Genomic DNA, 57,671 nt, shown 5'->3' on the forward strand with positions numbered 1-57,671 from the left:
ACTACAGTAAACAACCACTTTATCTTCTTTATTAATCTCAGGAAAATTTTCAGGATTGTATTTTTCACCTACCCAAATAGCATTAGGTAAATGACTCACCTTATACTCTTCTTTCTTACGCGTGTCTAGTATAATATAGTCATCATATTCCATTTTTAAAGTTTGTACAGTCACATAAGGAACCGTTCTTCTATTATAACTTTTAAGTAATTCTGGAATACCTTTTTCTTGAGATTCTTTTTCTTGTGCTATACCGCTTATTGGCATTGCGACTAGAAGAATAACAATCAGATAAAATAATTTATTCATCATTTATTTTTTAATTCGTTTTTCATTTTGCTTCACAAATGATGCCCAACCTGTATAATTCTTGCCGATTGTAACTTTTCCGCTATTGTAATAATGACATACTGCTGCTGCAAGACCATCCGTCATGTCTAAGTTTTTAGGCAATTCTTTAATACCCAAAAGACTCTGCAACATTTTTGCCACTTGTTCTTTGCTTGCTCTTCCTTTGCCTGTTATCGCTTGCTTAATTTTTAACGGTGCGTACTCAAACACTGGAATATCTCTGGATAATCCAGCAGCCATGGCAACACCTTGCGCTCTACCTAATTTGAGCATGGACTGCACATTTTTACCAAAAAACGGTGCTTCCAGCGCAATTTCATCAGGATGATAAGTGTCGATTAATTCAATAGTTCTTTCAAAAATACGTCTCAACTTCGTGTAAGGATCGGTTATTTTTCTCATGTCCAGCTCATTCATTTGTACAAAGTGCATCTTATTGCCTTTTACATGAATAATCCCAAAACCCATAATAGCTGTTCCAGGATCTATACCGAGAATGATTTTTTCTTTTGCCAATTGTTGTATTTTTCGCACATGTCCATCGCGCTTCACAAATCTAAGCAATTCTTTGCTCCATTAATAAAAATGTGCATCATTGCGCTATGCGTGTACTTGCTTTACCATCAATGGTTAGAGCGACCATTAAGTCTTAGCACTCTATCTGATTTAATCAAAAAACTACCCTGGTGGACTTTACCTACTCTATTACTTTTAAGTATAGGCAGCTGGATGATAGAATCTAAAAAATGGCAATTTTTAATAAAAGATTTTTATAAGTTACGCTTTCGCGAAAGCGTGCTACAAAACCTCACCGCTCAAGCAGCCAGTTTTATCACGCCGTTTAGAGCTGGCGAGTTTGCTTTAAAAAGTACATTTTTTAAAAAAGAGCTTCGAAAAAAAATACTGAGCAGAATCTTGGCAGGAAACATTGCCCAAATGGTAATTACCAGCACTCTTGGGATCTGTGGAGTTGTATTTTACATCAAGAATCAGTCATCTGATAGCATTTTTTTATTGATATTTTGCTCAGCTCTTATTTGTGTCCTAGTTTTTACGATTTACTTATGGATTTCAAAAAAATGGCAATCTGATATTCTAAACACACAGCAATGGATAAAGATATTGATGTATTCCCTTTTAAGATATTTAATTTTTGCTAGCAACTGGCTCATTGTTCTTGTTCTACTAGATTATGAGGCATCGCTTTTTATAATAATGAGGAATATCACGATATACTACCTTCTCGTTTCTATTATTCCTGTGATTCAAATTTTTGATATCGCTTTAAAATGGACGGTTGCTTCTTATATTTTTAATGGGAGTCTTTATAATGCCGAATCCATTCTATTTGCGACAACCATTATCTGGATTACTAATTCCATTTTTCCTACGGTTTTAGGTTGCGCTATTTTACCGTTTCAAAAACTAAAAATAGCAACCTCATGAGTTGGTTATTTTTATTTATCGTTTGTGGATATGCACTGGTTATCATTTTGTTGTCCAAAGAACTACTTACTTATCCTAAAACTGAAGTAGAGAATACTGAAAAACTGCTTCCTTTCACGGTAATTATAAATTATCGCAATGAGCAGGCGAATTTACCAGTGCTGTTATCTAGTATCAAAAGTCAAGAATACGACCTCGACCTTATACAATGGATATTTATTAACGACCATTCTACAGATAGAAGTCATGCGATCTTAGAACAATTTAAAAATGAGAATGCATATATCAACATTCAACTTTTAGATCGTAAAATAGAATCTGCAAGCGGTAAGAAAGATGGAATTTCTCAAGCAATAGAACTCAGTTCACACAACCACATCATCACTACAGATGCCGATTGTATGTTACCTCAAAGATGGCTGCTTTCCTATAATGCTATTTACAACAAACATCCCGATGCTCATTTTGTAGCTGCTCCTGTAATGATAGACCAAAGGAAAAGTATTATTTCTAGCCTACAAACTCAAGAAATGGATGCATTACAATTAATTACTGTAGGTGGTTTTTCATTTCGGCAACCTTTTATGTGTAATGGTGCTAACATGAGTTTTACAAAAAGTGCTTTTCAAGAAGTCAACGGTTATGAAGGAAACGATCACATCTCGAGTGGCGATGACATTTTCCTATTAGAAAAACTAGCTGCTGAAGATGTTATGAAATGTCATTACCTAAAAAATAAGGAGGCAATCCTTACTACTTTTCCAAAGGACAGTTTCAAAGACATGATCTCTCAAAGAGCACGATGGGCACAAAAAGGCTCTGAAACTAGGAGCATGCTCAACAAATTAGTAAGCTTTCAAGTGCTAGCTATGAGCTTGTTGTTTGTTTTAAGTCCATTGTTCTGGGTTTTTGAAATGATAAGTTCTCCAATGTTTGTAGGCATTCTAGCGACCAAACTTTTTACTGACGTGATGGTGTTATTTATAAGCGACCGTTTTTTTGAGAATGTAAAATGGAGATTTATTCCTATTAATTTCCTCATCTATCCTATACTGGTAATTTTGATATCCTTTTTATCGCTTAAGAAATCAGACTGGCAAGGAAGAAAAATTAATACTCCAGTGAGTCCACAGGAATAAAAACAATAGGTAGTCGGTAAGAACTGCTTACAGGGATAGAACGTTTTCTGGCACTTTCAATAACGGGCAGGTCGTTTAAACGTGTTTGTAGAAGGCTATCAATCTTAAACTTATCAATCTCCTTTGCGCATTTGAAAATACTGTCATATTTTATCTGACCAGATTTTGCAACTGTTATAGACAAGTAAACGCTATCCTTTACAGCAAGCCGTATCGGTATTTTTTCTACTCTTAATTTATTATAAACTGTGCTTTGAAGGTTTTTATAAAAACAATCTGGTGTGGTGAGCATCTCGTCACAATCCTTAAAAACTGGATAACTATCGATGGAAGACATATCGTAATATTCCAGTTCCTTTTGCGCCTTTAAATTTGCCTGTTCTCGTTTTTCCTCATCGCTCAAGCAAGAAGTTGCCATGAAGCAAATTATCAGTAATAAAGAAAACAGTCGATAGTTCATATAGCTAAAATACGACCTTTCTATTTTTTGGCACTCAGAAAGATTTCTTTGCGTAAATCTTTAGCCCGCGCATTTGCCATTTCTTGATAGCGGCTCGTAGGATACTGCTCGATAAATTCTTCATAATAGGATAATTTCTCCTCCTTATCTGCAAAATATTGATCTGCAGCGATGGCATATTGATAACCTATAATATCATCTTCTGGCTTTTCATTTTTTGCTTTTTTGGTAGCATAAAATGCATTTTTATAATCACCCATGCGCACATAAACTGTTGCTAGCTGTAAATATTCTTGATGCAGCTCTGGCGTTTTAAATTGGATGGATTGCTCAATATGATCTTGTGCTTCTACAAACTTTTCCAACTGGAGATAAGCTTTAGACATTATAAAATAGATCAAGCTATTTTTATCTTCATAATCGCGGTTATAGATATTGTAATTATCAATCGCGAGTTGCCATTGTTGATCGTTAAAATACGACCAGGCCAGATTTTTTCTATTAAAATCTGTATCATTACCTAATTCAAATAAAAGCTCAAAGTGTTCAATTGCTTTGTCATAGCGTTTAGCACCTAGATAAGCTTGTGCGATAAGACTGTTTATTTTAATATCGTTTGGATACAATTCCAGAGCAGGTTGCGCTGTGTTTATGGCGTCGTTGAACTTTCTATTTTTAATGAGTAGTTTGATCCACTCGATTCTTGCTGCGCGGTAAGATTTGTTTAAGGATACCGCTTTCGCGAAAGCGGAAATAGCTCCAGCATCATTGCTTAAATCTACTAATGCCTGACCTAAATAGTACCTATAACTAGCATTATCTGGCACCTCTTCTATAAGTTCATCAAACATTCCAAAAGCCGTAACAGGATCATTATTGCGCAATGCTAATCGTCCATACTCAAATCGCGGTGTGGTACTTATCGAGTCTTTTTGGAATCCTTTTTCATAAGTCGCTAGAGCGGCATACACATCGCCTAACAGAACGTATGCTTTAGCTAGTTTAAACTCGCTATCAGGAATTTTTTTATATTCTTCTATAGCCAGTTGATATTTACCAGCCTGCGCAAGACTATCTGCAACCTTAAATTGAGCTGGACTAAATATGGAAGTTAACAATACAATAAGAATCAATACATCTTTCATGCTCTAAATTTAGGCACACTTATTGAAACGATAAAATCAAAACTATCTATTATGAAATATATTACATTACTTTTTGCTCTAGCTATTACATTAACCGCTTGTGAAGGACCTCAAGGACCTCCAGGATTTGATGGCTTTGATGGTGCCGATGGAGTTAATGTCGTTGCACAATCCTTTGAATCGACAGTAGACTTTTTTGCTCCAGATTATGAAGTGCTTATAGATTACCCTGCAAATATTACCGTATTTCCAGATGATATGACATTAGTTTATATTCTTTGGGATCAGGTACCAGGAAATAATGGTGGGCTTGTTGATGTATGGAGGTTATTACCTCAAACTATTTACACCAACTTCGGTGAATTTCAATACAATTATGACGCGACTAATGGAGATGCACGCATTTTCATTGATGCACCGGCAAGTACAGATCTGAGTCAACTAGCGCCAGGAGATATTTCTAATCAAACTTTCAGAATAGTCATTCTTCCAGTAGAATTACAATCCAGCACTTTAGATGTAACAAATTATGATGAGGTAATGAGTATTTCAGGATTACAACAAAAAGATATTATCAAAATCGATTAATAATAATGATTTTTGAAGAAGGCGGCTCCTTTAATTAGGGCTGCCTTTTTTATGTGTTTTCTTCTAACCAGATCGCTACGCCGTCTTTTTTATGATGCGCTGTTATGTAAGCAGCTGCTTTTTTAACTTCGTCTCTTCCGTTTTCTACAGCAACTCCATAACCTACCGCCTTCAACATATCAGTATCGTTATAATTATCGCCAAAGGCTACTACATTTTTCATTGCTATATCAGGAAACCTGAATTCCAGCAATTTCCTCAAGGCGACTTCTTTTGACGTTCCTTTAGGCGTGATTTCTGTGTAGGTATTTTTAGATCTGTATAAATGTACTTTTGAGGTGAGTTCTTTTTCCGCTTTCGCGAAAGCGAGATCCATTCCATCTTCATCACCCATGAACATCACTTTATGCGCGTTTCCCTTTTCTGATGTTTCTTTAAGATAATCTAAGGTCACAGCAGTGGATTGCACCGTAGGATGAACTCTAGTATTATTAATCTCTCTATTTGCCCAATGGTCCAAAGCAGGCACAAACCATTCTTCATTGCGGTAAAAAGCTACATGAAGTCCATGCTCTTCACCTATAGCAGCCAGCGCTTGCACCTCATCAAATGGAATCCCTAGCTCAAAAAGAACCTCATCACCATGCAGCACTAACGCACCGTTATAGCAAATAATAGCTTCACCCATAATGTCTAAAGCATCTTGCAAATAATACATTGCTTGAGGCATGCGAGCAGAAATCAGAATTTTAGGAATAGTTAGTTCTTTTAACGTCTTGATCGTACGATGCGACAAAAACCTGTTTTCATCTAGTAGTGTCCCGTCTATATCTGTTGCAAAAAGTTGTATCATAGATCAAATATAGATACTATTAAAGAAATGCCTTGCAAGTGTAAAAAAATCAGGTTAAATGGAAAAATGATTTCAAAGCGCGATCATCACTTATTTATTTCATTTTCATCTTATTAGAAAAGGTATTTTAAGTAGACCAGTTACAGCTATTTGAGCCGAGTAAAAAATAATCGCTTTTTTTTGAAAAAAAATTCAAAAACTCTTGTCTATTCATAAATGAAAAGTATATTTGCATCCGCTAACGCAGAAATGTATTAGTGTCGTTCTATAAGAACACGGTCTGGTAGTTCAGTTGGTTAGAATGCCTGCCTGTCACGCAGGAGGTCGCGAGTTCGAGTCTCGTCCAGACCGCTATACTTTTTTAAGTATGCAAATCAAGTTGTGTGTCCTCAGAAATACTTGAGGATTTGAGAAGGTGTCAACAGACACTTTTTGAGAAGCTTTTCCGAACAGGAGAGGCTTTTTTGTTTTAGGGAAGTTTTGAAACTTATTTATCTTGAGTACGCAATTTTTCCAAAAACCTCAAATGTTCTCGTATCACAAAATCACAATTAAATTAATACCGTAGCTTTGCGGTTTAAGATGTGCTTTTTTTGAAACCAAACCGCTTATTCTTTATCGATGCCGTAAGAGCATTTGCTATTATCATGATGCTACAAGGGCATTTTGTTGATACGCTTCTCGCAATAGAATATAGAGATGACGGTAATACTGTATTTCAAGTATGGGGATACTTCAGAGGTATTACAGCTCCTACATTTTTTACAATTTCTGGAATCATTTTCACCTATCTATTAATGAGGTCTAAAAAAAATGGAACTAGTGGTAAACGTATTAAAAAAGGTATCACACGAGGCATCATGCTTATTGCAATAGGATATGCGCTTAGAGCACCAGTTTTTGATTGGATTCAGGGAGATTTTAAAGACTATTTTCTAATTGTAGACGTGCTACAATGTATAGGTTTATCACTATTAATAACCGTTTTAATTTATCTGGCTACTTTCAAGAAATCTGCTGTGTTTTCTTTTATTATGTTTTGTCTCGCAAGTACTGTATTTCTATGTGAACCCTTATATCGTTCTTTAGACCTTTATGATACTCCATTATTTATAGCTAATTATTTTTCTAAATCTAATGGTTCTGTGTTTACGATCATACCGTGGTTTGGTTATACGGCGTACGGAGCATTTATTGCTACCTTATTTTACGGCTTTCTAGAAAAACCCAGATTTAAAACGACCTTGATCACTGGATTAATCATTATAGGAACTGCCCTGATCTGGAAGTCTTCCTGGTTTTTTAATTGGATTTATTTAAAAACCGATTTCCAATTGCTTAAAGACGTTGCCTATTACAATTACTTGTTTACTCGTTTAGGTAATGTACTTATCCTATTAGGACTGTTCTACTTATTAGAACGCTACATAAAACAAAGTTTAATATTAAAAATAGGACAAAAAACGCTTTCTATTTATGTGATTCACTTTGTCATCATATATGGTAGTCTTACTGGAATAGGTTTACATCAAGTCATAGGTAAAACTTTGAATCCTTATCAAGCGATTATAGGCGCTTTGTTATTTGTCACCACAGTTTGTGCGTTATCTCTTTATAGAGTGAAAACCAATCAATTTGTCTACAAACAGATTAGAAAATTATGGGACGCTAGAGTTTCCTCTAGCTAATTCACTTATCCCTAAAAATCACCTTTTAACGATTTAACTTCAAGACGATGAATCAATTCATATAATTTATGATATCGCTTTAAATTTGTGTCGTAATTAAACAAATTAACCATGAAAAAATTATTAGTTGGAGTTTTTGCTCTAGGATTAATCTTTACTACAAGTTGTAGAGAAGTAGAAGAAGGAATGGATGACGCAAAAGCCGGAATGGAAGAGGCTGGAGAGTCAATGAACGAGGCTGGAAAAGACCTTAAAGACGCTGCAAACGAAGGTGTTGAAAACATCAAAGATGGAGCTAAGGAAGCTGGTAAAGCAATGAACGAAGCTGGAAAGGATATGAAAGACGCAGCAAACGAAGGCGTTGAAAATATCAAAGACGGAGCAAAAGAAGGAGCTGATGCCGTTAAAGGTGCTGCTAAAGATGGGATGGACGCTATGAAAGAAGCTGGCGAAAACATCAAAGGTGCTGCAAAAGACGGCATGGACAAAGCTGGTAAAACAGTAGACGATGCTGCCGCAAAAACCAAAGCCGCTACCGATAAAGCTGCTGCAGATTTAAAAAATAAAATGAAAGGAAACTAAAATTATTTTTCTTTCCCCAACTTAAAAACCGCTGTAGAGCGGTTTTTTTGTGTTCTATTTTAAGGCTATATGAATTTAATAGCTCCTAAAGAATATTATAGTATCCTGCCATTTGATATAGAAAAAGTAATACACCAGCAATGATTAAGTAGATATTACAGGCTTTATAAAAAGCTTGATAACTACTTTTTTTCTTCCATAATCTAATTAATAAAACAATAGGTATTAAAGCTATTATTTGCCCTAACTCTACTCCTAGATTAAAACTTAAAATCTTTAAAAGAACTTGATCAGTTCCCATATCAAAAGATTGCAATCGTGTAGAAAGCCCCATTCCATGAATCAATCCGAATAATAAAACCATCAAGAATAAATTAGGTGCTTTTACATTAAAATACCTTTCAAAACCTTTTAAGTTCTCAAAACCTTTATACAGCACGCTTAGACCTATGATTGCATCTATGATGTGTTCGTTTACCTGAATTTCCATAAACGTAGCTCCTATAAGCATAATGCTATGGCCTATGGTAAATACCGTAATGAACTTTAAAATATCCTTGATGCTTTTTAAAAAGAAAATAACTCCAGCAAGAAACAACAAATGATCGTAACCAGTAACCATGTGTTTGGCTCCTACCCATATATAAGATAGTAAACCGCCGTTGTTGAGTATTTCTTGATCTCCTGAACTGACATCGTGAGCAAATACAACAACAGGAATAAAAAATAAACCAAGTGAAAGTAATAGTTTGGGATTCTTAAACATCTTATTTTTTCCTGTTAAACAAAAAGAAAAGAATTCCTACGAGAACAAAACTCCCGATCCAAAACACATAAGAAGGAATGCCGCCTTCTTCATGATCATGATGATCATGCTTTGCAGTGTCGTGACTGTGGCTTGCATTATCGTGGCTATGATCGCTAGTTCCTGCTTGAAAAGTAAGCGTCGCCCAATTGGACTCATGAGTGAGCCCTTCTATAGCTGACTTTTCCATGTGAATGGTTTTAAGAAACCATACGCCGCTAGAATCTAGGTTAAATTTAACGATTCCATTCTTATCTGTACGTACTTCTTTTAGGTCATCATGAGAATGTTCTTTTCCTGCGTTATCGTCATGTGAATGCTCTTCACCACCGTCATGAGAATGTGTTCCATTTGCGGCGTGTTGATGATCCTCTTTATTACCGATAAGAACCAACTGATTTTTAAGAGGTTTTCCTCTCAATAGCAAACGTACTTGAAGATCATGACCTGCATGGATCTCATAAGGGTTTTCTAAGGGTACAAATTCAATAGGGTAACCCATAACTGTTTTCCAGTCCTCGCTCTTATCATTTCCTACTTGAAAAATAGTCTTCACATGCTTAGAGTACTTCTCAACCGCATCTTGATCAAGCTCGTTGTTATCTTTTCTATATTGAAGCATATCTACAACTCCATCGTGATCCAGATAGTTGTTAAACCGCTCGGCCTCCATTTCTATGTTTCTAGGTGCCGTAGAAACTCCAGCAATCCAAGTTCCAGATTTTCCCGTGGTGAAATCTAAGTAAGTGCTCAAGTCTTTTTCAAACCATTGTGTAGAATCTACCTCTGTACGTTGACCGTTTCCTACTAGGCTCACATCCAGCATTCTGTTGCGATCGATGGTATTTTCACTGTTTTCAAAAGTCCCATTTACTAATTCTATAACAGCTGGCGTTTCTGGCTCAAGAAAGTAGTTATCTAATTTCAAGAACATGTCGTGGCTGCACAGCAAAAGAATAGCAACGGCACCTAAAAGTATTTTCTTATTCATAATGTTTGATAAAAGTCCTAAAAGACAATTTAAAACAAATATGAGATAAATGCCCTTTTTGGCTTCTAAGCCAGTATCAAATTAGGAATATTATAACATAAGAGCCTATTTTAATAGAAGATTTCATTTTAATGAAGAGATGATTTAATTTTTAAAGACTTTATGTAGATTCCGCTTTCGCGAAAGCGGAATTGTAACAAACATCTTTCACAAAAAATAAAACTTGAACTACAACCTTCTATATATTTCTTTCAATGCAACTCTTCACATTCATAACCTAAACGTTTAATGTTTTTAATGATATCTCTAGTAAAAATGGTATTTACCACCTCAAGCCTCAATATATTTTCCCAATCTTCTAAATCTAGATTCCAAGAAAAAATCGCTTTATGATTATTTAAATAATGGGTAACAATCTTAATATCTTTTTCACTTTCTATAGATGTCCTAAAAACAAGTACAGTAGGCTCAGGGAATTCCATAAATTAGAGGTATTAATAAACGTTTTTTAACTTTTCAGAGCCTTTTTATTGGCCAACAAACGATAGAAAATATAAATATGACTTAAGAAAACAACTAATCCATAGGTAATAAAAACTAACCAGATGGTACCTAAGTCATATTCATAAAGTTTTAAAGAGAAAAATTGAGGAAAAGCAGTAATCAAATCTGCAAATCCGACTATATTAAATATCCATATAAAAGGAATAGCATATTTCCAGCGGTTTTTTAAGGCAAAAACTCCTATAATTGCCAGAATTGAGGTAGCCATGTCCCATAAACCAACAGTCGTTAAAAAGTCGGTTGGAAATCCAGAATAGAATTGCTCTTTTGCCATAAAAGTGAGGCCTAAGTACCTGAATGTATTTATAAAAACAAGCGGCAACAATGAATTATAAAATGATAAATGCTCCAGCCGTGGTTGTATCCAGATTTTAAATCCTAGAATAATACTTATAGCTCCAAGAATAGCTTGCGCGTTGATAATTATGAAATTGTCCATTTGCACGTAGATTGAGTTGTTTGAAATTTGTTTCTATTACTTAGACAGCAACTAACTCTATGTGTAAAGACTTCATTTAAAAAAACAAATAAAAGATTCGTCTTGAGTGCTAGTAAAACCTATTCCTATTAAATGAGCCTCTAGAACATTTAAAACTTTTGGAAACTTAAATCGCTTGTAGATTCACTCTTTAGACTTGCTCAATTCTTTTAAAAAAGATAGGATCTCATCTTTCATGATTTCAGGGTTTTTCCATGCGAGCTCATGACCTACATCAGGAAATGTTTTTGTTCTCGCTTTCGCGAAAGCGCTATCGGTATAAACTAAATTTTCTACAGGAACAATATCGTCTGCATCGCCATGAAAATGTGCTATAGGAACAGTCACTTGAGGCCAATCCTTTTCTATTTTTTGCAACTCTGCTGCGTGTACTTTTTTCTCATCTCCAGCGACACGATAACCTGTAGGAACGATCCATCTAGTCAGTTTCCACCGTGTAAAACGAGACGCCCAGATATCTTTTTCGATAGAAGGATCAATTGCAGCAGAAATCATGATAACTCCATCCACATTTTTATTAATCACAGCAATTCTAGCAGCAATAGGACCGCCATAAGAAGACCCAACAACTACCATATTTTTAAGGTTCAATTCTTCTAACAATCCATTGATAACAATGGCTTGTTGCTCGATAGACGGTAATGCCTTGCCAAAACTCGTATAACCATATCCAGGACGATCTACGGCATATAAATTTGCTCGTGAGGCCAGTTCTTCATCTAATAAAAAGGCTTGCCACGCAACTAAGGAGCTAGGCGCTCCATGAATAAAGATAATATTGTACGTGTTGCCATCTTTAGATACCTTTTGCGCTCGTACTTTAAAATTAAGACTATCCACTTGATGATAAACAAAACTGGTCTGGACATCGTTTTTTTGAAATGTCTGCAACATTTCTTTATCTGTTTTGCGGTATTGCAACACGGTACAAGAAGAAAAAAGTGTCATCACAAAAACAACAAAACAAGTTGTAAAAACTCGCATGGGTAGCTTTGATTGAGAACAAAAAATACTGATGTGTTGCGGTAAGGACATTAATTCAAATTTAAAATAGATTTCCAACTTTCATTGTCTAGAATATCTTCAATAAATAGTTTTTTATCAAAGTCATTTTTAAAAGATAAATTTTGCTGTAACTCGGCATATTTAAGATCGGCATTTGCGGTTAAGAAATCGGCATCAGGTTGCAGTTGCGATTGGAATGTTTCATATTCTGGTCTATTATGCAGTAAGTCTTTGGCGTTAATAAATTTCATATCGACCGCAGCTTTTACTTTTTTATGACACCTGCATGGGTTGTTTTTATCTACGAGACCGCATTGATTATTCATGAAGTTATAAAGGTCTTTTCTGGCTTTACTTAATTTCATCCGGAAATTTGCCTTACTCATTTCCATAATTTCTGAGCCTATGGTATGATTTGCTGCAAATATTTCTCCTATGATATAAATGAGTCTTTGCTCTTTATTAAGGCAAAGAATCATACCAGATAGACAGTTGAGTCGCACTTCTCTTATCAATTCTTGCTTTTCTTTCTGTTCTTCTGGCGTCATTTCATGGTCTGGCGCAGCATTAAGTTGTTTGCCCATTTCTTCAAAATTTGTAGGAATCACAAAATTCATTTTTTTCTTATCGTTTATAAAATGATTAAAAACAATGCGATAAGCCCACGTACGGAAAGAGCTCTTAAATTTAAACTGGCTTAGATTAGTAATAATCTTAATCAAGACTTCTTGACTTAAATCTTTTGCATCATCTACGTTGCCAGTCATTTTCCAGGCTACATTATAAATATAAGCCTGATGATTTTTTATCAATAAGCTCAAAGCTTTCTTATCACCTTTCAAGGTTAATTCTATCAACTCTTTGTCTAGCTGGTCTGAAGGATATGCCGCAGAAAATGGATTCATTACTTATTCTTTTATGAGAAAGCGTCAATTAGATTTTGTAGATTAAGATACATCTTCTATTTGACACTTGATGATTATTTGTTTAACGAAAGATTTGATTGTTTAAAACCTAATAGGGCAAAAACCGTTGCAACGATGGCAATTCCAATACGCAACCAATGAAAAAACACCCAGCCTTGTAATTTGCTAGACGCTTCTGTAGCACTGTATTTTAACTCCATAAAGTTAAGGTTCATGGGTAGATGATAAATTGAAGTTTGAATTATCGTGAGCAGTAAACCAAAAAAAGCAAAGAGGTAATATTTTCTAGCTAGTTTGTTATCCTTGGTCATAAGAAATAATGATAAAGTAGCTATAAAGGCAGGCAGTAAAGTAATAACCGTAGGTCCTAACAAAAGTGGGAAGTCCACTTTAAAAGTCTCCATAAAAACGATAGGATCTAATGACTGCCAGTGCAAACAATAACTAAGTCCTATATTGATCATATTTCCAATAAACGCTCCTGAAGCGATTATTGCAATGAAGGGAAGAAGCTTTTTCATAAAACATAGAATTTATTATTTAGACAGCACTTCTTTAAATGTGTAAAGACTTTGTAAAGTATAATTCTAATATAGCTTCATTAATTTATGAGTTTATTAGTTAATATTTTCGCTTTCGCGAAAGCGGAACAGCAATAAAACATCTTTTCAAACTAGTCCACTCGACTCTTTTCATCTTCTAGACTCGTTTTACGACTGCGTGCTTTTTTGATCTCTGAGCTTCCAAAGTTGTAGGTCAATCCTAAGGCAACATTACGGGAATCGCTTCCTCCAGAGCCGTCGATAAACAATTCTCCAAAGCGAGTAGTTCCTTGCCAAAAGCTGCTAAATAGCACATCGTTAAAAGCCAGTCTTATGTTCAACTTATTATCTAGAAACTTTTTTTGTACAGCAAGATTCAGTGAACCCAAAGCCCTTGTTTCATAAGTACCGCCCCAAACGGATGGTGAGCTGTACCAGCCAGAAACCTCTAGACGGTAATCTCTAGGCAAACTGATCGTGTTTTGCATGTAAAAACCCAAAGTTTCCTGACTGGTAGAAACAAAATTAGGATCTGTAGACGTGTAGGTAATAGAAGAGGCATTGAGACTTATGTAATAATTCCACCATTTTGTAATCTGGAAAGGGTAAGAAATAGACAGGTTCCACACTTCTTGATCAGCAATATTGCGCTCATTGATAAAGTTCCCATTTGCGCCATCTTGCTCGGTTACTTGAGTAAAAAAGTCAGACGTGTAGGCATAACTCAATGAAGTACTGAATCGATATTTAAAGGTATGATTCAGTTTTAAATTATCGGTATACTGAGGTTGTAGGAATGGATTTCCACGACGAGCGCTCAACTCGTCCAGCTGGTATTCAAAAGGATTAAGCGAGGAGTAATTAGGCCGCTGGATACGCTGGCTAAAAGTAAGTCCCCATTGATGATTTCTACTTGCGCTATAGGTCAAACCACCGCTCAAAAAGAAATCGGTGTAAGATCGTTTTACTCTGTTATTTATATTCTCTTGGTCACTGGTCAAATTACCGTCTGAAGTGGTGTGCTCCATGCGCACTCCGGTTTGTAGATTAAATCTTCCAAGAGTACGATTGTAATTGATATATGCTGCATAAATGCGTTCTATAAACTCAAACTGATTGCTCTGGTCATTATTCAATACAAAAGTGCCGCTTTCCTGATTGAGGAACATAAAATTATTATCGGCATTTACATAAGAACCTTTTATTCCTACTGCTGTTTTTCCTTTTAAGAAATCTTGCTCATAATCCATGCGCAAGGCGAGAATGTCTAGCTGGATAGGTGTTATTTGTTGTGTGATATTTTGACTTAAAACAGCTGTTTCTTCTCCATTGAAATAAACATTAGGCTGGTAGGTTTCTCGATCGTTATTATAATAGCCGTAATCGAGATCGACATTAAATTCATGGTTCAACTTATCTTTAAATCTATAGTTGAGATTAAAGTTAGAATTTTGAGATTTTGTCTGGCTGTTATTTGCTGCTACTAAAACACTATCATTCACGGTACGACTTAGGTTTCGTATTGGAGTTCTGGAATTATTAGAATCAAAACGGTTGCTTAGGCTCGTACTAGCTAGCGCGCCTATGGTACTTTTATCAGAGGCAAGGTAATCATATCCTAACCGTATATTATTAGTATTGCGATTGTAAACGCTTTGTGTTCTGGCATTAAAATTAATACCGTTTTGAGTTCTATTGAGGTACAAAAACCCAGTACTTTTACCGAAGTTATTGCTGTAGTTACCGTATAAATTACCTTTCCTATTTCGGTTATTGAAATTGATTGAATTGCTAGTTCGTAAAAAGTCACCTGAGGTTGCAGTGGTGCTTAAAGACCCATTTGTCCCCAGGCCTTTATCTTTTTTCAATTTAAAATTAATGATCCCGGCGGTTCCTGCCGCATCATATTTAGATGAAGGCTGTGTAATGAGTTCGATAGATTCAATATCTGCAGCCTGAAGCGACTGTAGAAAATTCTCTAGATCTGTTCCTGCTAGTCTGGATGGTCTTCCATCGATCCATATTTGAACTCCTGTTTTTCCCTCAAGAATAATGTTATTGTTATTATCCAGAACCACTCCTGGCGCTTTACGCAACAATTCCTGACCATTAGTTCCTACTGCATTGATGGTATTTTCTACGTTAAACACGGTTTTATCTGCCAGCACTTGTACGATAGGTTTTGTGGTACTCACCACTATAGCATCTAGAGATTCAGGAACACTTATTAATAGGACCTCTCCTAAATCCAAATTTTCTGTGAGTTCAATGGACTTGATATTCTTCTTGTATCCCATCATTGAGAACTCTATTAAATAGGAATTTTTTGGTAAGTTCTGCAATTGAAATGATCCATCTGTGGATGTTGTTCCCGCTTTCGCGAAAGCGGAATCTACAGCAGTCTTCACGATTATAGTGGCAAAGGAAATGGGTTCTTTATTCTCATCTATAAGTCTTCCTTCTACAGAATAATTTTGAGAATAGGCGCAGTGAGTTATGAATAGCGCTAAAAATAATACGGATAATTTCATAGGGTTATAATTTGATACCGTAAAAATGCGTCTCGCTATATCTTACTGAAAGCCATAACTGATGAGCAGCTCTATAGCACGACCAGTCGCCCGAGGTCAACTCAACAGTTTATAGGGCGACTGGTCGTAAATCACTTTATGAAACAGATAGGGACTTGTAAGTTTGTGCTGTATTTAAAAAACACGACTATGAAAACTTTAATTTATTTATTCATTTTTTCTATTTGCATGAGTGCTTACGGACAAGATTACTACACCATCATAAAAAAGAACGATGATATTACCTATAACTATCCTAAAGACGCCCAGATTACACTTATTGATGAAAACGGCAATGAAAAAATCATCAATAATGAAGAAGCCATAGATGTTACAGGAGATTACACCTTATCAATCGTAGTTCCATGGAGTAAAAAACCAGAAATCATAAAGTCTGACGGTGGTAGACTAGAGGTTTTTATATTGTCCAATATTTATGCAAATGGTTATAATAAAAGGAAAAACAAGGCTTACAAAAAGGAAATTTCAACTTATGAGGAAAGTAGTAGCCCACAACCTTATTTAACTAAAAAAGAAATTACTCAAAAAGAAAAAAATGGTGTTTATGAGCTGCTAGCCGTATTCTCCAATGGTCTCATATTTAAGTATAGTGATGGAATAGCTTGGGCATGGATCAACGGCGATAAAGTGCCTGTAACAAATCATTATCTTGTGGAATCTCCAGAAGGATTGCTTAAATTGAGCTTTGATCCTAAAGATGGTGAGTTTTGGTATGTATTTGATACCAGTTCTAAAAAATAACAAATGACCAATTTATTGAATAGCCGATTCATGAAGATCAACACTCGAGAAATCTTGGGTGTTTTTCTGTTCTATCTATTTTTTGCCTTTATCTACCATATTGTATTGGGATACTTAGGAAGTCGCGATAATTACACATTTTACGATCAGTATCTTGAATTTCATGATTTTTGGGAACGTTCTGGAATGCAGTATACCTTTTATTTTTTTGGTTCTTTAGGTATCTGGTTTTTGGGGATTTTTCTTTTAAGAACTTATTCTAATTATTTACAGATCGTTGTGGTTGCATTAATGGTACCTTTATCTGTCTGGCTATTGCGTGATTTGCGTTATTCCATTCTTGATAACGCCGGCGAGTGGCATCTCGAGGGAACTTCTAAAGTTTGGGATTGGTATATTCCATCTTTGTTTTTATGGATTCAATTCGGTTGTTTTTTTGCCTATCGTTATTTTAAAGAAAACCAGCGCAAACTTATTGTAGAAGGTGAACTACGTCAGGCGGCACTTAAAAGCGAACTATCTGCCATCAAAGCACAGCTGAATCCGCATTTTTTATACAATGTTTTTAATACTATCAATGCTTCTGTCCCTGCCGAAAATGAACGCACACGCAGAATGATCGCTCAGCTTTCTGATATTTTCAGGTACCAGTTGCAAGCTACAAAACTGGAAAAAGTAACTATAAAACAAGAGCTGGACTTTGTTTCAAAATACTTGGATCTAGAAAAAGAACGATTTGAAGACCGGCTTCAAGTGACCATTGATGTTCCTGAAGACTTGATGCAAGAATTAGTGCCGCCTATGTTACTGCAACCGTTAGTAGAAAACAGTGTCAAACATGGTTTGAGTTCGCTTATCAAAGGAGGCGAGATCTCTATAAAAATATTTAGAGAAAGTGAAAAACTTAAATTTATCATTGCCGACACTGGCGTAGGTGTAAAAAACACAGAAACGCTTTTAGATAAAGGAATAGGACTTACTAATACTAAATTGAGACTTCAAAAAACCTATAACACTACGCTAGAAATTTTACACAACGATCCTAGTGGTTTAAAAATTCAGTTTTCTATATGAAAAAAGTAGTAGTTATAGACGACGAGCGTGCTGGCCGTGATTTAATTAAAGAATACTTACAGGATTATCCAGAACTTATCGTTTTAGGAGAAGCAAATAATGGTGTGGATGCCGTGAAAATTATTAGAGAATTTCAGCCTGATTTGGTTTTTTTAGACATTCAAATGCCCGGATTAACTGGTTTTGAAGTGTTGCAAAAACTGACCGAAATACCACAAGTCATTTTCTCTACTGCTTATGATGAGTATGCACTTAAAGCTTTTGAAGTTCATGCGGTGGATTATTTGTTAAAGCCATATACTAAAGAACGGTTTGCCAAAGCTGTCCATCGCATTAAAAAAGATAATGAGATCAACAATATTAATTCTCTAGCAGATAGTCTTTTACAAGATCAGCAAAAATATCCTGATCAGGTACTGGTCAATAAAAATAAAAAACTTGTAACGCTCAAAGTTAAGGACATTTTATGGGTAGAAGCCTACGGAGACTATTCCAAAATACATTCTCAAAACGATGTGTTTGTTAGTAATAACGGTATATCCACCATGGAAGAACGCTTGAGTCCTGACTTATTCTTACGAGTTCATCGCTCTTCGTTAATTAACTTTAAACAAATCAAGACTGCCGAAAAATATGGTAAAGGCTACGTTCTAAAAATGAATAATGATTCTATGGTACGTGTAAGCCGCGGTTATGTGGAGGAGTTAAAGAAGTTAATATTCTAACATGCTGTTATTATTTATTTAATAATTTCGCTTTCGCGAAAGCGGAAACTTTAAAATTCGTTGAAAAATCAGGATCTTTTTAAGTCTTAAGTGATGTAATTACTCTGGTTAAATACGTCCAAGGTTTTCATAGCAAAGCAATAATATTGATGAGTGAACTAGAAATCCCCATAACCGATGTCGAAAATTTTATCTATTGCCTGGAAGTAGTGCCAGACGCTGATGCAATTGAAACTACAGAGGTTGTGAAAATCCTTGAAGACATCGCTTTAAATCAAAATATTACCAGTATCTACAAAGCCTGCGATACTATGGAAGGCTTGGAAGAAAGCTTGAATTATTTGCTCTACGATGATCATAACTTTAAAGATTATGAGATCATATATTTGGTCATTCCTGGAGACGCAAATAACGTTCTTATCAACAACTATTACTATAGTATGGAGGAGATCGCAGAGCTTTTTGAGGGTAAATTAGACGGTAAAGTCATTCATTTTGCAAATAAGAAAATTTTAGATCTTACCGATGAAGAATCACAATACTTCATCGATGTAACTGGCGCGAGAGCTGTTTCTGGATATGAATATCCTTCAGAAAGTTTGTCCAGTGCGTTTACCATAGACCGCGTGTTTTTTAGTCAGTTCTACAAAGATGATGACCTTAAAGAAGTTGTAAAAACCATGTACAATAAGCACAGTAAGTTGTGCACGCTTCTCGGTTTTAGATTGTATTATTGAGAATTTTTTTTGGCTGTTATAAGGCGTTGAAGAATAAAATATCGAATTAATTTTAGTCAAATTATTTAAACTTAAAAATAAAAGTTTTATCAAATTTGTGTTTCCGTTTAAACTCTTAACGCACAAGAATGCTTGACAAACACTGGCGACTTGGTTTTATAAAACCTCAACCTCAATTTGACTGTTTAAACCACATAAGTTGATTTTAGGTTTTATTAATTAGCTTTTCCAAATTCCTTCATTATTTCGATTATAGGTAATACTTCAAAGCCTTTCTCAGATAATGTATACTCAACTCTAGGTGGGATTTCTTTAAAGGACTTTTTTTTCACGATACCAAAAGCAACTAAACTTTTTAATTCTTGAATTAACATCTTTTCACTTATTTCTGGAATTAATTTTTTCAGCTCTCCATATCTTCTTGTTTCTTTCCCGATTTGTGATATCAATCGTAGTTTCCATTTACCACCTATAATATCTAAAGTCCTTTTTATAGGACAATCTGTATCTTCGTTAACTATTTTCTTCATTTATCTTACTATATATTACTCATAATCAGTAAATCTAACATTTGGGTTAGTACCCTACAAAAAAGTAGGTACTTGACTAAAAGGATGTAAATATAGATATTTGTTCGCTTTTAAATTTAAAAATTTTTAATAATGAATAAAGTTTTAGTAACTGGTTCTACTGGTTTTCAAGGTTTCTCAATAGTTAAAACTCTTTTGGAGTATGATTACTCTATCCGAGGACTAATTTTGGGAGATGAAGATTCTACCGTTTTACAATCTCAAGGGATAGAAATAGCTATTGGCAACTTTGAAGATAAAGAAAGTCTTCAAACAGCCTTTCATGGAATTGACAAAGTAGTCCTTTCATTCCCACTGATTTTTGATGAGAAAAAACTCCTTAAGTTTGCCGAAAATATTGTCTACGCGTGGAAAAATTCAAATGTTAAACATTTTGTGTTTAATACCAATTTGCCCGTATATCACGAAAAAGTTGGACTGTCGGCGTTTGACTCTAAATTAGCTATTGAGAATTATTTTGATAAAGAAAATTTACCTTATATCTCATTACGTCCCACCCTTTACATGGATAATTTGTCAGCCCCATTTCTTTTACCTGTAATTCAATCCAATGGAATTATTCCTTATCCAGTTCCAGCTGATAAAAAAATCGCATGGATGAGTCATAAAGATTTATCAAATTTTGTTTTAGAAGCTCTAAAAAGGCCTCAATTAATAGGTCAAAAGTTTTATATCGGTGGTGTTCAACTTGTAAGTGGTAATGAAATCGCTGAAATAGTTTCTAGAATTTCTGGTAAAAAAATCAATTTTGTACATACAAACCCTGATGAATTTGAAAGTCAATTAACAAATGGTTTTGGTACTCAAACAGCAAAAGAGATTGCTAACATATATCGTTTTGTAGAAGAAAATGTTGAGCACTTACAAGCTAAAAAATTACGAGAATCAACATTAATTAAGTTACCTGCAACATTGCAGACTTTCGACAGTTGGGCAAGTTCAATCGAATGGACGTAAATTTTTCAACGTTTTAAAAGCATCATTCTAATTCAAGAACGGTGCTTTTTTCTAATTACTGCCAATTGCTCAAAATAATTAAACCCTTCTATTTGAAGCAACTTTTTTTACAACCACAGACTTTGTAGAGTTACTTGAAATTATAAGCTAAATAAGTTGATTCTAGGATTATTACTTTACCATGACGGTTAAAATATGTCCAACTCGAAAGGTTTAATTTAAAACCTAATCTTTTAAATCCTCGCTTGATAGGTAAACAAATTATGATACCTGCCTTCTTGAGCAATCAAATCGTCATGGGTTCCTTGTTCTGCAATGCGGCCATTTTCTATGACTAAAATCTGGTCTGCTTTTCTGATGGTGCTTAAGCGGTGTGCGATGACAAAGGTGGTTCTTCCTTTAGTCAATTGTGCCAGACTTTTTTGAATTAAAGCTTCACTTTCTGTATCTAGATTAGAAGTAGCTTCATCTAGAATGAGTACTTTAGGATTTGCAAGAACTGCTCTTGCAATAGCAATACGCTGGCGCTGTCCACCAGACAATTTCACACCACGCTCACCAATTAATGTATCAAGACCATCGTCAAATCGGTCGGTAAACTCGTTAACATAGGCTGCTTCTACAGCTGCGATAAGTTCTTCTTCTGTAGCATTGGGTCTTGGGAAAAGAATGTTTTGTCGTATCGTACCTTCAAAAAGAAATTCATCTTGTAAAACGACACCTAGATGTTTTCTAAAACTATTCAGATTAATCGTTGCGATATCCTGACCATCAATAATAATAGTACCAGACTGCGGATTTAAAAAGGTGGCTGCAAGTCCTGCTATGGTGCTTTTTCCAGAACCGGAACTACCTACCAGCGCAATGACCTCACCTGATTTTGCCTCAAAACTGATGTTGTGTAAAACTTCTTTATCTTCTTCGTAGGCAAAAGAAACGTCGTTAAAAACAATATGACCATCAAAGTTTTCTAAATGTTCCGTTCGATTGTCTTCATCAGATTCAGGCGTCATATTCATTAATTCTTCCGTCCGGTCCAGACCTGCAAGAGCTTCTGTAAGTTGGCTCCCTATATTGCTCATTTGCACAATTGGGGCAATCATCAATCCCAATAGAAAAGTAAAGGTTAAAAAATCTCCGATGGTCAACTCTTCCATCATAATTTTATAACCACCTATTCCCATAATTCCTGTGGTAGCGAGACCCAACAAAAAAGTCGAAGAACTGGTAATAAATGCTGTTGCAGTTAAACTCTTTTTCACATTTTGAAACAGTAGTTCTACTCCTTCTTCAAATATTTTATTTTCTTGCTCTTCGGCATTAAATCCTTTGATGACTCTTACACCACCTAGAGTTTCTGTTAATCTACCTGTAACCTCAGCATTAATGACACCTCTATTTCTAAAAATGGGTCTTATAAACTTGAATGCCTTTAATGCAATTAGAGCAAAAATTGCCAACGGAATTAATGTAAATAAAGTCATCGTCCAACTAATGCGTATTAAAAGCACCAATGAAACCACTGCTGTTATCGAGCCACCTACCAGTTGTATCAGTCCTGTTCCTATTAAATTACGTACGCCTTCTACATCATTCATAATTCGTGAAACTAATGCACCAGATTTAGTATTATCAAAAAACCGAATAGGTAATGACAATACCTTTTTTTGCACCTGTGCTCTCAATTCAGAGATCAGGTATTGCGCTTGTACACTCAATATTTTAGTAAGAAGAAAGGAAGTTATCGCCTGAACTAGAATGGCTAATGCTACTGCAGCAACCAGACCTTTGAGGAACTCCACATTTTTATTAGGAATAATATCGTCCATCAAGTATTTAAGCGATAATGGTGCTACAAAACTTGCCGCTTTACTGATTACAATTAAAAATAACCCTATAAAAACTAGTCTTCTCCTAGGCCAGATGATGGTCTTGAAGGCACTTAAAATACTTACTTTTTTCTCTGACATGTTTAGGAACTATAAATGAGATATGTATTATTTATACCATTAAACACCATTTTGGCATTTATGACAACACTCGATGGACTTCAACTAACTTGTTAAGTCCAATATTATAGTATTGCTTTCATTTTCTTAAGCAATTATGGGTCTTAAATTAAATATCGGTATAAAATGATTTCCAAATGCTAGTTTTATAACAGACAAAAGAGATAATGTAGATAAATTTGTTGTTTTCCGCTTTCGCGAAAGCGAGAAACAAAACCCTAATTAGATCGCCATTAAAACCATCGCATAACTAACGGTATCGATCTAATTCTAATTTTTAAGCGGTAATGAAGCGTTTTTTTTCATGAGATTTGGAATAATAGTTCATTTCTGATTTCATTTTATTGATTTCTTGAGCTGAATAATTTAAATCGAGATGATTGAGAATAGTAGTATCAAATTGTTCTAGAAAATCAGGGTAAGTGATAAGGCATAAATTCTCATTCTTAAATTTAAGATATTGCTTTCGGTGATTTTCTATTAAGCAAGTTAAGAATTTCTCTTTGCTGTTAAATAGACGATCGTTTCCCACGAAATGTTTGCGTAAACAATCGACAGGATGATAGAACCAATCTTGCATTCCTCCATTTGATTTTTGAAGTGAAGCAACTACTTCTTCTGTGTTTCTATCGATGTAAAAAGATTTTGTAGATGGGTACAATTCTTGAAATAAATCTGTCATAAAAATATTCCAAGAAGCCAATTTAAATATCACATATTGTTCTTTTTGTAATGGCTGGCGGTAGGCATCAATTATAGATTTAAGCTGTTCAAGGACTTCTTTTTTTTCTAGTTCGTAAAATAAATAAGAGAGTAATAAGCCGTTTATGGCTTCAGTTTCTGATACAATTCTAATTTCTGATGATTTACAGAGCATACGAGACAAAAGTGTGGAACCGCAATGCGAAGTGTGAAAAATAAATCCTTTAAGTTCGAGTAAATCTTCTTCTTTACATTTCTTAATGTCTTCTAGAATATATGATTTACTAGAATATTGAAGATTTTTTAATTCAATTATACCTTCATTGAAAAAAGGATAATCAAATACCTTGGGGTCAATTGCTTCACAAATAGTATGTGGTCGATCACTTACTTGAGTATAAATAGGAAATTTCTTTTGACTTGCGTACATTATCTGGAAAGATACAGCATACTTTAATTAAAGTTTAATGAGGTACCGCAAGATGAAAACATAAGACTTGAAATGATTTTTATTTTTAAATGTAGCTCTATTTAGACTCTAACGGTGAATTGTGTGAGTACTGGCAGATTAAGTGGTAGATTCCTATCATTGTCACTACTAAGTTGAAGTGAACACTAACTATGAAATTTACGACATCAACTGCCAGTACTCCTACAAAATGATTGCCCCAGTTATTTTCCTTTAAGTTCCTCAATTCTTTTCTTATAGAGATCGTCACCACTTATTTCAAAAGCTTTCTTTACCTGTTTAATGGCATTAGTAAAGTCACCTTGTGCTTCATAATAATCTGCCATTGAATTATAGGCACTTGCCCTGTTAGGGTAATAATCAATATTCGTTTTGAAAAACATAAATGCCTTTTCAGGTTGCCCCATTTGTAAATTCATATAGCCATAGCCACTAAACAATTCCTCAATCATTGGAGGGAAAGGATAACCGAAATGCGTTGAATAGATTTCTTCTTGTTTTTCCAATAGCTTAACCAATTCTTCTACTGTCGATTCAGGATTATTATATTTTTGTGGAGATTTAAACTGGTACCATTTAAATAGAAAAATCAACCCATCTCTCATCGTTGGGAGCGGAACTGTACCATGTAAATCTTCATTGTACACCTTCCATGATACATTTAATCCGCTCTGTTTTTGAGAGGTTGCAAAAGTTGAAAAGTCAATGATGGAACGTGCAAACAAAGTGAATTCTGAAGAGTCGTCCATAATATTCTCCATGGTTATTTCTTCATCCCACATATGTAGCTGTTCTGCTGCTAAAGACACATAAAGAGATTTACCTTCATAATTTTCTGATCTCAGCTTTTCTTTTGCTTCCTTCAATAATTTTTGGTTGTCCCAATCCAAACTTGGATCTATGGCTATATAGTTTTGAAAGAGATGCTTATGATTAATCAGCATATTTACCGTAAACAGTCCTGCATATGAATGGCCTATTAATGTACGGTAAGGCGTAGTGGGATATTTATTGTCAATGTATGGGATGAGTTCTTTTTCTATAAATTGGGTAAAGTTTTCAGCACCGCCAGTTTCTTTATCCATTGCTTGTCCACGCCTCATTTTGATCTGTGAAGTAGTTAAGTCCCGTATCCTGTCAGTTTTGTTAGAAATTCCAATTAGAATCATATGAGGCAAATAATGTCCCCAATAATTGTCATAAACTTCTTCTAAATTTTCTTTCAAAGAAAATCCATCCAGCAAATAAACAACGGGATATTTTACACTACTATTTGGGTTATAATTCTCAGGGAGTTTAACCCAAAACTCTCGATATTCTTTCAATGTCTCTGAATATAAGGTATCAATAATTTCAGTTTCAAATTCACTCGATGGAATCAACTTTGATTGTGCCGATATTTCTTGAAAGACAATAAAGAGCCCTATTGTCAATACTATTTTTAAAATTGTATTCATTTTATATTTATTAAGAGTTGTTAGTTATTTTTTAATTGGTTCACTTTTATGTCAACTTTTTAAGACTAAGTCTTCAATTGATTTAAAATTTTTATGACTCGGAACATGTTTTGAACCTTCTAGCAAGACGGTTTCATGTAGTGATGGGAAAATTTGCTTGGCTCTTTTAATCATTTTTTTACCAGGAAACATAATGTCTTTTTCTGCTGCTATAATTGTAATTGGAGTTTTTATTTTGTCAGCAGATTTTCTAGAGATTATAGGTAAAGGAGAAAAATCCATACGGCAATTTTTAAACGTAGTTGCCATAAATGTGATTCCAAAATCATCATATTCTGTAAACAGAGCTTGCATTACTTTTTTGATACATTTTTTCTTTCCATTCTTCATAAAAAATTTTAAAGGAATAAAAACATTAAATAAATTTTTAATTGGGCTACCATTGACTATATAAACCGGCGCTATTAAATATACTTGTTTTATATGTTTTTCATTATATTCTAAAGTCTTTAGACAAATAAAGCCTCCAAATGAAAACCCTACTAATGTAACGTCTTGTAATTCTAGTGAAATTACGATTTCTGTTAACCATTTTCCATACTCCAGTGAATTCATATCTAATCTATTTTCGGCACTTTTAGTAGGTTGAGCCATTACGTCAATAGCATAGACACAATACTTTGAAGATAAGTTGGGAAATGATTCTAAAATTAAAGGAGCACATCCTCCTGTTCCGTGAAGCAGCAGTAAAGGAGGATTTTTAGCATCGCCCGTAATAATAATGTTTGTAACTCCGAATGTAGTTTCTATAAGTTTTTCTGAATATTCAATATTCAGCTCCTTTAATTTTTGATTGTAAAGGCTTATGATTTTTTCTTTTCCTTCTTTTGATTTGAAAAACATGTACTGTTTGTGTTTAGGTTACTTCATTACATATAGCACGAGTCGTTTTGCTATTTCATTCTATAGTGAACTATGAATAGTTAAGCTTATAACCAGCTGAATCCTAATCCTATATTAAAGATCACTGCATCTCTGTCTGCATTTCCACCTAAGGACACATTGCCCAGAACTAGTTTTGACTGCACATTGAGCGCGAAGTTTTTCTTTTTGTAAATCTCATAACCTGAACTTGCCATAACAGCGGCACCAAAGTTCCAATTGTCATTTACGTCATCTTTAATATCGTATAAGGCAGGCGAATCTATAGCTAAACCAATTCCTCCATGAATCCACCAACGATCCTTTATCCAATACTGAACAGATGGGATAAATGCTCCAAAATTTCTGTCATTATCTTGAAATTCATATATGTTTCCTGGCAGAGAGGCTGTGAGTGCAAGTTTTTCGTTTAACATATAACCAAACTTTAAATTTGGAAATACAAATGTCCCTTGAGATTTGTCGAAAGTTTGAATACCTGCGCTATCTTCTATACTGATAATGCCACCACCTACTACAAATTCGAAGATGAAACCATCCCTTTGTGTTGTTGTTTCTGGATTTGTGTTTTGCGCATATGTTATACTTGATACTAATGTAAAGGCTACACAAGCCAGTCTTGATAAGATTTGTTTTTTGATCGTTTTCATAATTGTTCTTTTTTGATTGATGATATATTTTGTATTCTTGATTAATACATTAAGAATTTTTTGAGTATTTTAATGCGGCACCAATGGCAATTCCAATGGGAAGCCACAAAGCTATGTTTGAGCTTAATACACCTAATAATACTCCTGAAACTATGCCTATTAAAAGTCTAATTCCTTTTTTACTTTTAATTGAATTCGTTATTTGATGGTTTTTGATTAATGATTTTTAATTAAATGAAATTTTTTATTTTGAATATTCGATTAATTCCTCCACGTAATTAAAATCACCTTGATTTTGAGTGAGTTTTATGAAAGTTTTTACAGAAGGTGCATATAAACACACTTCTGTTTCATTTGCACTATATCCTCTAGAATTGGTCGTTTTACCAGTATATTTAATGGTGTAGGCCATAAATGTTCCGGCTTCTACCGTTTCTTCCTGGTAGGACAGTACTTCTGCATCCTGACTTTGATTTCCTGTAGTTCCGTCCTGGCTCGTCCAATTGTTTTCATACTTCCACGTTTTACCTACTTCTAGTGGCCAATCATACTTTGGTGTTTCGCTTGTTTCTGGTTTAACAATGTCAGTAACTGGAATTGTATCCTTACCGATAGTCATCCCTAAAACCTCTCCAAATTTTACAACTTGTCTTGTGTCTGTTCCATCTGAGCGAACCTCTCCTTCTGACGTAACACCTTTATATTTCCATACCCATTTTTCACCCAAACTATAATCAGCCAAAGTGGGTTGTTGAGTTATACTAGATTTTGTGTTGTTATGACAGGCACTAAGCATTACCAGAGCAAATAGTATGATAGATTGATTTTTCATGTTAACTGATTTTATAATTGTTTGATGTATTTTCTGAGTTATTCACTTGTATTTCGTAATTCTGCATAAGTGTTTTTCAAATCTTTTAATGATTCAATTGCATTACTGTAGGCCTCACGATTTTGTGCTATTGTTGTGATTCTAGTCAATACCATATTTTCAAAATAAATGTCTTTACCGTAAGTTTCTGAAGACATGCCCATATCCCTAAACTTTACGTTTCGCATCAAAAAATTTTCATAATACCCCTCAATTGCCTGTTGTTCTGAAGATTCAAGTTTTTCTATAGGGCTAAATGTCTCATATGTTTCAGAGATAGCATTACGTAAGTTTAAATCGTTGAATAATTTTAAATCCCCAGAAAATTTTAAATTTTCATAGGTTATCATAACGGGATAAAACTTTTTAGACATAATTAAATAGAATGATTTTGTCGATAATCTAGGGTTACCGTAATCTTTATACAATAAGATTTTAAATACTGTATCTAATTCTTTTAGCATCATGGCTGACTCCTCATCTAAAGTTGTGAGCTTTTTGAGGTTACGATCTGCTTCATCATTTAACTGAAAGAGGTATGCATTCCGCAACTCTAATTTCTTCTCGCTGTTTGAATGTTCGTTAATCGCCAGTGCAATTAGTATCCCTACTATAACTAGAATAATTTCTCCAGTGGCATAAGCAAAGTAGTTGGCAAACTTATTTTCGGAAAGCATTTTTAGCCTATTTTTTCTAAAGAACTTTATCATGGTTTATAACTTTTCAAGTGGACATTAGATGGTTTCAACTGTTGCTTTGCCACTTTTTTTAAAATTCCATTTCAACCCAAATAAAGGCCTTAAGATTGCAGCTCTTTTAAAAATGAATTCGTAGATAAGAAAACAGACTATAAACGTAAACACTGTAATTACTGCAAACTCTAGCATAGGATGAAGATCTAATGGCAAAATGAGTAATGCACCTGCATATAAGACAAACATGTGAATAATATACACTGGATAAACAGCTGCACTTAAATAGCTTAATACTGCACTTGGTTTATTAAGGTAACTGTATCCTATTCCTAATAAACCTAATATCCAAGCATTAGATTCTATGGTGGTGAGATACATATTTGATATAGATTCATATCCTGTGAAACGAATCCCGAATAGAATGGCAGCTATTCCAATGTATAACCATTTCCACTTTGAAACGGTTTGCCAGAATGCGTTACCGCTGTACACAAAAAGAAAACCAAAAAAGAACGCAAGAAAACCCATAAAGAAACCATGCCACGTTTCAGCGTACAGTTCAAATAACTGTGGTTGGACAACGCCTATTTCTAACATAAAAAATGCTGCTATAGATAATGGTCCTAAAGCATAAGTCATGACTTTTGAAATGGCTTTCCTAAATTTTCCATTTTCATTGTACTTCAAATAGTAAAAGACAGGTGACAACACAACTACATAGACAACAATATTTTCTAAGAACCATAAATGTCCCATGTGTGGAAAATAACTCAGTGGCATATTGTAGTAGTACTGAAAAATTAAAAAATGTAATGGAGTGATAGCCAAAATTCCAAACACAAAGGGTAATAGGATTCGTTTACCTCGCTCTATAAACAATTGCTTCCAATTTCTTTTTTGCATTGCGAAATACAAACCCATGCCAGACACAAAAAATAACAAAGGTATCCTCCAAACATTGAGCATCGTCATAGGTTTCCAAAGTCCTACCAAAGCGTCTTCGCTTCTTATAAAACCTATAAACATGGCCCAAGGTTGAAAAATAATAGCTATGTGGTAAATCAATAATAGTCCTATAGCAATTACTCTTAACCAATCAATATCGTATCTTCTTTCTGTTGTCATCGTATTATATGTTTATTGAAGCATCATTGCTACAACAGGACGTGCTTTTTGTAATTCATTAAGATCTAATGCAAACCCCATAGGTTTTAATTGTTGAATTAGCATTTCATAGATAGGTTTCATTTGGGCAAAGTCTGCCATTGCTGTTTCTCTCGCCGTAGCTCCATAATTATTGCGAGCTGATTTATCTGCTTTTGCATCAATAAGTAATTGTACAATTTCAATACGTCCAAAGAATGCTGCCGTGTGTAAAGCTGTGCCTCCATCATTGTTTTTTATAGACAAATCTGCATTGGCGTCAATTAATACCTTAGCGATTTCAGGTTTGTTAAAAGTGGCTGCAGTCATTAATGGTGTAGAACCAGACATAGCCTCTTTTTGATTAATGTCCGTCCCGGCTTCAATATGCTGCTTAACTGCTTCTAAGTTTCCGATGAGTACAGCTCCGTGAATATCTATACTTGGTTTGGTTGCAGTTTTTACTGTTTCAGCAATAGTATCTGAACTTGTTTTTTTGTCAGATTGTACGCATGAACTTGTTAATAAAAGCGTCAAGAATAATGCCTGAATGGTAAATCTAATTGAGATAATTGTTAGTGTATTCATAATTGTAACTTGTAGTGATTTATAACTTGATTTTTGTTTCCACAAAGATGCGACACCAAGCTAGTTGACTGATAATCTGCATGAAGCGTATTGTATAAAGTTTGATGAGAGGTTGAAAATTATGATGCAGAAGTATAAATTATGACGCAAGTAACTGTTTTATCCTAAGGAATTTCAAACTCTAAGGCGTAGAAGGTCTCAATATAAATATCTACATTTGAAGCAGTACAAAACGACATGTCTCACACCTCAAATCAAGGAAAATTTATTGACCAAGCTGAAGCTCTAATTTTAGAGCATATTTCTGATGAGCAATTTGGAGTTTCTGAGTTGGCTGCTCTTATGAATATGAGTCGATCCAACTTGTTGAGAAAGATCAAGAAGCAAACCCAACTTAGTGCCAGTCAATTTATTCGTCAAGTTAGGCTTCAAAAAGGGATGAAACTTTTAGAAGAAACAGAGCGCACGGTTTCGGAAATTGCTTACGAGGTTGGATTTAGTAATAATTCTTATTTTATTAAATGTTTTAGAGACTATTATGGGTATTCGCCAGGTGAAGCACGAAAAAAAATAGATGAGCAAGTAGAATTTGAACAAGAAGCACCAGAAATAGCGGTTGAAGATGATAACAAAAAAACAGACGCTATCGAAATCTCTAAAAAAAGATTTTCCCAAAAGTATCGCATTCAAATGCTTTTAGGATTGGTCGCGGTTTTAGTGATAGCGGTATTCCTATTTTATCCTAAAGAAGCTTCAAAAACTGATAAGAAAAGTGCAAGCTTTAAAAAATCTATAGCTGTATTGCCATTTAAGAATATGAGTAGCGATTCCAATAACTTGTATTTTGTGAATGGACTCATGGAGTCGACCCTTAACAATTTACAAAAGATAGAAGATATTCAGGTAATCAGTAGGACCTCTGTAGAAAAATATAGAAACACAAATAAAACTATATCAGAAATAGCGGAAGAACTCAATGTTAATTATATAATCGAAGGTAGTGGGCAGCGCGCTGGAGATCAGGTTTTAATGAATATTCAGTTAATTGATGTCGTGAACGACACTCCGATATGGGCAGAACAGTACAATAATAAAACAGAAGACATTTTCTCCGTGCAAAATACGGTTGCCAAAAAAATTGCAGAAGCCATAAAGGCGACGGTAACACCAGCTGAATTACAACAAATAGACAAAAAACCCACTGATAACTTAATAGCATATGATTTTTATTTAAAAGGAATTGAGGCATCACAAAATAAGACTCAAGAAGGCTTGGAAGCTGCTATTAATTTTTACGATAAAGCAATAGAAAATGACCCTGAATTTGCACTCGCTTATGCTCAGGTTGCAATTTCTTACTATTACTTAGATGTAAATAAAATTGAAAAGAAATATTTAGACAAATTAAATGAATATGCAGACAATTCCTTATTGTATGATTCAACTTCTGAATTGTCTCTGATTGCAAAAGCCTTGTATTATATAAACGCAAACGAATTTAGATTAGCGATACCTTACTTAGAAAAGGCACTAGATTATAACCCAAATGCTTCTTCGGTAGTGCTAATTTTATCTGATATATATGCTAGAGTTGTTCCAGATACAAATAAGTATCTCACTTATGCATTAAAAGGAATTAAATTAAATATTGAAGCTAACGATAGTGTATCTAAAAGTTTTATCTATCTAAACTTGAGTAATGCATTAGTCCAAAATGGGTTTGCTAAAGAGTCTTCAAAATACATTGAAGAATCTTTGAAATATAATCCTAAAAATCAATACAGTACCTACTTAAAAAATTTTATAGATTATGCTAATGAAAAAGATTTAGAATCCTTGCAAAGAAAAATGCTTGTCGAGAGGCAAAAAGATACTACTCGCGCTGATATCACTCAAGAAGTAGCCAAAACATATTTTTTTCAGGAGGATTATAAAAATGCATTGGTTTATTACGAGAAATATATTGATATACTTTCTACTAATAAAATTGACCTATATCCTGCAGAGAACATAAAAATTGCCTACACCTATAAGGAAATGGGTTTTCCTAATAAAGCAGAAAAATACATTAAGAAATATAAAAACTACCTAGAAAAGGATGAGTCCATTTACAGAGAAGCAAGCTTAGCTATGTTATATCTTTATGAAAACCAGCCAGATCAAGCTATAGAATCTTACAATAAATTTAGTTCACAAGATGGTTTCCAATATTGGATATTATTGTTTCTTGAAGAAGATCCTTTATTTAAATCCTTGAAAAGTCATCCAGAATATGATCAAGTAATTCAAAAAATTAAAGATAGGTTTTGGGAAAATCATAATGAATTGAAAAAATCATTGAAGGACAAAGGCCTGTTATAATCTGTAATTGTTCAAATAAATTTCTGTTGAAATAACTTTTATTAAATCATTCTTTTGCACAAGCCGTTTTAGTTATCCCATAAGAGCTCTTATAGTTACGCTTTCGCGAAAGCAAGAAACAAAAAAAGCCCTTCATATCTGATGAGCTATTGTTTTTGTCCGATAAGTAACTAAACATTAACTAGATTTCTTTCTAATTTTTCATTTTTTCATTCTCAAAAAACAAAATTATGACAAAAGCATTTTTAATATTTGATTTAAATACTTTAGTTATCTATTTACTGAATTTAAATATTTTAGGCTTTTCACCATTCCATAATCTTATTTCCATGGGATATTCTTTAGGATCGTTAATCATACTTTCTACCATTTTTAAAAACTCTTCACCTTTGAAGTCTTTATAAATATCTAGATCAATTAAGCGGTCTAAAGCATTTAAAAAGTCGTTACGACAATAAAAAAAAGCTGTATTAACAATGTCATACAACAGATTATTCACCATATCTTCATAAGTACATAAAACACTTACAAACGCCCAGATATCTGGCTTATTCTTCAATAAAATTGCTTGAAAGAGAATACTTAGCATGTATCCGTGTGGGTCTTCATTTTTTAAACAATATTCCATTAACAAAAACCAAGCTGTAGGATATAGTGCATCGATAGATAAGACTCGGATTATTTTATCGAACTGTTTCAATTCATCTTCATTAAGATTGAGTAAACATTTCTCCGCAGCAAACTCTTTTCGTTCTTGCTTTTCTATATCACTAATACTTATTAAATATTGAAGTAATATAAACTTTATACTATACTCATATTTATCATGTCTTTTACTCTCATCGAGAGTACTGTTTATTGTAAGGAACTTATCAAAATACTCAAGAGCTACCTTATAATTACCTGAATACATTAAGGCATCTCCATAAGTTGCTAAAAGAAACTTATTGTCTGTTTCTAATTCAATAGCTTGTTTATAAAGATTTGTACTGCATTTATAGCGTCCAATTTGAAATAATAAACCTGCTAATTCTCTTTTGAAGTAAGAACGATCTAGATATGAGTTATCTGTTTTAATTGTCTTGTTATAATAGTGATAAGCTTTATCCAAAATATAATGAGACTTATAATAGCTCCCATAATTATAGTAAGCAGTACTTAAAAAACTATCATTCTTATGTTTTATACAAAGCCTAATTAGCCTATTATAAAATTCTTCAACCTTGCTTCTATCTATTAAATTATGGTGCCCCAAGAACACTATTGCTTGCAAATAGGTCTGATTTATTAAATCATCCGACAAGTAAATTGTCTCAATTATTTTGGGAAGAAACACGTTGTCTGTATCGCAAGCAATTAATTCTGGCAAAATATATGATAAGATTGGACTATGTATTAAAAAGCTGTCTAATAATTCATACTCAGTAATAAGTTGTTTTAATTCTTTGCGTTTACCAGTATTTGCTAGAAACAAAACTAAAGCTTTATGAAAAACGTCTAAAAGAATAACATCATTTATGGTTTCCGATTTTACATCCCAACCAACTGAGCTCCCAAAAATTGACTTTAAATTTAGAACCAATTGACCTTCAAGCAAATTAATTTCAAGATTTGATTTGGAACTATCTCTAGTTAAATTTATTAAAAAATGATTGTTACCAATTGCGGAAGACAACAAACGTTTATTTTTAGAAGGTCCAGATATACAATTTATGTAACCTGTCAATGGGAATTTAAATGATTTGCTAGTATAAAGTGATAAAGTATTTAAATCCGAATCAATCATACTAGAGCTCTCATCAACCCAAAGCTGATTCTCATTAAATTGAATAGTGTAAGATTTTCTCTTAGAGTTAGATGATAAAAAAGCATACCGTTTTATCCAATCAAAATAATATTGGTTATCATCTGAATTATATCTAAATATTGCTACCGGTAAATCATATTTAGCAAGTTGATTAATTTTTGCGATAGGCATATTTATAGACCTTTTCGTTTTTGTTAATTTGCTATCTGTGGCTTTTAGCTGAATCCAAAATACAAGTCCCGTTGGTTGTTCTTTTTTATCAAATATTTCTACTTCTATATCAATTCCATAATCCTTACCTTTTTCTCTTATAACCCATTGATCTGGAAAGATATTTCTTAATTCATGAACGCTTTTTTCTTCTAAAATATGGGTTTTACTTCTCATTTAAATATTTTCAGTAATTTCGTTTTGCACCATCGCCTTGCAGTAAATTCTACATTTACTCAATTCCAATATTGAGCTCATTAGATTTCCTATCCAAATTATTAGTAAATCACATAATTACAGTGCATGTTCAATTTGAGATAGCTTAAACAATATATTCGATAATTAAAGATAACAAAAAAGCCCTTCATTTCTGAAGAGCTTTTCCTTTTGTGCGGATGACAGGAATCGAACCTGCACGCCGTGAAGCACTAGATCCTAAGTCTAGCATGTCTACCAGTTCCATCACATCCGCAATACTATTAGTAGACTTCCCAAAACGGTCGCTAAGTTTATCGAAGCGCCCTATTTGGGACGGCAAATATACATACTTTTCAGATATTACAAATTCTTTATCAAATAAAAATTGCTCCATTCTTATCTTTACCTGAAATACCTATTTTTATGAATACTAAATCTTACGTCGATCAACACAAAGATCGATTTATAAATGAACTCATAGACCTTCTTAAAATCCCTTCTATAAGTGCAGATCCCGCTTACAAAGATGAAGTTATTAAAACTAGTGAAGTCATTAAATCTTCTCTAGAAAAAGCAGGATGTGATCGTGTAGAAATTTGTGAAACTCCTGGATATCCCATTGTTTACGGAGAAAAAATCGTTGATAAAAACTTGCCTACCGTTTTAGTTTACGGTCATTATGACGTACAACCACCAGACCCTATTAATCTTTGGGACAGTCCGCCATTTGAGCCAGTAATTAAGACGACTGATATACATCCAGAAGGAGCCATTTTTGCTCGTGGTGCGTGTGACGATAAAGGTCAAATGTACATGCATGTAAAGGCTATGGAACTTATGACTGCAAATGACGAATTGCCTTGCAATGTGAAATTCATGATCGAAGGTGAGGAAGAAGTAGGAAGTGAATCTCTAGGCTGGTTTCTAGAACGCAACCGTGAGAAACTTGCAAACGACGTGATCTTAATTTCAGATACAGGAATGATTGCCAAAGATGTTCCTAGCATCACTACTGGATTACGCGGTTTGAGTTATGTAGAGGTAGAAGTTACAGGACCTAATCGTGACTTACATTCTGGCCTTTATGGAGGTGCGGTCGCAAATCCTATCAATATACTTTGCGATATGATCGCACAACTGCATGATGAAAACAATCACATTACGATTCCAGGTTTTTATGACAAAGTTGAAGAACTAAGCACAGAAGAACGTGCCGAAATGGCCAAAGCGCCTTTCTCTCAAGAGAATTACAACAAGGCTCTAGACATCGCTCAAGAACACGGCGAGAAAGGCTATACGACAAATGAACGCAACAGCATCCGTCCTACTTTAGATGTAAATGGTATTTGGGGCGGCTATACTGGTGAAGGCGCCAAAACGGTAATTGCCAGCAAAGCATTTGCAAAAATATCCATGAGACTCGTACCAGACCAGAACTGGCACGAGATAACAGAGTTGTTTCAGAAACACTTTGAAAACATTGCTCCAGACAGTGTAAAAGTAAAAGTAAAACCTCATCATGGTGGTACTGCTTACGTGACTCCTATAGACTCTGTAGGTTATCAGGCAGCGAGTGCGGCTTATGAAGATACTTTTGGAAAAACACCTATCCCACAACGTAGTGGTGGCTCTATTCCTATCGTCGCTTTATTTGAAAAAGAGTTGAACTCTAAATCTATTTTGATGGGCTTTGGTCTTGACAGTGACGCGATACACTCGCCTAATGAGCATTTTGGAGTATGGAATTACTTAAAGGGAATTGAAACTATCCCGCATTTTTATAAGCATTTTACTGCGATGAGTAAGTAAAAATATTACGAGGCTGAGCTTGTTAAAGAGGTATTTAACGTTTTTCAATAATCGCATTTCCACTAGCTTAGTCTGATTATAAATTAACAGAAGTCCCTTTCTAATAGAGTGGGACTTTTTTGATCTCGCTTTCGCGAAAGCGAAATATTTAAAAGTATTTATCTTACGCTTATATTCTCTGAAAAGACAATGAGAGAATTGGTTCCTGAACCAGTTAATCTGTCCACAAAAATCTCGACTTTGTCATCTGGTTCAAGAGTAAGTACCCCATTTAAGGCAATATTTTGGATTTGAGCATCATTGGCAATTTGTACAACACTATTGGTTTCTAAAACAATACTACCATTTTTTGCAATTGCAAAAGCATAAAAATTTCCAGCACCACTAGTTACACGGACACTTAGAGAAACATTTACTTCAACATTTCTTCTTTTTTTACCTCCATAAATCAAGTCGTTATCATCGTCCTCAGCTCTAAATCTAAAAAGATCCGTTGCCACAAAATCAGTAGCACTTTTAATCTGTACTGGTGCTCCACTCGTAATTGTTTGTAGATATCCAGTTGTTAAATCACCACCGTAAAAAATATTTCCAGTAGCTACTTGATCGGCCTCAAATGGTATTCCAGAACAGTTGACATTCCAGTCGTTTGTAAAGTTGAAACCAGTATAGGATCCTGCAGTGTAACCATCTACGGAATTTCCATCACCTACAAAACTAAGTTGTGCTAGTGTTGCATCGTTGACAATAGTAGGATTAGAACTTACATCAATTCCAGTTTCAGAACTGCCAGCCTCAATGCGACCTCCATTCATTTGAAGATTATTGAAGCTCCCGTTTAATTCTAAAAAAGTTCCAGTATTTGAAGCAGTCCAAAATATATTACTAACAAAAAAATTATCAATGTTTTCTATAGTAAATCCATCGTCGTTTAAAAGATACTGCGTAGTACTAAAGAAAACAGTACCTAAACCTTCTAAATTTCCTATTTTACTTGCGTTAGTCAATATGGTATTATTGATCAATAACAATTCTCCAGAACTACCTGAGATATCAAATAGTTGTTTTTTAGTCCCAGATGGTATAGAACCAGAAAGAGTTAAATTACGTAAACCACCACCTTTTGATCCTTCAAAAAGGCTACCACTAGAATTGTTGATAAGCACATCTTCTGTAGAGTCAAGTCCCTCGATATAAGCACCATTCAAATCAATAGGGAAATCAACTACTATCTGACCATTAATCTCATAAAGAAAATCAGTATTGAGTAAGTACTTAGTATTCCCTCCAGCAGTAAGCTCATCTGATAAATCTGCAATGCTTTTGACCAACTTATAATTAGATCTCTTTTGTGTTCTCGCTAGATATCCCCATTCTGAACCATCAAAATATTGAAAAGCTTCCAATGTCGTATCATAAACTAATAATCCTGTAGCTGGATCTGTGATATCGAGACGACTTGTAGAGTCCATTCTAGGTGCTAAAAAACCTTTATCATCAGACATTATATCTAACATAGAACTTGGGTCTGGATTTTGAGTGTTTATTCCTACCTGACCTAATGCTATACCAGTCATCATTAATAATAATAAAGTTACTCTCAATTTCATAATTCATGCTTTCTGGCAAAAATAAAACTCTTATTTAGTAGGAAAATTAGTTCTATAAACTTTGGATAAATAAATTCCTACATTTTGAAATAAATTAACATTTTTTCGAATAATTTAGTTAAGATATCGATCAGTTCGTCGATTAAGGAAAATTTTAGTCTTTTTGTCTGATTTATTTATTATGTGGAAGATATTTCCGCTTTCGCGAAAGCAAACTTAAACACAACCTTTGTAACGTTTTAACTATCAAGTCGTCTGACAGGTAACTAACCACTGGCAATGCTTTTTACCCAAGAACACAAACCGCACTGGAAACTCTCTTCACGCATATTATTTAGATTCATCTTTTTATTCTTAGGCGGATTTATAATCATGATGCCAGCCAGATATTTGTTCAGTCCATTGCTGGTATGGATAGGAGAAAACATTTTTGAATCAACTGGTAGGTTACAATTAGAGTCTACAGGAAGCGGTGACGATACCATGGCATGGCTATCGTTGTTCCTGCAATTAATATTGGCAATTTTAGGAACTGTCATCTGGTCGGTAATAGATCGCAAGCGTTTATCCTATAATAATCTGTATTATTGGTTCCGTACTTTCCTGCGTGCTTTTGTATCATTTTTTATGCTACTGTATGGCTTTGCAAAGGTATTTCTCATACAGTTCAATGAACCTTCCTTACTGGACTTATTACAACCTTTTGGGGAAATGTCACCTATGGGACTGGCATGGGCTTATATGGGTTTTAGTCCGGCATTTGGGATTTTTACAGGCTTGCTTGAGCTCATTGCAGGAATACTCTTGATTTCTAAACGTACTCAAACTTTAGGGGCATTTATGGTGGTAGGTGTCATGACTCATGTAGCAGTAATGAACCTATGCTTTGACATTCCGGTTAAAATATTCTCAATTCACTTAGCTTTAATGGGGTTAGTCCTTTTTCTGAGCGATAGCAAACGTTTGTTATTTGCTTTTTTTAAAAAATCTGATATAAAAATTCCCGAAGATTATAGACCTATCAGTCCTGAATATGATCGTGTCATAAGTCTTCTCAAAATAGTAGGTGTGACACTATTAATTCTAGGTGCTATAGGATTGCGATTTCTTATCTATGTAGAACAATCTAAAGACGACACAAGAGATGAATTTTATGGTATTTGGGAAGTAGAACACTTTATTAAAAATGGTGATACAATTGCACCACTCCTTACAGAAAATGAAAGATGGAGATACGTTATTATGCAATCACGTGATCGTGCAACCATGAAAACAATGAACGATAGTATCACTGCTTATCATTTTAAAGTAGACAGTACAAGAACCAAAGTGTCCATTTATAAACGTAACGAAACAGAGCAAATAGAGAATTTTAAAATTCAAAAAACCGACTCGTTGCATTTTCAAATAATAGGGAGACTAGACTTGGACAGTCTTGAAGTCCGACTCAAAGCTAAAAACCTAAAAGATTTCACTTTAATTAATCGAGGCTTTCACTGGGTAAATGAAATGCCTTATAACAAATAGATCACAGTCGTATCACCTATTTTATAAATTATTTAAAACATACTGCCTGTTTTAATTTTCATTTTATTTTTACTTTTTTATCCTCTACACTTGTAGAATTAAAATATTGTTCTACATTTGTAGAGTTGGTTTTAAAAACGTAGAAATGAAATTGTCAAAAACCGAAGAAGATCTTATGAGTCATTTATGGAAGCTTGAAAAAGCTTTTATGAAAGAGCTCTTAGATGAGTATCCAGATCCCAAACCTGCAACTACTACCATTGCAACGCTGTTAAAACGTATGACAGACAAAGGTTTTGTAGGTTACGAACTGTTCGGTAAAAGTCGCCAGTATAGACCGCTCGTGAAAAAAAGCGATTACTTCTCAAAACATGTTAATGGGTTGATCAAAAACTTTTTTAACGATAGCGCTTCTCAATTTGCCTCATTTTTTACTAAAGAAACCGATTTAAGTAAAAAAGAGCTGGAAGAACTTAGAAAAATCATCGATCGTCAAATTGAAAATAAATAATCATGGAACATTTCATAATCAATTCTTCAGTTTGTTTATTTGTTTTGTGGCTGGCTTATAAACTGTTGCTAGAGAATACGTCATGGCATGTATTTAAAAGATGGTTTTTAATCGGTTCTTTAATTATTTCTTTATGCATTCCTTTTATTGTGGTAGAAACTATTGTAGTTCCTATTGAGCAAACTCCTTTTGCGGCTTATGAGTTAGCTTTAGAAGAAACGATTATTGAAGAAACTGCTTTTGAAGTGAATTGGTGGTATGTTACACTAGGTATTTATATAATAGGTTTTGTAGTCATGTTATGGCGTTTTGGTAAAAACTTGAACTCTTTTAGAATCCAACAAGAAGATGAAATCAGTTCTTATAAAACCTATCAGCTTATTTTACGCAATCAAATAACTATACCTCATTCCTTTCTCAAACGCATTTTTGTCTCTAAAAAAGACCATGGAACCAACAAAATACCTGCGGTCGTTTTAGAGCATGAAAAAGCGCATTTAGATCAAAAACACACGCTTGACATTTTATTTATAGAATCTTTGATAGTGCTCTTCTGGTTCAACCCAATATTGTACATCATCAGGTATTCTATGAAGTTAAATCACGAGTTTCTTGCAGATCGAGTGGTTTTAAATCAAGGCATTACTACCACAGAGTACCAACAGTTATTGTTAGATCACGCCACCACCAGTTATGAGCAGTCTATGGCAAACACATTTACTTTTCCCATTATTAAAAAAAGATTTCACATTATGAAAACACATACATCAAACACAAGTCTAGTCTTAAGAAGTCTAGCATTGATACCTATTCTAGCTTTACTAGTTATTAGTTGCGGTAAGGAAGAAACTGAATTTATAGAAATAGAAGAAACAGTCATCGAAGAACAACAAAATAACCGTAAGATAATTGCAGTAGACCCATCAGATCCAGAAGGGAATATCACCATAAACGGTGAACCACATTTCTATAAAATCAAAGGGGAAAAAATTGAGATTTATGATCAAAACGGTATTTTGCAAGATTTTGAAAGCCAAGGCTATGAGGTTGTAAAAGCCGATGAAATCATTGAAGTTGTTGAAGTGTTAGAAAACTTAACTCCTGAAGACATTACCACCTATAATCAACTAGCTAAAAAACATGAGCAATACATGAAGCTCAAGGATCAATTGATTGTTTGGGAAAATGAAACTGCGCACATGCAAACCGTCTTCAATTCTATGAATGAAGAACAACGTGCTGCAAATGAACCATGGCCATTTACTGGCACACACTATGGTGTGGAATATAAACCAGGACAAATTCCACCACCACCGCCGCCAGCAATTATAAAGGTGGTCACCTTTGAAGAAATAGAACAATACAACTCTTGGGCTAAGCAGATAAATGATACAAACAATGAGGCGAAGAAAACTGGAAGTAATGAATATGCTATAGTTAAAGCAAAAGACGTAAATACATTTAAATCCATCTACGATAACATGACAAAAGCTCAAAAGAGTAACGCTCAGCCGTGGCCAAATCTTCCGCCACCACCGCCACCAGCCGCACCAACTGCAAACTCTGGTTATATAAAAGTCGATGGTAATATTTACCATTATACCTTAAAAGAAAACGACAATAACTTTTATGATCGCAAAGGAAATATTATTGACGTTTATGGAAAAACAGTAGAATACGTTAAAAAAGAAGATCTACCGCCACCACCGCCGCCAGCTGATCCTTTAGATTACATTAATGATAAAGGTGATAAAATGAACTATTACATCGATGATGTAAAAGTAAATGCAGCAAAAGCAAAAGCCTTTATAAAAAAGAATGGAAAGAAAGGTATTGAAATCGGCCCAGTTGATGGAGTGTATTCTTTGAAAATGTATACTTCATCAGATGACAAAAGAGTTTACATAGATCAAAATCCCGATAACATTTACGGTCCTACCAGGTTAGATCGTGATTTGAAATGCTAGACTTAATAATAACCAAATAATTCTACCAAAGCCTCAATAATAATTTTTGAGGCTTTTTTAGTTCTAAATATCTTTAAGAAAACTTCTAGCCGATTCCCCTATGCAGCGGAATGACCGAATGAACTTGAACTCGAACTCGAACTCGAACTCGAACTCGAATTTAAACTTAAGTTTAAGTTTAGGTTTAAAACTGTAACAAATCATTAAAAATCACGTTAATAAGAAATAACCTCCTTATAAATCCCTTTCTTATGCAATCTTTTTTCATCTTTTGCAGCGGTGCTGATGCTGAGTTACTTGACCAGTGCAGCGCCGGCGAGCGTAACAAATATGCCGGTATAGGCGCCACCGTTTTTTTTACCGCGCTCATGGCGTTTTTTGCTGCTAGTTATGCCCTATTTACAGTGTTTGACAGCTACTGGATTGCGACAGCATTTGGTCTTGTTTGGGGTCTGTTAATCTTCAATCTAGACCGCTATATTGTTTCTACACTCAAGAAAAGTGATCGTAAGATTAATGAATTGTGGCAGGCTGCACCACGTATTATACTTGCCATTATTATTGCTCTGGTTATTTCAAAACCTCTAGAGTTGAAGATTTTTGAAAAGGAAATCGATCAGGTGTTGCTGGAAGAGAAAAATGCGATGACTTTAGAAAATCAGGAGCAAGTTGCCTCCCTTTTTGCTGTTGAGGAGTCCGCTTTCGCGAAAGCGATACAAGAACTAAAATCTGAAATCACCACAAAAGAAGCCGAAGTTGAAGCGCTTTACAACACATACATCACTGAAGCTGAAGGAACCTCGGGAACAAACAAGCTGGGAAAAGGACCTGTTTATAAAGAGAAAAGAGAAAAACACGACGCCGCACTGGCCGAATTACAAGCGCTGAAAACTACCAACGGTGAAAAAATCGCCGCCATAGAATTACAACTTGCAGATCTTAATACAAAAGAAGCCACGCAACTTGCAGCATCACAACCCATCATAGAAAACTTTGACGGACTTATGGCTCGCATCGAGGCTCTGAACAAATTGCCGTTTATAACTTCGTTTTTTATATTCTTGTTATTTCTAGCCATAGAAACCTCACCGATAATTGCAAAATTGCTATCACCTAAAGGAGAATACGATTACAAATATGCAGAGCGAGAAGACCTAGTCATTTCTTGGGTGACTCAGCAAAAACAGCAGCAAACCGTTCTCGTTCAAACCGATAAAGAACTCAATAACCGAGTATACAAAGACATTGCCGACGAGGACGAACTCTACGCCTACAAAAAGAAAATCGCCAGAGAACTTATGCAAAAACAAGCCGATGCTTTTTACAGCAAACAGAAAGGTATTTTAGGGTAAGTATTTTTAATTTTTGAATTAGATATTTAACATGAATTCAATCTAGAGATATTTCGAGTTTAATTAATTAACAGTAGTGATTTAAAGCTCCTCGCCTTAGAAAAGGCGAGGACAGATTGGCCTCGTCGCACCAGCGGCGATGCAATCAGGAGTGGTTGGAGGTCTGGTGACCTTGATGAATAAATTCCATCTTTGTAAACTTAAAGTATCACAGTGAATTTCCTAGGTCGTTTTGCACATCTAAGATTATTAATCTAAGGAATGTACATCTCGCTATTGCGCTAAAACCTGTGAGGTTGCCTTAATCAGTACTTTGTTCAATTTCAATCCTTATTTAATAGGCGAAACCTCACAGGTTATTCCAACTATTACTTATTTATTACAAATTCGAGATCGAATTCAAATTCAAATTCATTAGACAATCCAACCATTTGCTCTAGCGTGTGCCACAGCTTCTTTAGATTCTTTTACCAGTAACATTGGGCAAATCGTGAATGAATCGGCTATGGATTGTACTCGTTGCATTTTCTTTTTGTGCTCTACAGATCGCAGGTAAATCGCTAGAATACGATCTGGAAATTGTTGTGCCGTATCCTTATAATAATCTACATCGTGCTCGCCACTATCGCCTATCAAGATAAATTTCATATCTGGATAATGTTTCAAAATATTGAGTAACTCATGTTCTTTATGAGGCCGTTTTAATTTAGGTGTTCTGTCCCATGGCGTAGGGAAATCTCTTAGTAGAATCGGCCCTTTTGGAAAGCCGTGAAAGTCTAGAAATTTCTCTAAATACTTGTATAAATTCCACGGGCTATTACTTAAATAAAACATGGGGTTTTGACCTTTAGAAGATGGTCCGCGATGTAATAACTGGTAAAAACTAGCGGCTCCTTTTAACGGCAACCTACGATCGTAATTTTTAAAAAAAGTATTAAAAGCTACGCGTATCTTAAGAAAACTCGTGACGCCAGTATGCATGATCGTATCGTCTATGTCGCTTATCACACCATATGCCGCCTCAGAATAAGGCACTAAAGTTTCTCCAGTAAATTTATTGATCTTGATGCGTTTTTGTCGTTTCGCTTTCGCGAAAGCGGAATTATCTTCATCAAAACTTACTGTGATAAGTAAATATCCTTCTTCATCAGTGAGGTTGTGCAAGTTGAAATCTGTGGCAATATTAAAGAGAAAATAGCCTTCATGGTCTGCTTTTACCTCAAAAAATTTACCGTTAGGTAAGGTGAGTTTTACTTGAGCATTTCTTATCTCGTCGGTCTTAAACGTACGCCATGTATTGCGCAAGGTTTGATACAAGGTTTGCTGCTCGTAATGCTTTAATGGCTGGTCTTCTAAAGCGCGGCCTCTTACATACAAATGACTTTCCCCACTGTAGGTGCGGTAAATATCGAGTATCCAAGGATCACGTTTAAAAATTGCCATGACGTGAAAATAATAGATTTATGCGAACTGATTTTAAGAATGCCTGTTTTTTAAGAGCTGATGACTTAGTTTTTGGTTCTTAACTGACGTAATGCATACCAGATTGCCATTAAAAATAGAAAACCGAACCATATAAAACTGCGATTGCGCTCACCATCGGCAATTTTATAACCTATAATGCATAGACTGATAACGCACATAGCGATAAGGAGTTTATAAAACCATTTTGGAATCATGTGATTAGGTGATTAGGTGATTAGGTGACAATTAATATTTAAGATACACAAATGAAAATTTAATTCTCAAATAAAGATACTAATAAGAGCTCAATTCCAGTTTTTTACCTTTTAATAATCGCTCCTCTTCTGGAAGAATCTCCATATTATCCCAGATTCCGGTTTCTAGAGTTTGAGCATATTCATTAGGCAACTGGTGTTTTCTCATCTCATGTATTGCAGTTGCATGGTTGTAAGAAAGTGGAATGTGCTGGTATTCCAAACCATTTGCATCATCTATGATCATTGCCCAAGTGTGTAAATTACCATCATTTGCAGGCATTCCTATCACGCCTGGATTAAGCCATAACTGATTTTTATTTTGATCCATAAATGGCAAACCGCAATGTCCAGCGATGACGACTTCAGCGTTTAGAGCGTCTAGACTAGCTTGTTTTTTTTTCCAGTCTGTAGACTTGAAGATGAACTGAGAAACGTGATCGTAGCTTCCGTGTACTACTCCTACTTTATTCCCAGCATAATTGAACATTATATGATCTGGCAAGGCCTTGAAGTAGTCTTTTGAGCTGGTGTGTAGGTTTGCTTTCGCGAAAGCGTACCAAATCTCACTAAAATTATCACAGCGAGAGCCTTGAGTAAAGTCACAACCACAGTCGTCTTGATCATCTCGCAACTGAATTTCTACATTACCCAAAATACTGTGTGCGCCCCAATTTTTAAATAGCTTTAGCGTTTCTTGAGGCTGACCACAATAACCTATAATATCGCCAGTGCAAATACAATTATCTGGTGCGATACCATGTTGCTGGGCTACTTGCATCAAGCTTTGTAAAGCTTGTAAATTGCTGTAAACACCTCCAAAAAGAAGCATCTTTCCTGTCTTACGACCTAAATCTATGATCTTTTTATCCATGTTGGCAATAAGAAAAAGAAGAAACTAAATGAAATTCCATAAATGTTGATCCAAAGCAATGAGGCATATTTTCCTCTGGTAAAAATAAGGCTTTGGGGAAACCATTCAAAGACTAATAATACACCAAAGACAAGCCCACAAATTACTGATAAAAAATAGCTGATTTGTGGTGCTTTCATTTTCCATAATAAAAATACTGGTGTCAATCCGATAACCATCGTACCACTTATGGTAGTGGCACTTAAGATTTCTGCATTGAGAAACACTGGGATTGTTCCTAAAACAGCCACAAGTACCATCGTGATCCTACCAAAAGTAACGGTTTTACCCAACCTTAAATCAATAGTCAACAATTTTGAAAAGCTTGAAAATGTACTATCCAAAGTACTTGCAGCACTGGTGATCATGATAAAATTGATAACTAACAATAAAACAACTCCTAACTTTTTTGCTACCTCAACGGCTGCCTGACCTTGCAATCCGGTTTGTTGCGCATATACACCGACTAAACTAAATAAAACAATACAAATACCGCCTAAAACAGCAGCCCAAAGAAAGCTCTTGCGAGTGATATTAGGACTGGTAATAAAACCTCGATCGGTCAACACTGGATCGTGGAATGGGTAGCTAAAACTTTGTAAAATTGCCGCAAAGAACAGATTCAGGCCTAATTCCATGGACCAAGTTCCTGAAGTGATCATTTCTCCAACTTTAACTTCTGGCTCATTGAAAATCACTGCTAAAATGATGATAAGTAAGATTGAAAAAAGCACCATCTGAATCACATCGGTAAAAATAGAACTGCTCAATCCTCCTTTTAAAGTATAGGCTAATGTCATTATCGTAAAAACGACAATAGCCGCGTAATAAGCGGTAGTTCCTATCTCTCCAAAATAAGTTCCTATCACCATGGTATTGGACCAGACTTCATTAAACAGTCTAAAACTGATCAAAATAGAAAACAATCCAACGGCTCTTTTACCATATTTATCGGTTAAAAAATGATGAATACTGGTGTAATTTCCTTGTGTTCTTAATTGGTATATAATAATACCTGCTACAGCAAAGGACAGATAATAGCCTGCATAAGCAACGCCACCGACTAGACCGAACTCCAATCCTAAGTTGGCTGCGTTGGTAATACTTTTGGCAAAAATCCAAGATATAATCAAACTTCCCGTAAGCATCACCATATTAGGCTGCTTGCCGCGATGCTCTGCCTTAAAGAATGTTGTTACATCTTTGGCATACGGCGCTAGTATGAAAAAGATCACACTACTCGCTATAATCAGTAACCACTGTAAGGTTGATGTTTGGGTTAGGAAATCCAAGTTTAAGTTTAAGTTTAAGTTTAAGTTTAAGTTTAAGTTTAAAAAAATGTCAGTTCGAGCGCAGTCGAGAATGTTTTAATATTTAATTATTGGCAAGTTATCAAGAGCCGCTCTTTTAGTAATTATGTATTTCCGCACCTGAAGCGGAGTCTCCTTTTATTTTGTCATTCCGCTGCATAGCAGAATAGGTTATTTGCTTTCTCCTTCTTTCGTAGACTGCAACACCCAACACAACCTTCCCTCAAGGGAAGGAGTTTTGATTGTCATTCTGCTACAGAGCGGAATCGGTTATTGCCTTTCTCCTTCTTTCGTAGACTGCAACACCCAACCCAACCTTCCCTCAAGGGAAGGAGTTTTGATTGTCATTCCGCTACAGAGTGGAATCGGTTATTGCCTTTCTCGTTATTTTACAAAACCTCCGAGGTTGCCCCAAATACATCTCGATTTAATTTCAATCTCTTTCTAATGGGCAAAACCTCAGAGGTTAGTCCGTCGCTTGTTTTTTATTCTTTTTTTTCAATTTCAATTTCAAATTCAAGTTCAAGTTCAAATTCATCTACTCATCCCACCAAACAGGAACATTGATATCATTGTCATTTGTGGCGCTTGCAGCGACAATGTAATTATCGGCATTAAGAGATGCTTCCTCTGCAGGATAAGGCATTCTTACAGGAATGAGATCATTATTAAAACTAGCTGAAATCGTTTTCAACGCAGGAAAACCTGTTCTTCTATACTCGATCCATCCTTCATAACCGTTGATAACGCTTGCAATCCATTTTTGAGTAATAATTTGCTCTATAGGATCGTTACCGTTTAAGCCATAAGCAGCATCGGTTGTTAAGTAATCTGCTGGTAATTCTGTATTCCAGTATTCATGTGCTTGCGTCACCCCAGTTTCATACAATGTCTGTGCAGGTGCTGTGATCAATCCTCTTTCTGCCGCCTCAGCCAGTAAAAAATTAGTTTCCCATGCAGTCATGTAATTAGCATCTAACATTCCCGTATTTTCCCTGAAAATAGTCCCTGCAAGAGAATAATCGGCTAGAGTGACAGATGTAGATGACGCATCGATACCGTTTAATAAGCCTTCAAAATCATCTCCGTTAGCATTGTTTGCTCTTGGTCTAAAAAGTACATTGATACGAGCGTCATTTAAACCTTCGAGAACTTCTTCCATAGTCTCACTCATAACAAAGTTGTTGAAATCTCCTGCTCTTAATCGCGCCATACGGAAGTTGTTAGGCTCACTATCAGAAAAATTAAACACCGCATTTTGATCATTTGAAGCAATGTAATTTTGATCATCAAACAAGGTCTGTAATCTTGCATTTACATTTTCTCTTGCAGAAATACGCATCAGTGCTTTTATCTTTAAACTATTTGCAAAACGTACCCAAGCAGTCAAATCACCATTAAACAGTACATCACCTTCTAAAGCAATAGAACCATTGTAATTTTCTATAGCTGCAATTCCTTGATCTAGATTATCTAGAATTCCGCCAGGTTGTAAATAAATATCTTCTTGAAGATCATATTTAGGTTCTACAATCCCATCTAATCCACGAAAAGCTTCCGAATAAGGCACATCACCAAATATGTCTGTCAAGCCAGCTGTCATGTAAGCCTTAAAAATCAAGGCTGGACCTTCGTAAACTGCAAAGGCAGGTGTTTCCTGAGCTTGATCAATGATGATTTGGTTATCTCTCAAATTAGTGTAAAAAATAGGCCATGGATTTCCACCCAATTGCGGACTTTTCAATGCATGCCTATCAAATAAATTAAAATCTAACGCGGTCATGTGCTGACTTAATAACCCACCAGCGACAAAACCTTCATAAGACATTTCTTCACCGTAATTGTAGATTACTTGTCTTAAAAGCAAACTAGGCTGCACGCTTACTGGAGCATTAGGATTAGTATTTATTTCTTCAAAATCGTTGGTACAGGAGATAATTCCTGCAATTATCACCAGCAATAATGTGATGTATTTTATTGTTATTTTCATTTTAAATTTATTTAAAATGTTTGGTTGAGCGATAGTCGAAACCTCTTTACAAGTTCTCATTCTGTAAACGTTCTCGACTGCGCTCGAACTGACATTTCATTATTCTTTATTCTTTATTCCTTGTTCGATATTCAATTTCGAGTTCGAGTTCGAGTTCAAGTTCAAGTTCAAATTCTAAAAGGTTATTCCTGCTTTAACACCTATACTTCTAGTACTAGCATAAGACAGATCTTCCACTCCACCTACAAAACCTTGTCCTTGAACAGCTAGTTGTTCTGGATCAAAATGCGGAATCTCACTAAAGGCAAATAAATTTCTACCGATTAAGGAAACTCTCATTTCTGCACCATCATTGAATAACCCTAAAGCTCCTTCATTTAAACTAAAACTATAACCAACCGAAAACTGGCGTAGTTTTAAATAACTCGCATCATAAACATTGTTCTCTTCATGGTTGCGATCGTAAAACTGACGGTAATAACTTTCTGCACTTACAGCTGTGGTATTTTGTACGTAAACAGGATTTGCTTCTGTTCCTGTGTTGATGACACCATCAGCAACTATCCCGGCATCTGGTCTGTTTGCTGTATCGCTTAATTGTCCACCTACTGCTCCTAAGGCTAATGTTCTTGAAACGATAATGCCGCCTTGTCTCCAGTCTAATAAGAATGAAGCATCCCAATTTTTGTACCTAAAACTATTGTTGAATCCCATGGTGAAATCGGCATTGTAGTTTCCTAGTTTTCTCAATTCTGGATCTGCAATAAAACGTCCTTCTTGTGTCAGAATAAAATCTCCGTTTTCATTCCTTAAATAACCAGTACCATATAGGTCTCCTATGCGTCCTCCTTCTTCCACTTGATGCCATACCGTTTGATCTTGACTATCGTACACTCTAGAATAAGCCAGTGTTAAACGTCCATCTTCTTGTGGTAAATCTTCTACAATCGCTCTGTTAGAAGCAAAGTTTACGGTAGAACTCCACTCAAAATTTTCTGTTCTTACAGGAATGGTGTTTAAAACGATTTCTACTCCTTGATTTCTTACCGCACCAGCATTAACTACTTGCTGGCTAAATCCAGATGCAATACCTATGGGAAGTGACAAAATCTGATCTTCAGTCAATGCATTGTAATACGTAAAATCTAAATTAATGCGTTGCTTTAAAAAGCGAATATCAAATCCTAATTCCACACTAGAAGTAGTTTCTGGTCTCAGGTTTTGGTTAGGAATAAAATCTTGATTTGAAAAAGTAGGTTGTGAATTTACATTCACCTGCGAGATAAATGTTCCTTGCGTTTGGTAAGGATCGGTATCATTACCTACTTGTGCATAACTAGCTCTAATCTTTGCAAAGTCAATTTCTTTAGGCAAATCCATCACATTACTCAAAATAAAACTAGTAGAAATAGAAGGATAAAAGAACGACGTATTATCTGCACTAAAAGGTGTTGCCAGTGCACTGGACCAGTCGTTACGAGCAGTAACATCTAAGTAAAGAAAGTTTTTATATCCCGCTTTCGCGAAAGCGTACAAACTATTAATTCTTTTCTCACTTCTAAAACCGAAACTCTCAATAGGACTTGCGGCATTATTTAATGAGAATATTCTAGGCTGTGCGAGACTTGTTGTTTGCACCTGCGTTGTAGAAGCTGTTTGATTGAGCCTATTTCCACCAGCTCTGGCCTCAAAATTCAGATCGCCCAACTGCTTTTTATAAGTAAGCAAGAAGTCTGTGTTGATCTCTCTATAGAAAACATCATGCTCTGCATAAGCGCCATTTCTAAAACGGTTGGTAGAAAAATTACGGATGAATCGGCGTTTTTCATTGCTGTAGTCCATTCCTGTTCTTATCGATGCGGTGAGTTCTGGTGTTAGCTCACGCGAAAGCGAGACATTTCCAAACAATCGATCGCGACCAAAACTATTGCGATTTTCATGCAATATAAAATACGGATTATCAAAAAACGTATAGTTAAAAGAGTACTGTTGCACACCTTCTAATCCAGGCTGCCAGTAGTTTCTTAAATTATCAATATTTAAAGATCGTGGTCCCCAAGCCACTAATGAATAATTTACATTTTCACTTCCATAACCGTTTGATGGTCGGTTTCCAGATGCGCTGTTTACATAATTGATGCTGGCGTTAATTTTGGTTTTATCGTTGGGTCTAAAGTTTAATTTTGCAGCAACGGTTTGTCTATCGAGATCTACTCCTGGAATGATGCTTTCACTGCGCAAATCGGTAAAACTTAATCGGTAATCGCCTTTCTCAAAACCGTCTGTAATCGCAATGTTATTGATAAATGTATGACCAGTGTTGTAGAAATCCTTCAGGTTATCTGGATTGCTGCGGAATTCTGTAGGTGTAATGGGCAAACCGCTGTATAATGAGGTATCGCCACCGCGCACGACAGTTCCATCTGGCAACGTCACTGGACTATCAAATTGCGGAATCAAAATTCCTTGATCCAATCGTGGACCCCATGAATAGGTAATATTATCACTAACGCCACCGCCTAAACCGTCGACATATTCAAAAACACCACCTTGACCTTGACCATATTCGTTCTGAAATTCTGGTAATTTAAAAGCCGTGTCGACAAAGAAACTGGTATTGTATGAAATTCCAAGACCTTTTTGTTTTCCACCGTTTTTGGTCTCGATAATTATCGCACCATTTGCTGCACGCGTTCCATAAAGAGCTGCTGCTGCAGGACCTTTAAGAACTGAAACACTTTCTATGTCGTCTTGATTTACTTCACCAGCTCCATTTCCAAAATCTACTTCTTGAAAACCTGCTGCGGCTTCATTAGAGAAATTAAACACCGTATTGTTGTTTATAGGTGTTCCATCCACAATAAATAGCGGATTATTATTAGAAAAACTTGCCTCGCCACGAATCGTAATTCTAGAAGAAGAACCTACACCAGTTGCTCCTGGAGTCACTGTGATACCTGCCACTTTTCCTTGAAGATTATCAAGTAAATTGACTGATTTTACTTCTTGAATTTGTTGGGTATCCAGTGTTTGAACTGCATAACCTAATTCTCGTTCTTTACGTTTTACACCTAGCGCGGTAACAATCACCTCATCTAAGGCGTCTCCTTCTTCTAAGGTTATTTTTATAATAGTTTCTTTATTAACTGGAATGGTCGCGGTTTGATAACCTATAAAAGACACCACTAATGTGGCGTTATCTGCAACGGTAATTGTATAGTTACCGTTACCATCTGTGGTTGTACCATTTTGGGTACCTTTCTCTGCAACATTTGCAAAAGCAATAGGGTCGCCAGCACTATCGCTGACTTTTCCTGTAATAGAAATTTGAGCTGCTCCTATAAAACCGCATAGAAGTAGCATGAATAGAGTAATTCTCTTCATAAAATAATATAAAAAATGATTGAAATGCCGTCAAGGCTTGAGCTTTGATAACTAAGCTGCCTTTGGCGATCCTTTATTCAAAGGAAGAAGAGAAATAACAGAGATGGTCTGTTGTTGATGAAATTGGTAATTGTTTTGCTTTCGCGAAAGCGTACTTAAAATTAATCTTATAATAGAACAACGAGCATCTTTACCAGAAAGAAAACCTTCAAGATCTTGCTCTGTATCAAGATCTGCTAGAGGTTCTAAAACTTCTAATTCTTGATTTTGGACAGTAATGTATTGATGAAAAGCAACAGCTAAATTGGAAGACTGCCAAGGCAATCCTCGAAATGCAGATGCATCAAAATTATTCTTATGCAAGGCGATAAGGTATAGACCACCATCTAAGGATTTTCCCTTAGCTGCTTTGCCCTTTTTGAGAGCATCGGCAGCGTCCTGTATTAATTTTACTGTAAGTAAAGGCGTGTCATTACCTAAACAAATAATAGAATCGTAGCCTTTATCAAAAACATCTTGAACAGAATTTGAAAACCTAGTCCCAAACCCTACGCCACGTTGCTCTGCTTCGGTAAAGTGATAAAAATCAAATCCAGAAGCTTTTGCCGTTTTGGTAACCTTCTTATTAAGCACATCCATTAGTGCGGCATTGTTTGCGAGAGGTTTGTGTAAAGCGTCTGCTTTTGCAGTTTGTGCAAAAAGAAGAATGGCGGTATTTGAATGTATTTTTTTAATCATGAATTAAGCAACTACGCCTTGACAACTACTTCCTGCTCCAGCTGTACAGCCATAACAATGTTGAGAGATCTGGATATTGCGATCGTTTAATAAATCTTCATTATAATCTTTAATATGTTGGATTTTATTATCCACTTTTAAATCGAGCATTTGATTGAAATCACAATCGTACAACCAGCCATCCCAGGATATAGAAATAGTGTTTTTACACATTACACCTGCAACTGCAGCTGGATTGTAAGCTTCTACAAGGGCATACATATAATCTTCATAGTTCTCGCTAGCTACTAGATAATCTAAGAAACGCGCGATAGGTAAATTAGTAATCGCAAAAAGACTGTGAAATTGAATTCCAAAATCCTCTAATAAAGCGGCTTTCATTTCCTTTTCCATACTCGCTTGGTCTCCTGGAAGATAAGCACCACTAGGATTATACACTAAATCCAGCTTTAAATCACTGCCTGGCATACCGTAACCACGATCATTGAGTTCTTGTAAAGCTTTTATAGATTTATCAAAAACACCATCGCCACGTTGCTTATCAGTTTTTCCCTTCGTCCAGTGTGGCATTGAGGAAACTACGTGAATATTGTGTTTTTTAAAGAAATCTGGCAAATCGTGGTACTTAGGATTTGCTCTGATGATAGTCAAGTTAGATCGTACGATAAAATCTTTGATTCCAGCCTCTGCAGCTTGTTCTACAAACCATCTAAAATCTGGATTCATTTCTGGAGCGCCACCGGTGAGATCTAAGGTATGAGCGCCAGTAGTTTTAATCACATCTAATATTTGCCCCATAGTATCACGAGTCATGATCTCCTTGCGATCAGGACCAGCATCTACGTGACAGTGTGCACAAACTTGATTACACATATAACCTACGTTCACTTGAAGAATTTCTAGTGTATTAGGTCTAAGTGGTAGTTCATTTATTTCTTTCAGTTTCTTTGCAAACGAAGGCAACTCGCCATTAGAAAATGGTTCTCCATTAAGGATTTGCATTTGCTTATTAATATTTGCTAAGTCTGAATCTCTCTTCTTTAAAGAGGTTTTTGTATTTACAGCCATTATTATGGAGTCGGTTTTTTCGTTTATTATAAGTACGCAAATATGGTACTAATGGTTTGCATAAATAGTGACTATTTCTCACAAAACTGTCACTATTAACTCTTAAGTCTCCTAAGTAAGGCAAAATATACGAGTTTGAGGGAAGAATTTGTTATCTTTTGATCTTATTCATAGCTACGGACTGAAGTCAGCAGCTATGAATATTTTGAGCTATTGGTTCTGTTTCCCACGTTCTGGTCTCGAAAAATTTGGCAAAAGTATCATCTGTCTATGGTAATCAGATTTGATAAGTTTAATCCCATCCCTAACACTTCTCAAAGTGATGAGAACTTAAAGAACAAACTTCAAATGATCTTATTTTCATGCATCATTAATGCAATAATCCAATAATATTTTAGCAAGTTGAGCATCTGTTAAATTATCATTGGAACTCTCCATAGAGTCTTTTATGAAATCTAAAAAAGCATAGAAATCAATTAGGTTATAATATTTGACATTGTTAATATCAAATTCAATAGTTCCTTTAGTTTTTTCAATCTCAAGAAACTTTACTTTGTTATTTAAAGAAAAAGGTTTCTGCATGTAAATTTCAACAACCTCTGATTCCATATTTAGATGGTTGTTCTTAAAGAACTCCTCTTTGCTTCTATTTTCTTTGAAATATTTAATTAATTCTGCTAAGTTCATTTATATAATACTTTTGTTGCTTACCATATTCATAGGTGCGGACTTAAGTCCGCACCTATGAATATTTGAGCGGTAGATTTTAAACAATAAATGAATCCTGCTAAAAAATCAGAACCTTAATAAATCGTAATAGCAATTTTTCACGATAAGCGATACGTAAGACTTTGCTTAGGCAAAGTTAATGTCCTACTTACATCTCTAATTTATTCACCTTATTCATCATTTGTACACCGTGGACTAGTGTAGCGCCTCCTTGAATTGCTCCAGCAACATGTACAGCTTCCATCATTTCTTCTTTAGTAATACCTCTTTTTAGGCCATCGCTCGTATATGCATCAATACAATAAGGGCAGTGTACAGTATGTGAAACAGCTAAAGCGATAAGGGATTTTTCTCTAGCTGTTAAAGCTCCTTCTTCAAATACTTTACCGTAGTAATCAAAAAACTTCTCTCCTAGTTCTTCACTCCATTCTGTTATTTTACCAAATTTTTTAAGATCCTTAGGATCGTAATATGTCTTTTGCATGTTTTATTTTTTTTTAAAAATCTAAAGTACTACATCTAGCAGCAACGACCAATTGATTACATCTTGTAGCAACATTGGAGAATAAATTTGGGACGCAATAAAAAAGGCTCTCAGATTAGAAAGCCTTTTAAATAAATAATTAAGTTCTTATTTTTCTAGTGTTAGAATGCGATAGCCATACGGCGGTAAGTCCAGTCTATTTTCTTCTGTGAATTTTGTAGAGCCACCTCTTAAAGCGTCAGATACTGTTCCTTGAAGACCTTCAACTTTTACATTTTGTCTATTTTCAGAAAAATTTGCTATATAAAAAATGGTCTCACCATCTTTTTCTCTTTTAATAGCATAAATGCTTGAATCATCGCTAGTTTTTAATCGTTCATAACTTGCGGCATTTTTTCCACCGTGTAATGCAGGGTTATTAGCCTTAAGCGCTCCTAACTTTTTCATGATGTCCCAAGTTTTACCTTTGGTTTTAGGAATGGTATCTTTCTCAAAGAATTTTAATCGGTAGTCCATATCGTATTCTTGACCAGAATAAATTAATGGCATTCCAGGAATCACATAAGAGAACGCTAGCATAGTTTGCGCCTTATCTCCCATTCTTTCATTTACAGATCCGTTCCATGAATTTTCATCATGATTAGTAATGAAATTCATTAAGATATCATCTTCCTCATAGTTTTCTTTATTCCGTTGCATGTACTCGTCCCATTTATCAACTGTAGCTTTTCCTTGAGCTAGTTCATTCATAATGTGATGTCCTTCCCAGTTGTAACCCATATCAAAAGCCTGTCTGAAAAGATCTTTCTTTTCACTTTCTGCCAGCATAAATAAAGGCTTCTGTTTCTGCAGGTTTTCACTCGCATAATTCCAAAACTCTGTAGGAACCTCATGAGCTACATCACATCTAAAACCATCAATATCAAATTCTGTTACCCAATGCGTCATTGCACCAGTCATAGCGTCCCATAAATCGTGATTATCGTAATTAAGATCAGCGGTATCTGTCCAGTCTGTTCCTGCTGGATGCATCATTTTGCCGTTTTCATCTTTGGTATAAAAATCTGGATACTTCTTCATCCATACATTGTCCCAACCGGTGTGATTTGCTACCCAATCAAGAATAACATACATACCATTATCGTGAGCAGTTTTTATTAAATTCATTAGATCTGCATCGGTACCTAAATCCGGATTCACCTTTTCATAATTTGCTATTGCATAATAACTACCTAGGTATTTTTCTCTCTCTTTAGGATCTTTGATATCTTCTACCAGTAAATCACCATGAGCTTTTCTATTCTTTTCAGATATAGGAAAAATAGGCATCAACCAGATCACTTTTACACCTAACTCTTTAAGCTGTGGTATGTCTTTTGTAAACTCATTAAAAGTTCCTTCTGGCGAGTATTGTCTTATGTTTGCCTCATAAATAATCGCATTTTCAAGATCTTCATCTT

The 57,671-nt window shown here is 35.1% G+C and carries 51 protein-coding genes and 2 tRNA genes (2 of these 53 only partly in view); 17 read left to right on the forward strand and 36 right to left on the reverse strand.

Annotated features, from left to right (window positions below):
* Window positions 1-309: the 5' portion of a rhodanese-like domain-containing protein gene (locus tag DDD_RS04345; protein WP_015361548.1), read on the reverse strand. 201 nt of this gene lie to the left of the window's left edge; 309 of the gene's 510 nt are visible here — the first part of the coding sequence; its start codon is at window positions 307-309; its stop codon lies off the left edge, out of view.
* 3 nt (window positions 310-312) lie between these two features.
* Window positions 313-867: a crossover junction endodeoxyribonuclease RuvC gene (gene ruvC / locus DDD_RS04350; protein WP_015361549.1), complete on the reverse strand. Its 555-nt coding sequence runs from the start codon at window positions 865-867 to the stop codon at window positions 313-315.
* 18 nt (window positions 868-885) lie between these two features.
* Between ruvC and DDD_RS04355 the strand changes: the two genes are divergently transcribed.
* The gene (locus DDD_RS04355; protein ID WP_158441675.1) at window positions 886-1,797 is read left to right on the forward strand and encodes a lysylphosphatidylglycerol synthase domain-containing protein; all 912 of its coding nucleotides are present in this window, start codon (window positions 886-888) and stop codon (window positions 1,795-1,797) included.
* On the forward strand, window positions 1,794-2,936 hold the full coding sequence (locus tag DDD_RS04360) for a glycosyltransferase family 2 protein (RefSeq protein WP_015361551.1): 1,143 nt from the start codon (window positions 1,794-1,796) through the stop codon (window positions 2,934-2,936). Before DDD_RS04355 ends, DDD_RS04360 begins: the two co-directional genes overlap by 4 nt.
* Here DDD_RS04360 and DDD_RS04365 read toward each other — a convergent pair.
* Both DDD_RS04365 and DDD_RS04370 read right to left on the reverse strand, forming a co-directional pair.
* A complete protein-coding gene (locus DDD_RS04365) occupies window positions 2,908-3,354 on the reverse strand; it encodes a hypothetical protein (protein WP_015361552.1) in 447 nt (148 codons plus the stop codon). The two genes, DDD_RS04360 and DDD_RS04365, sit on opposite strands and share 29 nt — an antisense overlap.
* Window positions 3,355-3,416: 62 nt before the next feature.
* Complete coding sequence (locus tag DDD_RS04370; RefSeq protein WP_015361553.1) at window positions 3,417-4,541, reverse strand: tetratricopeptide repeat protein; 1,125 nt, start codon at window positions 4,539-4,541, stop codon at window positions 3,417-3,419.
* 51 nt (window positions 4,542-4,592) lie between these two features.
* On the opposite strand from DDD_RS04370, the gene DDD_RS04375 reads away from it, so the two are divergent.
* Window positions 4,593-5,129 (forward strand): hypothetical protein, encoded by a 537-nt coding sequence (locus tag DDD_RS04375; RefSeq protein ID WP_015361554.1) that lies wholly within the window; start codon window positions 4,593-4,595, stop codon window positions 5,127-5,129.
* A gap of 49 nt (window positions 5,130-5,178) precedes the next feature.
* Here DDD_RS04375 and DDD_RS04380 read toward each other — a convergent pair whose 3' ends face one another.
* On the reverse strand, window positions 5,179-5,982 hold the full coding sequence (locus tag DDD_RS04380) for a Cof-type HAD-IIB family hydrolase (protein ID WP_015361555.1): 804 nt from the start codon (window positions 5,980-5,982) through the stop codon (window positions 5,179-5,181).
* A gap of 277 nt (window positions 5,983-6,259) precedes the next feature.
* On the opposite strand from DDD_RS04380, the gene DDD_RS04385 reads away from it, so the two are divergent.
* From DDD_RS04385 to DDD_RS04395, 3 genes are all read left to right on the forward strand, one after another.
* Window positions 6,260-6,333 (forward strand) — tRNA-Asp (locus DDD_RS04385).
* Window positions 6,334-6,566: 233 nt separating this feature from the next.
* Window positions 6,567-7,670: a heparan-alpha-glucosaminide N-acetyltransferase domain-containing protein gene (locus DDD_RS04390; protein WP_407635537.1), complete on the forward strand. Its 1,104-nt coding sequence runs from the start codon at window positions 6,567-6,569 to the stop codon at window positions 7,668-7,670.
* A gap of 111 nt (window positions 7,671-7,781) precedes the next feature.
* Window positions 7,782-8,252, forward strand: a complete 471-nt coding sequence (locus tag DDD_RS04395) for a hypothetical protein (RefSeq protein ID WP_015361557.1) — start codon at window positions 7,782-7,784, stop codon at window positions 8,250-8,252.
* Between the two features lie 85 nt (window positions 8,253-8,337).
* Here DDD_RS04395 and DDD_RS04400 read toward each other — a convergent pair whose 3' ends face one another.
* The 8 genes from DDD_RS04400 to DDD_RS04435 all read right to left on the reverse strand — a co-directional run bounded on the left by DDD_RS04400 (window position 8,338) and on the right by DDD_RS04435 (window position 16,115).
* Window positions 8,338-9,018, reverse strand: coding sequence for a HupE/UreJ family protein (locus DDD_RS04400; RefSeq protein WP_015361558.1), 681 nt, complete (start codon window positions 9,016-9,018; stop codon window positions 8,338-8,340).
* A gap of 1 nt (window position 9,019) precedes the next feature.
* Window positions 9,020-10,048, reverse strand: coding sequence for a DUF4198 domain-containing protein (locus DDD_RS04405; protein ID WP_015361559.1), 1,029 nt, complete (start codon window positions 10,046-10,048; stop codon window positions 9,020-9,022).
* A gap of 251 nt (window positions 10,049-10,299) precedes the next feature.
* Window positions 10,300-10,530: a hypothetical protein gene (locus DDD_RS04410; RefSeq protein WP_015361560.1), complete on the reverse strand. Its 231-nt coding sequence runs from the start codon at window positions 10,528-10,530 to the stop codon at window positions 10,300-10,302.
* A 26-nt stretch (window positions 10,531-10,556) separates the two neighbouring features.
* Entirely contained in the window at window positions 10,557-11,051 is a 495-nt protein-coding gene (locus DDD_RS04415; RefSeq protein ID WP_015361561.1) for a hypothetical protein, read from the reverse strand.
* A gap of 183 nt (window positions 11,052-11,234) precedes the next feature.
* On the reverse strand, window positions 11,235-12,146 hold the full coding sequence (locus DDD_RS04420) for an alpha/beta fold hydrolase (protein ID WP_236613397.1): 912 nt from the start codon (window positions 12,144-12,146) through the stop codon (window positions 11,235-11,237).
* On the reverse strand, window positions 12,146-13,021 hold the full coding sequence (locus tag DDD_RS04425) for an RNA polymerase sigma factor (protein WP_015361563.1): 876 nt from the start codon (window positions 13,019-13,021) through the stop codon (window positions 12,146-12,148). Before DDD_RS04425 ends, DDD_RS04420 begins: the two co-directional genes overlap by 1 nt.
* Window positions 13,022-13,095: 74 nt before the next feature.
* Entirely contained in the window at window positions 13,096-13,563 is a 468-nt protein-coding gene (locus DDD_RS04430) for an anthrone oxygenase family protein (RefSeq protein WP_015361564.1), read from the reverse strand.
* Between the two features lie 152 nt (window positions 13,564-13,715).
* Entirely contained in the window at window positions 13,716-16,115 is a 2,400-nt protein-coding gene (locus DDD_RS04435) for an outer membrane beta-barrel family protein (RefSeq protein WP_015361565.1), read from the reverse strand.
* A 189-nt stretch (window positions 16,116-16,304) separates the two neighbouring features.
* On the opposite strand from DDD_RS04435, the gene DDD_RS04440 reads away from it, so the two are divergent.
* From DDD_RS04440 to DDD_RS04455, 4 genes are all read left to right on the forward strand, one after another.
* Window positions 16,305-16,916 (forward strand): hypothetical protein, encoded by a 612-nt coding sequence (locus tag DDD_RS04440; protein WP_015361566.1) that lies wholly within the window; start codon window positions 16,305-16,307, stop codon window positions 16,914-16,916.
* A 3-nt stretch (window positions 16,917-16,919) separates the two neighbouring features.
* Window positions 16,920-17,990, forward strand: coding sequence for a sensor histidine kinase (locus tag DDD_RS04445; RefSeq protein ID WP_015361567.1), 1,071 nt, complete (start codon window positions 16,920-16,922; stop codon window positions 17,988-17,990).
* The gene (locus DDD_RS04450) at window positions 17,987-18,715 is read left to right on the forward strand and encodes a LytR/AlgR family response regulator transcription factor (RefSeq protein WP_015361568.1); all 729 of its coding nucleotides are present in this window, start codon (window positions 17,987-17,989) and stop codon (window positions 18,713-18,715) included. The genes DDD_RS04445 and DDD_RS04450 overlap by 4 nt, the downstream gene beginning before the upstream one ends.
* Window positions 18,716-18,864: 149 nt before the next feature.
* Window positions 18,865-19,452, forward strand: coding sequence for a DUF6642 family protein (locus tag DDD_RS04455; RefSeq protein WP_015361569.1), 588 nt, complete (start codon window positions 18,865-18,867; stop codon window positions 19,450-19,452).
* A gap of 215 nt (window positions 19,453-19,667) precedes the next feature.
* On the opposite strand, the gene DDD_RS04460 is transcribed toward DDD_RS04455, so the two are convergent.
* Window positions 19,668-19,982, reverse strand: a complete 315-nt coding sequence (locus DDD_RS04460; RefSeq protein WP_015361570.1) for a winged helix-turn-helix transcriptional regulator — start codon at window positions 19,980-19,982, stop codon at window positions 19,668-19,670.
* 132 nt (window positions 19,983-20,114) lie between these two features.
* On the opposite strand from DDD_RS04460, the gene DDD_RS04465 reads away from it, so the two are divergent.
* Window positions 20,115-20,999, forward strand: coding sequence for an NmrA family NAD(P)-binding protein (locus DDD_RS04465; protein WP_015361571.1), 885 nt, complete (start codon window positions 20,115-20,117; stop codon window positions 20,997-20,999).
* Between the two features lie 233 nt (window positions 21,000-21,232).
* On the opposite strand, the gene DDD_RS04470 is transcribed toward DDD_RS04465, so the two are convergent.
* The 9 genes from DDD_RS04470 to DDD_RS04510 all read right to left on the reverse strand — a co-directional run bounded on the left by DDD_RS04470 (window position 21,233) and on the right by DDD_RS04510 (window position 30,525).
* Window positions 21,233-22,969, reverse strand: coding sequence for an ABC transporter ATP-binding protein (locus DDD_RS04470; RefSeq protein WP_015361572.1), 1,737 nt, complete (start codon window positions 22,967-22,969; stop codon window positions 21,233-21,235).
* Window positions 22,970-23,285: 316 nt separating this feature from the next.
* Complete coding sequence (locus tag DDD_RS04475; protein WP_015361573.1) at window positions 23,286-24,140, reverse strand: sulfotransferase family protein; 855 nt, start codon at window positions 24,138-24,140, stop codon at window positions 23,286-23,288.
* 242 nt (window positions 24,141-24,382) lie between these two features.
* Complete coding sequence (locus tag DDD_RS04480) at window positions 24,383-25,636, reverse strand: alpha/beta hydrolase-fold protein (protein ID WP_015361574.1); 1,254 nt, start codon at window positions 25,634-25,636, stop codon at window positions 24,383-24,385.
* A gap of 51 nt (window positions 25,637-25,687) precedes the next feature.
* Window positions 25,688-26,539 carry an alpha/beta fold hydrolase gene (locus tag DDD_RS04485; protein WP_015361575.1) on the reverse strand — a complete coding sequence of 284 codons (852 nt, stop codon included), beginning with the start codon at window positions 26,537-26,539 and terminating at the stop codon, window positions 25,688-25,690.
* Between the two features lie 86 nt (window positions 26,540-26,625).
* Complete coding sequence (locus DDD_RS04490; RefSeq protein WP_015361576.1) at window positions 26,626-27,228, reverse strand: hypothetical protein; 603 nt, start codon at window positions 27,226-27,228, stop codon at window positions 26,626-26,628.
* 244 nt (window positions 27,229-27,472) lie between these two features.
* Window positions 27,473-28,060: a hypothetical protein gene (locus tag DDD_RS04495; RefSeq protein ID WP_015361578.1), complete on the reverse strand. Its 588-nt coding sequence runs from the start codon at window positions 28,058-28,060 to the stop codon at window positions 27,473-27,475.
* A 38-nt stretch (window positions 28,061-28,098) separates the two neighbouring features.
* Window positions 28,099-28,809, reverse strand: coding sequence for a hypothetical protein (locus tag DDD_RS04500; protein ID WP_015361579.1), 711 nt, complete (start codon window positions 28,807-28,809; stop codon window positions 28,099-28,101).
* Window positions 28,810-28,833: 24 nt separating this feature from the next.
* On the reverse strand, window positions 28,834-29,919 hold the full coding sequence (locus DDD_RS04505) for an acyltransferase family protein (protein WP_015361580.1): 1,086 nt from the start codon (window positions 29,917-29,919) through the stop codon (window positions 28,834-28,836).
* A 12-nt stretch (window positions 29,920-29,931) separates the two neighbouring features.
* Entirely contained in the window at window positions 29,932-30,525 is a 594-nt protein-coding gene (locus DDD_RS04510; RefSeq protein ID WP_015361581.1) for an ankyrin repeat domain-containing protein, read from the reverse strand.
* 237 nt (window positions 30,526-30,762) lie between these two features.
* Between DDD_RS04510 and DDD_RS04515 the strand changes: the two genes are divergently transcribed.
* Window positions 30,763-32,886, forward strand: coding sequence for a helix-turn-helix domain-containing protein (locus tag DDD_RS04515; protein ID WP_015361582.1), 2,124 nt, complete (start codon window positions 30,763-30,765; stop codon window positions 32,884-32,886).
* A 274-nt stretch (window positions 32,887-33,160) separates the two neighbouring features.
* Here DDD_RS04515 and DDD_RS04520 read toward each other — a convergent pair whose 3' ends face one another.
* Together DDD_RS04520 and DDD_RS04525 are read right to left on the reverse strand one after the other, a co-directional pair.
* Window positions 33,161-35,080 carry a DUF4365 domain-containing protein gene (locus DDD_RS04520; protein ID WP_015361584.1) on the reverse strand — a complete coding sequence of 640 codons (1,920 nt, stop codon included), beginning with the start codon at window positions 35,078-35,080 and terminating at the stop codon, window positions 33,161-33,163.
* 213 nt (window positions 35,081-35,293) lie between these two features.
* Window positions 35,294-35,375, reverse strand: a tRNA-Leu gene (locus DDD_RS04525).
* Window positions 35,376-35,524: 149 nt separating this feature from the next.
* Here DDD_RS04525 and DDD_RS04530 point away from each other — a divergent pair.
* Window positions 35,525-36,910, forward strand: a complete 1,386-nt coding sequence (locus DDD_RS04530; RefSeq protein WP_015361585.1) for a dipeptidase — start codon at window positions 35,525-35,527, stop codon at window positions 36,908-36,910.
* A 158-nt stretch (window positions 36,911-37,068) separates the two neighbouring features.
* Here DDD_RS04530 and DDD_RS04535 read toward each other — a convergent pair whose 3' ends face one another.
* Window positions 37,069-38,520 carry a hypothetical protein gene (locus DDD_RS04535; protein WP_015361586.1) on the reverse strand — a complete coding sequence of 484 codons (1,452 nt, stop codon included), beginning with the start codon at window positions 38,518-38,520 and terminating at the stop codon, window positions 37,069-37,071.
* Window positions 38,521-38,799: 279 nt separating this feature from the next.
* Here DDD_RS04535 and DDD_RS04540 point away from each other — a divergent pair, with 279 nt between their 5' ends.
* From DDD_RS04540 to DDD_RS04555, 4 genes are all read left to right on the forward strand, one after another.
* On the forward strand, window positions 38,800-40,047 hold the full coding sequence (locus DDD_RS04540; protein ID WP_015361587.1) for a DoxX family protein: 1,248 nt from the start codon (window positions 38,800-38,802) through the stop codon (window positions 40,045-40,047).
* 145 nt (window positions 40,048-40,192) lie between these two features.
* Complete coding sequence (locus tag DDD_RS04545; protein WP_015361588.1) at window positions 40,193-40,558, forward strand: BlaI/MecI/CopY family transcriptional regulator; 366 nt, start codon at window positions 40,193-40,195, stop codon at window positions 40,556-40,558.
* A 2-nt stretch (window positions 40,559-40,560) separates the two neighbouring features.
* Window positions 40,561-42,525 carry a M56 family metallopeptidase gene (locus tag DDD_RS17210; RefSeq protein WP_015361589.1) on the forward strand — a complete coding sequence of 655 codons (1,965 nt, stop codon included), beginning with the start codon at window positions 40,561-40,563 and terminating at the stop codon, window positions 42,523-42,525.
* A gap of 251 nt (window positions 42,526-42,776) precedes the next feature.
* On the forward strand, window positions 42,777-43,877 hold the full coding sequence (locus DDD_RS04555) for a DUF4407 domain-containing protein (RefSeq protein WP_015361590.1): 1,101 nt from the start codon (window positions 42,777-42,779) through the stop codon (window positions 43,875-43,877).
* Window positions 43,878-44,291: 414 nt separating this feature from the next.
* Here the strand turns inward: DDD_RS04555 and DDD_RS04560 are convergent, their stop codons facing one another.
* The 10 genes from DDD_RS04560 to DDD_RS04605 all read right to left on the reverse strand — a co-directional run.
* Entirely contained in the window at window positions 44,292-45,320 is a 1,029-nt protein-coding gene (locus DDD_RS04560) for an App1 family protein (RefSeq protein ID WP_015361591.1), read from the reverse strand.
* 315 nt (window positions 45,321-45,635) lie between these two features.
* Complete coding sequence (locus tag DDD_RS04565) at window positions 45,636-46,469, reverse strand: metallophosphoesterase family protein (protein ID WP_015361593.1); 834 nt, start codon at window positions 46,467-46,469, stop codon at window positions 45,636-45,638.
* A complete protein-coding gene (locus DDD_RS04570) occupies window positions 46,451-47,800 on the reverse strand; it encodes a sodium:solute symporter family transporter (RefSeq protein WP_041566930.1) in 1,350 nt (449 codons plus the stop codon). Before DDD_RS04570 ends, DDD_RS04565 begins: the two co-directional genes overlap by 19 nt.
* 556 nt (window positions 47,801-48,356) lie before the next feature.
* Window positions 48,357-49,808: a SusD/RagB family nutrient-binding outer membrane lipoprotein gene (locus tag DDD_RS04575; protein WP_015361595.1), complete on the reverse strand. Its 1,452-nt coding sequence runs from the start codon at window positions 49,806-49,808 to the stop codon at window positions 48,357-48,359.
* A gap of 174 nt (window positions 49,809-49,982) precedes the next feature.
* Window positions 49,983-53,192: a SusC/RagA family TonB-linked outer membrane protein gene (locus DDD_RS04580; RefSeq protein ID WP_041566931.1), complete on the reverse strand. Its 3,210-nt coding sequence runs from the start codon at window positions 53,190-53,192 to the stop codon at window positions 49,983-49,985.
* 51 nt (window positions 53,193-53,243) lie between these two features.
* On the reverse strand, window positions 53,244-53,930 hold the full coding sequence (locus DDD_RS04585) for a DUF2064 domain-containing protein (RefSeq protein WP_015361597.1): 687 nt from the start codon (window positions 53,928-53,930) through the stop codon (window positions 53,244-53,246).
* Between the two features lie 3 nt (window positions 53,931-53,933).
* Window positions 53,934-54,998 carry an arsenosugar biosynthesis radical SAM (seleno)protein ArsS gene (gene arsS, locus DDD_RS04590; RefSeq protein ID WP_015361598.1) on the reverse strand — a complete coding sequence of 355 codons (1,065 nt, stop codon included), beginning with the start codon at window positions 54,996-54,998 and terminating at the stop codon, window positions 53,934-53,936.
* A 360-nt stretch (window positions 54,999-55,358) separates the two neighbouring features.
* On the reverse strand, window positions 55,359-55,685 hold the full coding sequence (locus tag DDD_RS04595) for a hypothetical protein (RefSeq protein ID WP_015361599.1): 327 nt from the start codon (window positions 55,683-55,685) through the stop codon (window positions 55,359-55,361).
* Window positions 55,686-55,875: 190 nt separating this feature from the next.
* Complete coding sequence (locus DDD_RS04600) at window positions 55,876-56,211, reverse strand: arsenosugar biosynthesis-associated peroxidase-like protein (protein WP_015361600.1); 336 nt, start codon at window positions 56,209-56,211, stop codon at window positions 55,876-55,878.
* Between the two features lie 147 nt (window positions 56,212-56,358).
* A protein-coding gene (locus DDD_RS04605) for an alpha-amylase family glycosyl hydrolase (RefSeq protein WP_015361601.1) crosses the window boundary here: on the reverse strand, window positions 56,359-57,671 show its 3' portion. Its footprint extends 115 nt past the window's final position; 1,313 of the gene's 1,428 nt are visible here — the last part of the coding sequence; its start codon lies off the right edge, out of view; its stop codon occupies window positions 56,359-56,361.

The sequence above is a fragment of the Nonlabens dokdonensis DSW-6 genome (assembly GCF_000332115.1).
In the GTDB taxonomy this organism is placed as follows: Bacteria; Bacteroidota; Bacteroidia; order Flavobacteriales; family Flavobacteriaceae; genus Nonlabens; species Nonlabens dokdonensis.

Excerpts from the sequence above, each read along its gene's own strand:
- DDD_RS04370 (WP_015361553.1), bottom strand. The coding sequence starts at position 4,541 with ATGAAAGATGTATTGATTCTTATTGTATTGTTAACTTCCATATTTAGT.
- DDD_RS04400 (WP_015361558.1), bottom strand. The coding sequence starts at position 9,018 with ATGTTTAAGAATCCCAAACTATTACTTTCACTTGGTTTATTTTTTATT.
- DDD_RS04520 (WP_015361584.1), bottom strand. The coding sequence starts at position 35,080 with ATGAGAAGTAAAACCCATATTTTAGAAGAAAAAAGCGTTCATGAATTA.
- DDD_RS04380 (WP_015361555.1), bottom strand. The coding sequence starts at position 5,982 with ATGATACAACTTTTTGCAACAGATATAGACGGGACACTACTAGATGAA.
- DDD_RS04585 (WP_015361597.1), bottom strand. The coding sequence starts at position 53,930 with ATGATTAAAAAAATACATTCAAATACCGCCATTCTTCTTTTTGCACAA.
- DDD_RS04560 (WP_015361591.1), bottom strand. The coding sequence starts at position 45,320 with ATGGCAATTTTTAAACGTGATCCTTGGATACTCGATATTTACCGCACC.
- DDD_RS04480 (WP_015361574.1), bottom strand. The coding sequence starts at position 25,636 with ATGAATACAATTTTAAAAATAGTATTGACAATAGGGCTCTTTATTGTC.
- DDD_RS17210 (WP_015361589.1), top strand. The coding sequence starts at position 40,561 with ATGGAACATTTCATAATCAATTCTTCAGTTTGTTTATTTGTTTTGTGG.
- DDD_RS04575 (WP_015361595.1), bottom strand. The coding sequence starts at position 49,808 with ATGAAAATAACAATAAAATACATCACATTATTGCTGGTGATAATTGCA.
- DDD_RS04405 (WP_015361559.1), bottom strand. The coding sequence starts at position 10,048 with ATGAATAAGAAAATACTTTTAGGTGCCGTTGCTATTCTTTTGCTGTGC.
- DDD_RS04360 (WP_015361551.1), top strand. The coding sequence starts at position 1,794 with ATGAGTTGGTTATTTTTATTTATCGTTTGTGGATATGCACTGGTTATC.
- DDD_RS04460 (WP_015361570.1), bottom strand. The coding sequence starts at position 19,982 with ATGAAGAAAATAGTTAACGAAGATACAGATTGTCCTATAAAAAGGACT.
- DDD_RS04485 (WP_015361575.1), bottom strand. The coding sequence starts at position 26,539 with ATGTTTTTCAAATCAAAAGAAGGAAAAGAAAAAATCATAAGCCTTTAC.
- arsS (WP_015361598.1), bottom strand. The coding sequence starts at position 54,998 with ATGGCTGTAAATACAAAAACCTCTTTAAAGAAGAGAGATTCAGACTTA.
- DDD_RS04565 (WP_015361593.1), bottom strand. The coding sequence starts at position 46,469 with ATGGATAAAAAGATCATAGATTTAGGTCGTAAGACAGGAAAGATGCTT.
- DDD_RS04410 (WP_015361560.1), bottom strand. The coding sequence starts at position 10,530 with ATGGAATTCCCTGAGCCTACTGTACTTGTTTTTAGGACATCTATAGAA.
- DDD_RS04540 (WP_015361587.1), top strand. The coding sequence starts at position 38,800 with ATGCTTTTTACCCAAGAACACAAACCGCACTGGAAACTCTCTTCACGC.
- DDD_RS04440 (WP_015361566.1), top strand. The coding sequence starts at position 16,305 with ATGAAAACTTTAATTTATTTATTCATTTTTTCTATTTGCATGAGTGCT.
- DDD_RS04530 (WP_015361585.1), top strand. The coding sequence starts at position 35,525 with ATGAATACTAAATCTTACGTCGATCAACACAAAGATCGATTTATAAAT.
- DDD_RS04595 (WP_015361599.1), bottom strand. The coding sequence starts at position 55,685 with ATGAACTTAGCAGAATTAATTAAATATTTCAAAGAAAATAGAAGCAAA.
- DDD_RS04535 (WP_015361586.1), bottom strand. The coding sequence starts at position 38,520 with ATGAAATTGAGAGTAACTTTATTATTATTAATGATGACTGGTATAGCA.
- DDD_RS04475 (WP_015361573.1), bottom strand. The coding sequence starts at position 24,140 with ATGTACGCAAGTCAAAAGAAATTTCCTATTTATACTCAAGTAAGTGAT.
- DDD_RS04470 (WP_015361572.1), bottom strand. The coding sequence starts at position 22,969 with ATGTCAGAGAAAAAAGTAAGTATTTTAAGTGCCTTCAAGACCATCATC.
- DDD_RS04445 (WP_015361567.1), top strand. The coding sequence starts at position 16,920 with ATGACCAATTTATTGAATAGCCGATTCATGAAGATCAACACTCGAGAA.
- DDD_RS04500 (WP_015361579.1), bottom strand. The coding sequence starts at position 28,809 with ATGATAAAGTTCTTTAGAAAAAATAGGCTAAAAATGCTTTCCGAAAAT.
- DDD_RS04430 (WP_015361564.1), bottom strand. The coding sequence starts at position 13,563 with ATGAAAAAGCTTCTTCCCTTCATTGCAATAATCGCTTCAGGAGCGTTT.
- DDD_RS04580 (WP_041566931.1), bottom strand. The coding sequence starts at position 53,192 with ATGAAGAGAATTACTCTATTCATGCTACTTCTATGCGGTTTTATAGGA.
- DDD_RS04375 (WP_015361554.1), top strand. The coding sequence starts at position 4,593 with ATGAAATATATTACATTACTTTTTGCTCTAGCTATTACATTAACCGCT.
- DDD_RS04395 (WP_015361557.1), top strand. The coding sequence starts at position 7,782 with ATGAAAAAATTATTAGTTGGAGTTTTTGCTCTAGGATTAATCTTTACT.
- DDD_RS04495 (WP_015361578.1), bottom strand. The coding sequence starts at position 28,060 with ATGAAAAATCAATCTATCATACTATTTGCTCTGGTAATGCTTAGTGCC.
- DDD_RS04365 (WP_015361552.1), bottom strand. The coding sequence starts at position 3,354 with ATGGCAACTTCTTGCTTGAGCGATGAGGAAAAACGAGAACAGGCAAAT.
- DDD_RS04455 (WP_015361569.1), top strand. The coding sequence starts at position 18,865 with ATGAGTGAACTAGAAATCCCCATAACCGATGTCGAAAATTTTATCTAT.
- DDD_RS04545 (WP_015361588.1), top strand. The coding sequence starts at position 40,193 with ATGAAATTGTCAAAAACCGAAGAAGATCTTATGAGTCATTTATGGAAG.
- DDD_RS04415 (WP_015361561.1), bottom strand. The coding sequence starts at position 11,051 with ATGGACAATTTCATAATTATCAACGCGCAAGCTATTCTTGGAGCTATA.
- DDD_RS04555 (WP_015361590.1), top strand. The coding sequence starts at position 42,777 with ATGCAATCTTTTTTCATCTTTTGCAGCGGTGCTGATGCTGAGTTACTT.
- DDD_RS04420 (WP_236613397.1), bottom strand. The coding sequence starts at position 12,146 with ATGTCCTTACCGCAACACATCAGTATTTTTTGTTCTCAATCAAAGCTA.
- DDD_RS04505 (WP_015361580.1), bottom strand. The coding sequence starts at position 29,919 with ATGACAACAGAAAGAAGATACGATATTGATTGGTTAAGAGTAATTGCT.
- DDD_RS04425 (WP_015361563.1), bottom strand. The coding sequence starts at position 13,021 with ATGAATCCATTTTCTGCGGCATATCCTTCAGACCAGCTAGACAAAGAG.
- DDD_RS04490 (WP_015361576.1), bottom strand. The coding sequence starts at position 27,228 with ATGAAAACGATCAAAAAACAAATCTTATCAAGACTGGCTTGTGTAGCC.
- DDD_RS04450 (WP_015361568.1), top strand. The coding sequence starts at position 17,987 with ATGAAAAAAGTAGTAGTTATAGACGACGAGCGTGCTGGCCGTGATTTA.
- DDD_RS04515 (WP_015361582.1), top strand. The coding sequence starts at position 30,763 with ATGTCTCACACCTCAAATCAAGGAAAATTTATTGACCAAGCTGAAGCT.
- DDD_RS04465 (WP_015361571.1), top strand. The coding sequence starts at position 20,115 with ATGAATAAAGTTTTAGTAACTGGTTCTACTGGTTTTCAAGGTTTCTCA.
- DDD_RS04600 (WP_015361600.1), bottom strand. The coding sequence starts at position 56,211 with ATGCAAAAGACATATTACGATCCTAAGGATCTTAAAAAATTTGGTAAA.
- DDD_RS04510 (WP_015361581.1), bottom strand. The coding sequence starts at position 30,525 with ATGAATACACTAACAATTATCTCAATTAGATTTACCATTCAGGCATTA.
- DDD_RS04355 (WP_158441675.1), top strand. The coding sequence starts at position 886 with ATGTCCATCGCGCTTCACAAATCTAAGCAATTCTTTGCTCCATTAATA.
- DDD_RS04435 (WP_015361565.1), bottom strand. The coding sequence starts at position 16,115 with ATGAAATTATCCGTATTATTTTTAGCGCTATTCATAACTCACTGCGCC.